This window comes from Frondihabitans sp. PhB188, assembly GCF_003752365.1.
In the GTDB taxonomy this organism is placed as follows: Bacteria; Actinomycetota; Actinomycetes; order Actinomycetales; family Microbacteriaceae; genus Frondihabitans.
Window position 1 is genome coordinate 399,899 of record NZ_RJUO01000001.1, and the last position, 56,394, is coordinate 456,292.

Consider the following 56,394-nt stretch of genomic DNA (forward strand, 5'->3'; position numbering starts at 1 on the left):
GAAGCCGCGGCTCGCCTCGACGGCCTGGGCGACGCGGGCGTCGCTGGACGACGGCGCGGCGAGGAAGACGCGGTCGAGATCGGCGGCGTTCGCGGCGGCGATCCACTCGGCGCCCTCGTCGGGAACGAGGTCGGGCGTGATGAGACCGGCTCCCCCGGCAGATGCGAGGTCGTCGGCGAAGCGCTGGGCGCCGTACTGCGAGACCGGGTTCCAGTAGGTCATGACGACGACGGGCGCCGCGACCTGCGAGGTGATCTCGCGGACGGCGGGGAACACGTCGCGGACGCGGAAGCCTTCGGCCAGGGCGCGCTGGGTGGCCGCCTGGATGACCGGGCCGTCCATGACCGGGTCGGAGTACGGCAGGCCGAGCTCGATGACGTCGACGCCGTTGTTCACGAGGGTGACCGCCGCGTCGATGGACGTCTGGAGGTCGGGGAACCCGGCGGGCAGGTAGCCGATGACGGCTCCCGATCCGGCGTCGGTGCGGGAGTGGATGGCGGAGCCGAGCTTGCTGGAGGTGCTGATCACAGTTGCTCGGCCCCCTCGTCGAGGATGTTGAAGTAGCGAGACGCCGTCGCGACGTCCTTGTCGCCGCGGCCGGAGAGCGAGACGAGGATCGTGGTGCCCGGCCCGCGGTCACGGCCGAGGCGGATAGCGCCCGCAAGGGCGTGAGACGACTCGATGGCCGGGATGATGCCCTCCGTGCGAGTGAGGAGCCGGAAGGCCTCCATCGCGTCGGCGTCGGTGACGGGCTCGTACTGCGCGCGGCCGATCTTCGAGAGCCACGCGTGCTCGGGACCGACCGCGGGGTAGTCGAGACCGGCCGAGATGGAGTGGCTCTCGACGGTCTGGCCGTCTTCGTCTTGCATGAGGTACGACTTCGCACCCTGGAGCACGCCCGTGCGACCCAGGGTGATCGACGCGGCGTGGCGGCCGGACTCGATGCCGTCGCCGCCGGCCTCGAAGCCGCGGAGCTCGACGGAGGGGTCGTCGAGGAACGCGTCGAAGATGCCGATGGCGTTGGAGCCGCCGCCGATGCAGGCCGCGACGATGTCGGGCAGCCCGCCGGTGAGCTCCCGGACCTGGACCTTGGCCTCTTCGCCGATGATCTTGTGGAAATCGCGCACCATCGTCGGGAACGGGTGCGGGCCCGCGACGGTGCCGAGCACGTAGTGCGTGGTCTCCACACTGGAGACCCAGTCGCGCAGGGCGTCGTTGATGGCGTCTTTCAGCGTGCGCGAGCCGGTCGCGACAGACACGACCTCGGCACCGAGCAGACGCATGCGGGCGACGTTGAGCGCCTGGCGCTCGGTGTCGACCTGGCCCATGTAGACCACGCACTCCATGCCGAACAGCGCCGCGGCGGTCGCCGTCGCGACTCCGTGCTGGCCGGCCCCGGTCTCGGCGATGAGACGCGTCTTGCCGAGTCGTCGAGCGAGGAGTGCCTGACCGAGAACGTTGTTGATCTTGTGCGAGCCGGTGTGGTTGAGGTCTTCGCGCTTCAGGATGATGCGAGCGCCGCCGGCGTGCTCCGCGAAGCGGGGCACCTCGGTGATGATCGAGGGGCGGCCCGTGTAGGTCTTGTGGAGCTCGAGCAGCTCGGCCTGGAACGCGGGATCGACGGCCGCCGCCTTGTAGGCCTCGTCGAGCTCGTCGAGCGCGGCGATCAGCGACTCGGGAACGAATCGGCCGCCGAAGTCGCCGAAGTAGGGGCCGACGACGTCGCGCAGGTTGGGCATCAGATCTCCAGGAAGGTGGTGAGCGCGTCGACGGGGTCGCCGTGGACCACGAGGGCTTCGCCCACGAGGACGACGTCGGCGCCGGAACGGCGGTAGTGCGCTACATCGGCCGGTGACTTGACGGCCGACTCGGCGACGCGGACGACACCCGACGGGATGCTGTCGGCGAGGCTGCCGAAGAGATCCTGGTCGAGCTCGAAGGTGGTGAGGTCGCGGGCGTTGACTCCCAGGACGGTGGCGCCGGCGTCGAGCCCGCGGACGACCTCCTCGGCGGAGTGGGTCTCGACGAGCGCGGTCATCCCGAGCTCGAGCACGAGCTCGTGCAGCTCGATGAGCTTCTGCTGGGGCAGGCCGGCGACGATGAGCAGCGCGAGGTCGGCGCCGGCGGCACGCGCCTCGAAGACCTGGTAGGGCTCGGCGATGAAGTCCTTGCGCAGGACCGGCACCGACACGGCGTCGCGAACGGCCTCGAGGTCGGCGAGCGTGCCCTTGAACTTGCGACCCTCGGTCAGCACGCTGATGGCGCTGGCACCGCCGGTCTCGTACGAGTGGGCCAGCGACGCGGGATCGGCGATGTCGGAGAGGGCGCCGCGCGAGGGGCTCGCGCGCTTCACCTCGGCGATGATCTTGACGCGATCGGCCGGCTGGAGAGCCGCTCGGGCGTCGATGGCCGGAGTCTGCGCCAGTGCTGCGCGCTCGACGTCGGCGAGAGGGAGCAGGTCGCGACGCGCTGCGGCGTCGGCGAGGGCCCCCGCGTAGAGGTCGTCAAGCACTTAGTGGTGGGCCTTCGGCACGTAGCGGTGACCGCCGACGCCGTATCCCATCCGCTTCATGACGAGGCCGACGAGCAGGCCGACGATCTCGAAGCCCGCGGCGATCCAGACGACGATGGGCACGTCGAAGCAGAACGCGATGGTGCCCACGGCGAACGCGACGAGCATGATGACGACGGCCGTCCAGGCGGCGGGCGAGTTGCCGTGGCCCTCGCCGGCGTCGTGGCTGTCGTCGGTGCTCGACTCAGCCGGGGCCACACTGTTCGATGTACCTGTGCTCACGGTGCTCCTTGAATTGCTGGGGGTTCGGCCCGAGTCTATCGGGTGCGGCGATCTCTAGCGGGCGTCGTCGGGCCTGTCGCCGGATGCCGCCGTCGGATCCGAGCCGGTGGTGAGGGTGTCCCAGGCCACGACGGGGTCGGCGGTCTGGTCGGCGGCGACCAGGCGGACGGCCTGGTAGCGACGGGCCGACGCCGGCCAGCGGCGCGACGTCGTGATCACGGCGACGCCGAGCGCCGCCATGGCCAGCCCGGCGACGAGGGCCACCCAGGGCCACGCGGTCATCGAGTGCGAGTTGACGATGGTCGCGACCGAGTCGCGGCCGGCGATGCCCGTCACCTTGGTGATGGCGGTGGTGGCGGAGGCCACGGGATCGACGGTCGCGAGGATCGCCGAGAGGACGACGCAGCCGCCGAGCAGCACCTCGAGGGCGCCGAGCACGACGCGGAACACCGGGCCGGCGATCGTGATCGCTCCGAACAGGGCGAGGCCGGCCAGCGACAGGGCGGACAGTGCGGGGGCCGCGGCGCTGCCGGCGGCGGCGACGTCGACCTTGCCGCCGCTGGGGCTCGTGACGTTCACGCTGACCCAGGTCTGCGTGTAGGCGAGGAGCACGACCCCCGACAGCGCGAAGCCGATCAGGATCGAAGGGAGCTTGGTGGAGCGGGTTCTCATGGGGGTCGATTCAGTGGAGGCTGATCATGGCGTTCGCGACGGCGACCGCGCGGAGGGGGGCCGCCGCCTTGTTGCGGGCCTCCTGGTTCTCGGAGGCCGGGTCGGAGTCGGCCACGAGGCCTGCCCCGGCCTGGACGCGGGCCACGCCGGGCTGCAGCAGCACGGTGCGGATCGCGATGGCGACGTCGGCGCTGCCGGCGAAGTCGAAGTAGCCCACGACTCCCCCGTAGACGCCGCGCTGCGCGGGCTCGAGCTCGTCGATGATCTCGAGGGCGCGCGGCTTGGGCGCGCCCGAGAGGGTCCCGGCGGGGAACGTGGCGCGGAACGCGTCGATCGCGTTCGTGCCGGGCATGAGGTCGCCTTCGACGCTCGAGACGAGGTGCATGATGTGGCTGAACCGCTCGACGTGCATGAACTCGGTCACCTCGACCGAGCCCGGGCGGCACACCTTCAGCAGGTCGTTGCGGGCGAGGTCGACGAGCATCAGGTGCTCGGCGCGCTCCTTCTCGTCGCCCTCGAGGGCGGTGGCCAGCGCGAGGTCCTCCTCGGGCGTGGCCCCGCGGGGCTTCGAGCCGGCGATGGGGTGCGAGTACGCGCGCGTGCCCTGCACCTTGACGAGGGCCTCGGGGCTCGATCCGACGATCTGGTACGGCTTGCCGTCGGTGTCCTCGAGGCTGACGAGGTACATGTACGGGCTCGGGTTGAGCGTGCGCAGCACGCGGTACACGTCGATGGCGGGAGCCGTCAGCTCGTGGTCGAAGCGCTGCGAGATGACGACCTGGAAGACGTCGCCGTCGCGGATGAACCCCTTCGACCGCTCGATGGCCTCGGCGTACTCGGCGTCGGTCGAGCGCCGCACCGGCTGCGGATCGATGCTGATGTCGACGTCGGCGAGGTGCGCGGGGCTCGGCTGGGCCAGCGTCGTCTGCAGGGCATCGAGCTGCGCCTGGGCTGCCCTCCAGAGCGCGTCGGCGTCGTCGGTCCCGTCGTTGAGCGCGGTCGCGATCAGCAGAGCCGTGCCCGTGCGGTGGTCGATGACCACGAGCTCCGAGACGAAGCAGAGAGCCTGCGCAGGAACGTCGAACTCCGCCGGCGGGGCGTCGGGCAGGTGCTCGAGCTGACGGACGGCCTCCCACCCGATGAAGCCGACGAGCCCGCCCGTGAGCGGCGGGTACCCCGGGATCACCGGGGTCTTCCAGCGGTCGAAGAGGGCGGAGAGCACCTCGAGCGGCTGCCCGACGGCGTCTCCGAAGGCGCGAGCGCCCGACATGCCGTAGTCGATCCAGGCCGTGGCGGTTCCTGCGCCCGCCTCGGTGGTGAGGACGCCGAAGGAGGAGACGCCCACGAACGAGTACCGCGACCAGATGCCGCCCTGCTCGGCGGACTCGAGCAGGAAGGTGCCCGGACGGGAGTCGGCGAGCTTGCGGTACATGCCGACCGGGGTCTCTTCGGCGGCGAAGAGGCTGCGGACGACCGGGATGACGCGATGGCCGTCGAGGAGCGCGTCGAACTCCGAGCGCGTCGTGGTGTGCGGTTCGGCCGAGGCCGTCTCGGTGTCAGTCATTCGGAGAGCCGATCGTGGGGTCGAGGGGGTCGACGTCGAAGCAGGCGTGCTCGCCGGTGTGGCACGCGGCTCCGACCTGGTCGACGGTCACCAGGAGGGTGTCTCCGTCGCAGTCGAGGGCGGCACTGCGGACGTACTGGAAGTGGCCCGAGGTGTCGCCCTTGCGCCAGTACTCCTGGCGGGAGCGCGACCAGAAGGTCACGCGCCCCTCGGTCAGCGTGCGGCGGAGCGCCTCGGCGTCCATCCACCCCATCATCAGGACGTCTCTGGTCGAGGCCTCCTGGATGATGGCCGGCAGCAGCCCCTTGGCGTCGAATGCCGCGCGCTCGATGACGGGCTCGACGGTCTCGCGGGTGAGCTGCTCGGCCATGGTCTCGTTCTCTCTCGGGTGGCTGGTCGTTGGCTGACGCAGTGTCAGCGGACGATCGCGCCGGATTCGGCGAGGCTCTGCTTGACCTCGCCGATCGTCAGCTCTCCATTGTGGAACACGGAGGCCGCGAGCACAGCATCCGCGCCCGCCCGGACAGCCGGCGCGAAGTGCTCGAGCGATCCTGCGCCGCCCGAGGCGATCACCGGGACTCTCGAGACCTCGCGCATGAGGGCGACGAGCTCGAGGTCGTAGCCCTGCTTCGTGCCGTCGGCGTCGATCGAGTTGACGAGCAGCTCGCCGGCGCCGCGCTCGACTGCCTCGCGGGCCCAGGCGAGGGCGTCGAGCGAGGTCTCCTGGCGGCCGCCGTGCGTCGTGACGACGAAGCCGGACGGCGTGGCACCGGAGCGCTTGACGTCGAGGCTCAGCACGAGCGCCTGCGCACCGAAGCGGTCGGCGATCTCGCCGAGCAGGTCGGGGCGGGCGATGGCGGCGCTGTTGACGCCGACCTTGTCGGCGCCGGACGCCTGCAGGCGCGCGACGTCGTCGGTGGAGCGGACTCCCCCGCCGACGGTCAGCGGGATGAAGACCTGCTCGGCCGTGGCCCGCACGACCTCGTACATCGTGGCGCGCTCCTCGACAGTCGCGGTCACGTCGAGGAAGGTGACCTCGTCGGCGCCCTGCTCGTAGTACTTGCGGGCGAGCTCGACCGGGTCGCCGGCGTCGCGCAGGTTCAGGAAGTTGACGCCCTTGACCACGCGGCCGGCAGCCACGTCGAGGCACGGGATGACCCGGACCGCGAGGGTGGAATCCGCGCTCACGGCTACAGCCTTGCGGCGTGGATAGGGCTGACCAGGATCGCGCGGGCGCCCAGGTCGTACAGGGCGTCCATGATCTGGTTGGTGTCCGTACGCGGCACCATCACGCGGACGGCGGCCCACTCGGGGTCGTGCAGCGGCGAGACGGTCGGCGACTCGATGCCGGGAGCGAGCCTGGTCGCCTCGTCGAGGAGGCGCACGGGCAGGTCGTAGTCCATCAGCACGTACTGGCGGGCCACGAGGACTCCCTGCAGGCGGCGCTGGAGCACGTCGAGGCCCGCAGTCGCCTCGTCGGACGCGATCAGCACGGCCGTCGACTTCAGGATCACGGGGCCGAAGATCTCGAGGCCCGCAGCGCGGAGCGTGGTGCCGGTCTCGACGACGTCGGCGATCGCGTCGGCGACGCCGAGCTGCACCGCGCTCTCGACGGCTCCGTCGAGCTGGACGAGCTCGGCGGTGATGCCGTTCTCGGCGAGGAAGTCGCCCACGAGGCCCGAGTAGCTGGTCGCCACCCGCACGCCCTGGAGGTCGGCGAGCTCTCGGTACGTGCCGGTGGGCCCGGCGAAGCGGAACGTCGACGAGCCGAAGTCGAGGGCGGCGACCTCCTTGGCCGACGAGCCCGAGTCGAGAAGCAGGTCGCGGCCGGTGATGCCGACGTCGAGGGCGCCCGACCCGACGTAGGTCGCGATGTCGCGAGGCCGGAGGTAGAAGAACTCGACGCCGTTGCGGTCGTCGGAGAGGTACAGCGACTTGGGGTCGCGTCGGCCGGAGTAGCCGGCCTCGGAGAGCATCTGGGAAGCGGTCTCGCTGAGCGAGCCCTTGTTCGGTACTGCGACGCGGAGCATTGGTCCGATTTCTGTTGAGGTGACGGGAGCGGGGCCGGTCTCAGAGATGTCGGTACACGTCGGCCGGGGTCAGGCCCTTCGCCAGCATCAGCACCTGCAGGTGGTAGAGCAGCTGCGAGATCTCCTCGGCGGTGGCGACGTCGCCCTCGTACTCGGCGGCCATCCACACCTCGGCCGCCTCTTCGACGATCTTCTTGCCGATCTGGTGGACCCCCGCGTCGAACTCGGTCACGGTGCCGGAGCCCTCGGGGCGCTCAGCGATCTTGGCGCTGAGCTCTGCGAACAGGTCGTCGAACGATTTCACGGGCCTAGGCTACCTGGCTCGCGGCGGCACGGAGTGCGGCGATGCGCTCGGCCGGCTCGGGGCTCCCGGCCGGGCCGTACACGCTGGAGCCGGCGACGATCGTGTCGGCGCCGTTCTCGACGGCGGTGACGATCGTCTGGTCGTTGATGCCGCCGTCGACCTCGAGCCAGACGTCGTGGCCCGACGCGTCGATCGCGGCGCGGGCCGCGCGCAGCTTGGGCATGGTCTCGCTGATGAACGACTGCCCGCCGAAGCCCGGCTCGACGGTCATCACGAGGATCATGTCGATCTCGTCGAGCAGCTCGAGCACGGGCTCGACGGGCGTGCCGGGCTTGACGGCGATCGCGGCGCGGGCGCCGGCGGCTCGGATGGCACGGGCGCAGGAACGCGGGTCTGCCGCGGCCTCGAACGAGAACGTCACCGAGCTGGCTCCGGTCTCGGCGTACTGCGGGGCCCAGCGGTCGGCGTCCTCCACCATCAGGTGCACGTCGAGCGGCACGGGGCTCACCTCCTGGATGCGCTGCACGATCGGGAGGCCGAGGGTGAGGTTGGGCACGAAGTGGGCGTCCATCACGTCGACGTGGACCAGGTCGGCGGTGCTGATGCGGTTCAAGTCGCGCTCGAGGTTCGCGAAATCGGCCGAGAGGATGCTGGGGCTGATGCGGATTGGCACGGGGGCAAGCCTATCGGGTCGTCGTTTGGCGCCTCGGCACCACGATCGGGACTGGGCACCACCGTGTTGCGTGGTGCGGAGTCCCGATCGTGGTGTGGTGCAGGTGGGCGCGGCGGCGGTCAGCGCGCCTTGCGGAGCAGCGCGACGAACATGGCGTCGGTGCCGTGGCGGTGCGGCCAGAGCTGGGCGAAGGGGCCCGCGCCGAGGTCGAGCGGCGCCGTGGCGATCCCTCCGAGCACGGCCGTGGCGTCGAGCATCTCGACCGCGGCCCCGCCGTCGCGCGACCACCGCTTGAGGCCGGCCTCGACGACCGCGCGGGTCTCGGCGGTATGCGGCGAGCAGGTGACGTACGCCAGGGTCCCGCCGGGGGCGAGCGCGGCGAGGGCCGAGTCGAACAGCGCCGACTGGAGGCCGGTGAGCTCGGCGACGTCGCGCGGCTGCTTGCGCCAGCGGGCCTCGGGTCGGCGGCGGAGCGCTCCGAGGCCGGTGCACGGGGCGTCGAGGAGGATCCGGTCGTACGACTCGGGCTCGGCCCCGCCGATGAGCGTCGCGTCGCCCTGGCGCACGGCCACGTCGGGAGCGACAGCCGAGAGCGCCTGGCGGACCAGCCCCACGCGCCCGGGGACGATCTCGTTCGCGGTGAGGACGGCGCCGCCCATCGCGGCCTCGGCTGCGAGCAGCGCGGCCTTTCCGCCAGGCCCCGCGCACATGTCGAGCCAGCGCTCGCCCGCCGCGACCGGCGCGACTCGCGACAGGGCGAGGGCGGCGAGCTGCGAACCTTCATCTTGCACTCGAACCTTGCCGGATGCCACCCGGGGCAGGGCGCCGGGATCGCCGGCGGGAGCGGTGATGGCCAGAGGCGAGAAGCGGCCGGACTCGCCGGTGACCTTCGCCAGACCGGGGAGGGCGACGAGGCTCACGCGCGCCGGCTCGTTGTCGGCGGCCAGCAGCGTCTCGAGCTCGTCGGCGCGCCCCTCGGCGGCCAGGGCTCCGCGCAGGGCGCGGACGACCCACTCCGGGTGCGAGTACCGGGCGGCCAGGGCGTCGTCGACGCTCGTCGCGAGCTCCAGCACGCGCTCCAGCCACACGCCGGGCTCGGTGCGCGAGATCGTGCGGAGCACGCCGTTCACGAAGCCGGTGCCGGAGCGGCTGCCGACCTGGCGGGCGAGCGACACCGACTCGTCGACAGCCGCGTGCGGGGCGACGCGGGTCGAGAGCAGCTGGTGCGCGCCCAGACGGAGCACGTCGAGCAGGGCCGGGTCGATCTCGGACGTCGGGCGGCGGGCGGCGATCGCGATCACGCGGTCGTAGTAGCCTGACATGCGCAGGGTGCCGTAGGTGAGCTCGGTGGCGAGGCCCGCGTCGGCGGCGTCGAGGCCGGCCCGCGCGATGCGCTGGGGCAGCAGGAGATTGGCGTAGGCGTCGTCGTGCTCGACTGCGCGGATCACGTCGAGCGCGACCTGGCGGGCGGGCTGCACGTGCGGCTCGGGGCGCGGGGCACGCTGGCCGCGGCTCGGGCGGCCGCTGCCGGGCTGGCCGCTGCCGGGCTGTCTGCCGCGACCGCTGCCGCCGCCGGGCCGACCCGTGCCCTGGCGTCCGTCGCCGCTCACGAGGGGCTCCCGTCGAAGCGCAGCCCGTCGCGGTCGGGCACGCCGCGCAGCCAGTCCCCCGCCGCCATCGGCTTCTTGCCTGCCGGCTGCACGGTCAGCAGCTCGAGGGCCCGAGTCGTCGTTCCGACCAGCACGCGACGGTGATCGAGCAGGATCGCGCCCGGCGCCAGGTCGTCGCGGCCGTCGTCGGCGGGCCGCACGTCGAGCAGCTTGAACCGGTCGCCGTCGAGGAGGGCGTGGGCGCCGGGCTCGGGCGTCACGCCGCGGAACCGGTCGTACACGTCGGCCAGCGGCGCACCGAAGTCGAGCGCGGCGTCGTCGAGCGCCAGCTTCGGGGCGAGCGTCACGTCGCCGATCTGCACCGTGCGCGTCTCGCGCCCCGCGGCCAGCTCGTCGACGACCCGCGTCAGAAGCAGGGCCCCCGAGATCGCGAGCTCGCCGAGCAGATGCCCGGCGGTCTCGTCGCCTGTGAGCGGCTTGCGGACGACGCCGAGCACCTCGCCGGCGTCGAGCTCGGGGACGAGCTGGAAGACGGCGGCTCCGGTCTCGGAGTCGCCGGCCATGAGCGCGCGCTGCACCGGGGCCGCGCCGCGCCAGCGCGGCAGGAGGGAGAAGTGAAGGTTGATCCAGCCGAGGCGGGGCGTCGAGAGGAGCGGCTCGCGGAGGAGGGCTCCGTAGGCGACGATGACGCCGAGGTCGGCCTCCGCGTCGGCGATGGCCGCGGTGACGTCGTCGGTGATCCTGCGCGCCTTGATCACGGGGATGCCCAGCTCGTCGGCGGCCTCGGCCACCGGAGTCGGGGTGAGCACGCGCTTGCGCCCCTGCGGGGTGTCGTCGCGGGTGAGGACGGCGACGACCTCGTGCGGGCCTGCGGCGAGGGCACGGAGGGAGGGGACGGCGGCGGCGGGGCTGCCGGCGAAGACGAGGCGCAAATCAGGACTTTCGTGGGAGTGGTGCGGGTGAGCTACTGCTCGGCGAACGGCTCGACGTCGTCGAACCGCACTCTGAGTGTAGGAGCGACTGAGCGCCTGGTCGCGGCCTTCGGGTCGCCCGGCACGAGTTTGCGGCGGCTGGTGGCCGCCCGGATCACGCGTCCGCGCAGGATCGACGCGACGTCATGCCCGGCCGCGTAGTCGAACCGGACGATCGCGCGGACCGTGCCGCCCTCGACGTCGACCGGCCCCAGAGTCTCGGCGCGGATGGGCTCGGGCAGGTCGTCGAGGGCCTCTTCGACGGTGACGGTCTGGCCTGTCACGGTCGCGACGCGCACGGCGGGCGGGAAGCGCAGCTCACGGCGGTCGGCCAGCTCGGACGACGCGAAGCGGGCGAGGTTCCAGGTCGAGAGGGCCGAGGCGAGGGCTCCCCCGACGCCGACCAGGAAGATCGGCGCCCGATGCCGCGCGAGGGCGGTCGCGTCGGCCCACCAGCGGAGGCAGTCCTCGGCGACCCGCAGGCTCTCGCGGGCCAGCATCCGCTCGCCGTCGAGCAGGAGCACGGCGCGGTAGCCGCCCGGCGCGATCGGCTCCGCGCCGCGCGTCGCCACGACGATGGCGGGCTCGTCGTCGATCTCGAGCACCTGCCGGGTGCCGTCGGAGACGATGACCCGCACCCCCGGGAAGGCGCGGCCCAGCTCGTCGGCGGTGCGGCCGGCCCCGGTGCCGACGGTGCGCATCTTCGTGTTCTCGCAGGTCGTACAGTGCCAGCCGACCGCCAGGGCGCCGCACCAGGCGCAGGCCGGGGTCGCGCCGGCGGCCTTCTGCTGGAGCGGGCCGCTGCAGCGCAGGCAGCGGGCGGTGTCGCCGCACTCGGTGCAGGCGAGGCGCGGGGCGTAGCCGGGGTGAGCCACCTGCACGAGCACCGGCCCGAACTCGACGGCGGCCTTCGCCTCGGTCCACGCCGTCGAGGGGATGCGGGCGTTCGCCGCGAAGCCCTCGCGCGAGCCCTGCTGCGTCGTGGGGATCACCCGCGGCTGATAGCGCGGGTCGGGCAGCGCCTCGGTGAGCCAGCCGATCTCGACCAGCCGCTGCACGTCGGTCGAGCGCGCGTGCCCGGCGAAGACGAGGGCCGGGCCCTGCTGCTCGTACCGCAGCAGAGCCGTGTCACGAGCATGTGCGTACGGGCTGAGCGGCTCGGAGAAGAGCGGGTCGCCGTCGTCCCACACGGCGATCAGGCCGAGGTGCGCCGCCGGGGCGAGCAGCACGGACCGGTTGCCGACCAGCACCAGGGCCTCGTCGCCGCGCGCCCGCAGCAGCCCGCGGTACCGGTCGGGGTTCGACTGCCTGGCGTCGAGGCGCACGATCCGCTCGGGCGGCACGACGGCCTCGAGCGCTGCGATGAGCTGCTCCTGGTCGCGGTAGTCGGGCACCGCCAGGATCGCGCTGTCGCCGTCGGCGAGGGCGACCGTCGCGAGCTCGGCCAGCGTGACGGCCCAGCGCCCCACCCAGCGCGGGGCGGCGTCGCCCGACGCGGGGAGCTCGACGACGAGGGGAACCGCGTCGAGGGCCAGCCGTGCCCGGGCCCGGACGGCGGCGGCGAGATCGGCACTGCGGTAGCCCGCGACCAAGAGCGGGGGCGCAGGAACGGGCGAGCCGGCCTGATCCTGCGCCCGTGCGCCGCTGCCTGTCTCCGGGCCGCCGTCGGCCTCGGGATCACCGTCGGCCGCTTCTGGCCGCGCGGCCGCGTCGGCCTTCGCCGCGCGCGCCGCCAGCCACGCCTTCTCGACCCGCACCTGCCGGGTGGGCACCGCGAGCCGCAGCACGTCGCTCGCCGAGCCGCCGGCGCGATCGGCGAGGGCGCGGGCCAGCCGCCACACCTCGGGGGCGAGCACGGGCACCTCGGAGATCAGCTCGTCGACCTCGCTGAGCGAGCCCTCGTGCTCCGAGCTGGCGGCGACCTCGATGACGAAGGCGTCGGCCATGCGGCCCGCCGAGCGCAACGGCACCTTGACCCGCATTCCGGGCCCGACCGTGCCGCGGAGGCGCTCCGGGATGGCGTAGTCGAACAGCCGGTCGAGCTGCGGAAGCGGGGTGTCGACCAGCACCCGCGCGACGGCCCGGGGCACGGCGGAGCCTACGACGCGGCCGGGCCGGCGTTCAGGCCGGCGGCCTCGCGGAGGGCGTCGACGCGGTCGAGGGCCTCCCACGAGAAGCCCTCGCGGCCGAAGTGGCCGTAGGTCGAGGTCTTGCCGTAGATCGGGCGGAGCAGGTCGAGGTCGCGGATGATCGCGGCGGGGCGCAGGTCGAACACCTCGCGGACCGCGGCGATGATCGTCTCGTCGTCGACGTGGCCGGTGCCGAAGGTCTCGACGTAGAAGCCGACGGGAGCGGCCTGGCCGATGGCGTAGGCGATCTGGAACTCGAGGCGCTCGGCGAAGCCGGCCGCGACGGCGTTCTTGGCGACCCAGCGCATGGCGTAGGCGGCCGAGCGGTCGACCTTCGACGGGTCCTTGCCCGAGAACGCGCCGCCGCCGTGGCGTGAGGCCCCGCCGTAGGTGTCGACGATGATCTTGCGGCCGGTGAGGCCGGCGTCGCCCTGCGGCCCGCCGATCTCGAAGCGGCCGGTCGGGTTGATGATGAACTTCGTCGTCGTGGTGTCGAGGTGCGGCGCCTCCGCCTCGAGGACGGGCAGGATCACGTGCTCGATGACGTCGGCCTCGAGGCGCTCCATCGTGACCGACGGCGAGTGCTGCGTCGAGAGCACGACGGTGTCGACCGTCTTGGGGTCGTAGCCGTCGTAGCCCACGGTGACCTGGGTCTTGCCGTCGGGGCGCAGATATTCGAGCAGGCCCTCTTTGCGGACGGCGGTCAGGCGCTCGGCCAGGCGGTGCGCGAGCCAGATCGGCAGCGGCATGAGCTGCGGGGTCTCGGTCGTCGCGAAGCCGAACATGATGCCCTGGTCGCCGGCGCCCTGGAGGTCGAGCGGGTCTTCGGTCGAGGTGCCGGTGCGGGCCTCGCGGGCGACGTCGACGCCCTGCGCGATGTCGGGCGACTGCGCGCCGATCGACACCTCGACGCCGCAGGTGCGGCCGTCGAAGCTCACGGACGAGTCGTTGTAGCCGATGCCGGTGATGAGGTCGCGGACGATGGTGGGGATGTCGACGTAGCCGGTGGTGGTGACCTCGCCGGCGACGTGGACGAGCCCCGTGGTGACCAGCGTCTCGACCGCGACGCGGCTGTGCGGGTCGACCGCCAGGAGCGCGTCGAGGATGCCGTCGGAGATCTGGTCGCAGATCTTGTCGGGGTGCCCCTCGGTAACGGATTCGGACGTGAAGAGGCGGAGGCTGGAAGCTGAAGTCACGCTGTCCTTTGGTGAAGAGGTGCCGATGGGGAGGCCGCTGAAACGGACTCCCCCACTGTAGTCGGCACCCACCGACAGTCCCCGTCGCGGCCGTCGCCGTCCGTCACACGCCGTCGCGAGAGGCGCGCGCGTAGGCTCCGGGCATGACGGAACTGCGTGACTCGGTGGTGCTGGTGGTCGGAGCGTCGGGAGGGCTGGGCTCCCGGATCGCCGCTCAGCTCGGTGCCGAAGGGGCCGCGGTGGTCCGCGCCGGTCGAGACCCGGAGCGACTGACCGGACCCGACGCGTACCTGGCCGACCTCGGCACCGCAGACGGCCCGGCGTCGCTGGTCGCAGCGGCCCTCGCCTCGCACGGCCGCCTCGACGGGGTCGTCATCGCCGCGGGCGTCGTCGCTTTCGGATCCGCCGCCGAGGTGGAGACGGCGACCGTCGAGGAGCTCCTCGCCACGAACCTGTCCGGGCCCATCGAGCTGATCCGCGCGGCGACGCCGTCGCTGGCCGACTCGGCCGCGCGCGGGGCGGGCCCGTTCGTCGTGACTCTCAGCGGGATCGTCGCGGAGTCGCCGACCGCCGGCATGGCCGCCTACTCCGCGAGCAAGGCCGGGCTGGCGGCATTCATGAGCGCGGCGTCCCGCGAGTACCGGCGCCAGGGCATCCGCCTGCTGGACGCCCGGCCCGGGCACGTCGGCACGGACCTCTCGACTCATCCGATCGCGGGCCAGGCACCGCCCCTCGGCTCGGCGCTCGACCCGGACGCCGTCGCGGCTCGCATCGTGCGCGCCATCGCAGACGATGAGCGCGATCTCCCGTCGTCGTCGTTCTGACCACCCCGCGCCTCGGGAATCCCCGATCCGGGTACACAGCTGGGCGTCTTGCCCAGATCGGGGAGAGTCGCAGGCACAAGAAAGCGGGCCGCCCTGGAGGGGCGACCCGCTGTCTCGGTTGCGTGACTTCTCGGTTGCGTGACTTCTCGGCTGAGCGACTACTCGGCGACCGGCGCGAGGGGCTTCGAGGTCAGCTTGTCTTCGTTGATCTCGTGCATCGCGACCGACAACGGCTTGTCGTCGATCGTCGAGTCGACGAGCGGCCCCACGTTGTCGAACAGCGAGCCCTCGTGGAGGTCGGCGTAGTAGTCGTTGATCTGACGCGCGCGCTTCGACGCGAAGATGACGAGTGCGTACTTCGACTCGACCTTCGAGAGCAGGTCGTCGATGGGCGGGTCGATGATGCCCTTGTTCCTGTCGGCCATGGTGCCTCCTAAGCTTCGTGTGCCCGAGCGGTCTTCGAGGTGGCCGCAGGCAGTGCCATCAAGTCTACGACCTCTTGGGCCGCGGTGGCGACGTCGTTGTTCACGACCTTCACGTCGAACTCGTCCTGGGCCGCGAGCTCGACCTTGGCGGTCTCGAGCCGACGCTGCTGCTCGGCCGTGTCTTCCGTGCCGCGGCCGATGAGGCGGCGCACGAGCTCCTCCCACGTGGGCGGCAGCAGGAAGACCAGGACGGCCTCCGGCATGACGGTGCGCACCTGGCGCGCCCCCTGCAGGTCGATCTCGAGCAGGACGCTGCGGCCCTTGTCGAGCGCGGCGTCGATCGGCGGCCGCGGCGTGCCGTAGCGGTGCGAGTTGTGCACGGTGGCGTACTCGAGCAGCTCGCGGTCGCGGATCATGCGGTCGAACTCGTCGTCGGAGACGAAGTAGTAGTGCACGCCGTCGACCTCGCCGGGGCGGGGCCTGCGCGTCGTCGCGGACACCGAGAGAAGCACGTCGGGGTGATTGTCGCGGATGAAGCTCGAGACCGTGCCCTTGCCGACCGCGGTCGGGCCGGCCAGCACGACGAGCCGCGACTTCACACGGCCGCGCGCCTCGCGCTGGGACAGCCAGTCGCCGAGGATGACGCGCTGGCGCACGCCCAGGCCGCCCACCCGCTTGGAGTCGGCGATGCCGAGCTGATCCATGATGCGGGCGACGCGGGTCGGCCCGATGCCGGGGATCGAGGTGAGGAGCTCGCGGACGCGGAGCGTCGCCTCGGGGGCGGTGGCCTCGCCGGTCCACGCCGTGTCGGCCACGTCGAGAGCCGTGCGGGTGCGCTCGGCGACGGCGCGCTTGACCTCGGCGCGGGCGCGGCGCGCCGCGACGGCGGCCTTGGCGGCCGCGGCGCGGTCCACCGGCGGCGGGGTCATGCGAGGCACGCGGTCACCTCGTCCGAGGCGGCGCGGACGGCGGCGGCGACCCCGTCGGACCCGGCGCCGAGGATCGAGCGCGACGCAGACACGAGGACGCTGCCGGCAGCGGGGCCGAACAGGCTGCGCACGTCGGCGTAGCGCGCGCCCTGCGCGCCGAAGCCCGGGGCGAGGATGGGCGTGGTGGCGAGGTCGGCGGTGTCGATGCCGTAGTCGGTCAGGGCGACGGTGGCCCCGAGGACCAGGCCGACGGAACCGAACGAGACCCCCTGGTCAGAGGCCGTATTGTCGTGGAGCACGTCGTCGACGATACCGGCTGCGACGGTCTTTCCCGACTCGAGGCTCGCCGTCTGGGTGAGACGCGCCTCCGGGTTCGACGTCGCGGCCAGCACGAACACGCCCGCGCCGGCAGCCCGCGCTCGGGCGATGAGGCCGGAATCGGCACCGAGGCCCTGATACGCCGCGACAGTCAGGGCATCGACGCGTAGGGGCGAGTCGGCGGCGAACCAGGCGTCGCCGTAGGAGTCCATGGTCGTGCCGATGTCGCCCCGCTTCGCATCGCCGACGACCAGGAGGTCGGTGGAGCGCGCCGCCTCGAGCACGTCTTCGAGCGCGGCGAAGCCCGCCGACCCGTAGCGCTCGTAGAAGGCCACCTGCGGTTTGACGGCCGGGGCGGTTCCTGCGCTCGCTTCGACCACTCGCAGCCCGAAGTCGCGGGCGCCCGCGGCCGAGATCGGGAGCCCCCACTCCTCGAGGAGGAACGGGTGCGGATCGATGCCCACGCACACATGGCCGAACGCCTCGAAGGAGGCGGCGAGCCGGGTGCCGAAGGCCATCGTCACAGGGCTTCGGCCTTCGCCTGGGCCTTCGCGAGGTTGTCGGCGCGCTCGACTGCATAGTCTTGGAGGCTGGTGACCGTGTAGCCGGTGTGGATCGACTCGATCGAGGCCACGGCTGCAGCGAGCTGCGCCATCGTCGTGAACAGGGCCTTGTCGGCGGCCACCGTGGCGGCGCGGATCTCGTAGCCGTCGGCGCGGCCGGACGAACCCGACGGCGTGTTGATCACGATGTCGACCTCGTCGCGGTTGATCAGGTCGACGACCGACTCGCCGCCCTCGGAGTACTTGCCGACGATGCGGGTCTGGATGCCGTTGCGGATCAGGACCGTCGCGGTGCCCTCGGTCGCCGTGATCTCGAAGCCGAGCTGCTGGAGGCGCAGGACGGGGAGGACGATCGCGCGCTTGTCGCGGTCGGCGACGCTCACGAAGACGACGCCCGAGGTGGGCAGCCCGCCGTACGCGGCCGTCTGGCTCTTCGCGAAGGCCAGCGGGAAGTCGCGGTCGATGCCCATGACCTCGCCGGTGGAGCGCATCTCGGGGCTGAGCACGCTGTCGACGACCTGGCCCTCCTTCGTGCGGAAGCGCTTGAAGGGCAGGACGGCCTCCTTCACCGAGATCGGCGAGTCGAGCGGCACGTCGCTGCCGTCCTGGACGGGCAGCAGGCCCTCCTCGACGAGCGAGCGGATGGAGGCGCCGACCATGATCCGCGATGCGGCCTTGGCGAGCGGGATGCCCAGCGCCTTCGAGACGAAGGGCACCGTGCGGCTGGCGCGCGGGTTGGCCTCGAGCACGTAGAGGACGCCCGCGGCGATCGCGAACTGGACGTTGAGCAGGCCCGAGACGCCCACGCCCTCGGCGATCTTCAGGGTCGCCTCGCGCACGCGGTCGATCTCGCCCTTGCCGAGCGTGACCGGCGGCAGGGTGCAGCTGGAGTCGCCGGAGTGGATGCCGGCCTCCTCGATGTGCTCCATGATGCCGCCGATGTAGAGCTCGGTGCCGTCGTAGAGCGCGTCGACGTCGATCTCGACGGCGTCGTCCAGGAAGCGGTCGACCAGCAGCGGCTGGCCGGGGCCGATGACGACCTCGTCGCGGGTGCGCTCGAAGTAGTCGGCGAGCAGGTCGGCCGAGTAGACGATCTCCATGCCGCGGCCGCCGAGCACGTACGACGGGCGGACGAGCACGGGGTACCCGATCTCGTCGGCGACGGCCACGGCCGATTCGAAGTCGACCCCGGTGCCGTTGCGCGGGGCGAGGAGGCCGCCCTGCTCGAGGATCTGCGAGAACAGGCCGCGCTCCTCGGCGGAGTCGATCGCGTCCGGGCTGGTGCCGAGAATGGGGACGCCCGCGGCGGCGAGGCCCTGGGCGAGGCCGAGGGCGGTCTGGCCGCCGAGCTGCACGACGACGCCCACCAGCTCGCCCGCCTGGCTCTCGGCGTGGACGATCTCGAGGACGTCCTCGAGCGTGAGGGGCTCGAAGTAGAGCCGGTCGCTGGTGTCGTAGTCGGTCGAGACCGTCTCGGGGTTGCAGTTGATCATGATCGTCTCGAACCCGGCGTCCGACAGGGCGAACGAGGCGTGGACGCACGAGTAGTCGAACTCGACGCCCTGGCCGATGCGGTTCGGGCCGGAGCCCAGGATGATCACCTTGCGGCGGTCGCTCGGGATCACCTCGGTCTCGAAGTCGTACGACGAGTAGTGGTAGGGCGTGAGTGCCGGGAACTCGCCGGCGCAGGTGTCGACCGTCTTGAACACCGGGCGCAGGCCCAGGTAGTGGCGGTGGTCGCGGATGTCGTGCTCCAGGCGGCCGCGGATCTGGGCGATCTGCGCGTCGCTGAAGCCGTGGTCCTTCGCCTCGGCCATGGTGTCGTAGTCGAGCTCGGACGCGGTGCGGATGCGCTCGGCGACCTCGTTGATCAGCACGATCTGGTCGATGAACCAGGGGTCGATCCTGGTCGCGTCGAAGACCTGCTCGGCCGTCGCGCCGGCGCGGAGGGCCTGCTGGACGGTGACGATGCGGCCGTCGGTGGGGACGCTGGCGAGCTCGAGGAGCTCGTCGACGTCGCCGGTCTCGCCGACCCAGTGGAAGCTGGATCCGCGCTTCTCGAGCGAGCGGAGCGACTTCTGCAGCGCCTGCGTGAAGTTGCGGCCGATGGCCATCGCCTCGCCGACGCTCTTCATCGTCGTGGTGAGCGTCGTGTCGGCGGCGGGAAACTTCTCGAAGGCGAAGCGCGGCACCTTGACGACGACGTAGTCGAGCGTGGGCTCGAACGACGCGGGCGTGACCTTCGTGATGTCGTTCTGGATCTCGTCGAGGCGGTAGCCGATGGCCAGCTTCGCGGCGATCTTGGCGATCGGGAAGCCGGTGGCCTTCGATGCCAGGGCCGACGAGCGCGACACGCGCGGGTTCATCTCGATCACGATGATGCGGCCGTCGGCCGGGTCGATCGCGAACTGGATGTTGCAGCCGCCGGTGTCGACGCCGACGCGGCGGATGATGTCGATGCCGATGTCGCGGAGCTTCTGGTACTCGCGGTCGGTCAGGGTCAGCGCCGGCGCGACGGTGATCGAGTCGCCCGTGTGGACGCCGACCGGGTCGAAGTTCTCGATGGAGCAGATGACGACGGTGTTGTCGGCCGTGTCGCGCATGAGCTCGAGCTCGTACTCCTTCCAGCCGGTGATGCTCTCCTCGAGCAGCACCTCGGTGGTGGGGCTGGAATGCAGCCCGTCGGTCACCATCCGGGTGAGCTCCTGGGGCGTGTGCGCGAAGCCCGAGCCGAGGCCGCCCATCGTGAAGGAGGGGCGGACCACGAGCGGGTAGCCGAGATCGTCGGCCGCGGCCAGGGCCTCGTCGAGGCGGTGCACGATGTGCGAGCGGGCGACGTCGGCGCCCGATTCGAGCACGAGCTCCTTGAAGATCTGGCGGTCCTCGCCCTTCTGGATGGCCTCGACCTTCGCGCCGATGAGCTCGACGCCGTGCTTCTCGAGGATGCCGGCCTCGTCGAGCGCGATCGCCGCGTTGAGGGCGGTCTGGCCGCCGAGGGTCGGCAGGACGGCGTCGGGGCGCTCCTTGATGATGATCGACTCGAGCACCTCGGAGGTGATCGGCTCGATGTAGGTCGCGTCGGCGAAGTCGGGGTCGGTCATGATGGTCGCCGGGTTCGGGTTGACCAGGATGACGCGGACGCCCTCCTCGCGGAGGACGCGGCAGGCCTGCGTGCCGGAGTAGTCGAACTCGGCCGCCTGGCCGATGACGATCGGGCCGGAGCCGATGACGAGGACGGAGTTGATGTCTGTGCGCTTGGGCATTAGTTGGCGTCCTGGTTTCGCGAGACGACCAGTTCGCGGAACCGGTCGAAGAGGTGGTTGCTGTCGTGGGGGCCGGAGGCCGCCTCCGGGTGGTACTGGACCGAGAAGGCGGGGATGTCGAGGGCGCGGAGGCCCTCGACGACCTGATCGTTCAGCGAGAAGTGGCTGACCTCGACGCGGCCGAAGCCGGCCGGCGACTCGAGCACGCCGTCGATGGGCGCGTCGACCGCGAAGCCGTGGTTCTGGCTGGTGATCTCGACGGTGCCGGTCGTCTTGTCCCAGACCGGCTGGTTGATGCCGCGATGGCCGAAGGGCAGCTTGTAGGTGCCGAACCCGAGCGCGCGGCCGAGCAGCTGGTTGCCGAAGCAGATGCCGAAGAACGGCAGGCCGTCGCGGAGGGCGCCCTGCAGCAGCTCGACCTGCGCGTCGGAGGCCGCGGGGTCGCCGGGGCCGTTGGAGTAGAAGAGCGCATCGGGCGCGATGGCGCGGAGCTCGTCGGCGGTGACCGACTGGGGCAGCACGATCACGTCAAAGCCGCGCTGAGCGAGGTAGCGGAGAGTCGAGGTCTTGACCCCCAGGTCGAGCACGGCGACCGAGCCGATGCGCTCGCCCTCGGCGGGCAGGTCGTAGCGCTCCCTGGTCGAGACCTCGCTCGAGAGGTTGAGGCCGCGCATGTCGCGGCCCTCGCGCACGGCGGCGAGCTGCTCGTCGTCGCCGAGGGCGTAGTCGGCGCCCGAGAAGATGCCGGCCTTCATCGAGCCGGTGTCGCGCAGGCGGCGCGTGATCGCGCGGGTGTCGACCCCGCGGATGCCGACGATGCCGTCGTCGACCAGCTGGTCGTCGAGGCTGCCCTGGGCGCGGAAGTTCGAGACGACGCGGCTGGCGTCGCGGACCACGTAGCCGGCCACCCAGATGCGGCTCGACTCGGGGTCTTCGTCGTTCACGCCGGTGTTGCCGATGTGGGGCGCCGTCATGACGACGATCTGCCCGGCGTACGACGGGTCGGTGAGGGTCTCCTGGTAGCCGGTCATGCCGGTGGCGAAGACGGCTTCGCCCAGGGTGCGACCGGTGGCGCCGTACGGGCGGCCGACGAAGCGGCTTCCGTCTTCGAGGACCAGCACGGCCCTTTCGGCGAGGGAGGCGTCTGTCACTGGGTCTTCTCCTGAGTGGTGTCGGTGGCCTGCGCGGCAAGCATGGTTCGGATGGCGGCGAGGAGCTCGTCGGGCTCGTCGCTGCGGAGGTAGGTGTCGACGTCGAGGTCGCCGAGGCGCCACCCGAGTCGGATCAGGCCGTCGGTCTCGACGACGCGGTCGATGGTCCAGGTCGAGCGGCCGACGTCCCGGAGGTCGGCGGCGGCGATCAGCAGGGCCTCGGAGCCCGCGATGTCGAGCACGACCCCCTGGGAGTGCACCGACACGATGGCGCGCCCGCGGAAGCCGAGGCCGCCGACGACGATCCGATCGAGGCGGTCGGCGGCCTTGGTGGTGGCGACGTAGAAGAGGTCGCTCACCGCCGTCGCGGCCTGGAGCGCGGATTCGGACAGCAGGAACTGCGGCGCGAGCGTCGGCGCGGTGATCCCCGCCTGCCGACGGCCCCGACCCTTCCATCCCGCCCTCATGAGCAGGAAGAAGGCCACGAAGAGCAGGAGGAACCCTGCGCCGATCAGCCAGCGGATCACTTGGCGGCCGTCTGGGCGGCCGACGCGTTCGCGGCGACGAGGTCGGAGTCGAGCACGGCGCCGTCGAGGACGGTCGCGTAGCCGGCGTGGAAGGTCGCCACGACCCGGCCCGGGAGCTCGCGCTCGAGGTAGGGCGAGTTGATGCTCTTGCCGGCGAGGTCGCCTACCGAGAAAGTGCTGGTCACACTTCGATCGTAGAGCGTGATCTCGGCCGGCGATCCCACGCCGATCGGAATCCCGTGCCCGGCGACCTGTCCGATCCGCGCCGGAGCGGCCGAGAGCACGCGCTCCACGTCGGTCCAGTCGATCAGGCCGGTGTCGACCATCGTCTTCTGCACGACGCTGAGCGCGGACTCGAGGCCGACCATGCCGTTCGCGGCGTTGTCCCACTCGCACGACTTGGCCTCCATCGTGTGGGGGGCGTGGTCGGTCGCGACGATGTCGATGGTGCCGTCGGCGAGGGCCGCGCGCAGCGCCTCGACGTCTTCGGAGCGGCGCAGCGGCGGATTGACCTTGTAGCGGGCGTCGTACGTCGAGACGAGGTCTTCGGTGAGCAGCAGGTGGTGGGGCGTGACCTCGGCCGTGACCTCGAAGCCGCGCGACTTCGCCCAGCGGACGACCTCGACGCTGCCGGCTGTCGACACGTGGCAGATGTGCAGGCGGGCGCCGACGTGGTGGGCGAGCAGGACGTCGCGGGCGATGATGGCCTCCTCGGCCACGGCCGGCCAGCCGCCGAGCCCGAGAGTGGCGCTGAGCTCGCCCTCGTTCATCTGGGCGCCCTCGGTGAGGCGCGGCTCCTGGGCGTGCTGGGCGAGCACTCCCCCGAAGCCCTTGATGTACTCGAGGGCGCGGCGCATGAGCAGCGGGTCGGCGACGCAGGAGCCGTCGTCCGAGAAGACGCGGACCCGGGCGCGCGAGTTCGCCATCGCGCCGATCTCGGAGAGGTGCGTGCCGGCGAGGCCCTGCGACACGGCGCCGATCGGGCGCACCGTGACGAAGCCGGCGCGGTCGCCGAGCGCCTGCACCTGCTCGACGACACCTGCGGTGTCGGCGACGGGCGACGAGTTCGCCATGGCGTTGACGGCCGTGAAGCCGCCCTTGGCAGCGGCGCGCGAGCCGGTCAGGACGGTCTCGCTGCCCTCGAAGCCGGGCTCGCGGAGGTGCGTGTGGAGGTCGACGAGGCCGGGCAGGGCCAGGAGGCCGTCGGCGTCGATGACGGTCGCGGCGGCCTCGGTGAGGTTCGTGCCGAGCGCCTTGACGACGCCCCCGCCGATCAGGATGTCGGTGGTGCGGCCGTCGCTGAGGGTGGCGCCCTTGAGGATGTGGTCGGTGGTGCTCATGGTCGTCTCTCTCAGTTCGTCTCGCCGGCGGCCAGCGTCAGGTACAGCACGGCCATGCGCACGGACACGCCGTTCGTGACCTGCTCGAGCACGGTCGAGCGCGGCGAGTCGGCCGCCTCGTCGCTGATCTCGAGGCCGCGGTTCATGGGGCCGGGGTGCATCACGAGGGTGCGCTCCGGGAGGCCGTGCAGGCGGGTGGCCGAGAGTCCCCAGGAGCGCGCGTACTCGCGGCCGTTCGGGAAGAACGCCGCGTTCATGCGCTCCTGCTGGATGCGCAGCATCATCACGACGTCGGGCTGCACCCGGGCGAGCGCCTCGTCGAGGTCGTAGTACACGTCGACCCCGAAGGCCGCGACCCCGTTGGGCAGGAGCGTCGGCGGAGCCACGAACGTGACCTCCGCACCCAGCGTCTTGAGGAGCCACGCGTTCGAGCGAGCCACCCTCGAGTGCAGGACGTCGCCGACGATGAGGACCCGGGTTCCTGCGAGGTCTCTGCCCCGCGCAGCGGCACCGTGGAAGCGGCGGCGCATGGTGAACGCGTCGAGGAGGGCCTGCGTGGGGTGCTCGTGCGTGCCGTCGCCGGCGTTGACCACCCCGGCCTCGACCCAGCCCGAGTGGGCGAGCACACGCGGCGCACCCGAGGCGGGATGCCGGATCACGATGCCGTCGGCGCCCATGGCGGCCAGGGTCTGCGCGGTGTCTTTGAGCGACTCGCCCTTCGACACGCTCGAGCCCTTGGCCGAGAAGTTGATGACGTCGGCGCTCAGGCGCTTGGCGGCGGCCTCGAACGAGATGCGGGTGCGGGTGGAGTCCTCGAAGAAGAGGTTGACGACCGTGATGCCCCGCAGCGTCGGAAGCTTGCGGACCTCGCGGGTCGAGACGTCGGCCATGTCCTCGGCGATGTCGAGGATGCGGATGGCCTCGTCGAGCCCGAGGTCGGCGGTGCTCAGGAGGTGCTTCATCGGTCGCCCCCCTCGATGGCCACTTCTTCGGCGTCGTCGATGCCGTCGAGGCGCACGAAGATGCGCTCGGAGGTCGACGTCGGCAGGTTCTTGCCCACGTAGTCGGCGCGGATCGGCAGCTCGCGGTGACCGCGGTCGACGAGCACGGCCAGGCGCACGACGCGGGGTCGGCCGATGGCGCTGAGTGCGTCGAGGGCGGCGCGGATCGTGCGGCCCGAGTAGAGAACGTCGTCGACGAGCACCACCGTCTTGCCGTCGATGCCGCCGTCGGGGACGGTCGTCGGGCGCGGCGCTCGGGTCGGCTGGCGGCGCAGGTCGTCGCGGAACAGCGTCGCATCGACGGCGCCGACGGGGACCGCTTGGCCGCTGATGGCCCGGAGCGCGTCGCCGATCCGGTCGGCGAGGAGGACGCCCCGAGTGGGGATGCCCATCACGACGAGGTCGTCGGCGCCCCTGTTGCCCTCGAGGATCTCGTGGGCGATGCGGGTCAGCGCTCGGTGGATGTCAGCCTGGCTCAGCACGGTTCGGGTGCTCAACGGGCCTCCCTTCTCCGTCTCTCTGGACGGCTTTAAAGGTGGTGCTCCGAGCCTACATGCGAAAACCCCGCGTTCCGGCACCGGCCCAATGCCGCGGCTCAGGGCCGGTGCCGGAACGCGGGGTGAACCGCGGAACGGTGGTGGAAGGATGCAGCCTCAAGCCTCGAGCTGGGCGTCCAGGGTGATCTCGACGCCGGTGAGCGCCTTCGACACGGGGCAGCCGGCCTTCGCGTCGGCGGCGGCCTTCGCGAACTGCTCGGCGTCGATGCCGGTGACCTCGCCGCGGACGGTGAGCTTGATGCCGGTGAGCTTGAAGCCGCCGTCGGACGAGTCCGGGCCGAGCGAGACGTCGGCCTTGACGTCGAGCGCCTCGATGGTGCCTCCGGCGGCACCTAGGATCGCCGAGAACTGCATGGCGTAGCAGGCCGAGTGGGCCGCGGCGATCAGCTCTTCGGGGCTGGTGGTGCCGTCGGCGTCCTCAGCGGCGCGCTTCGGGAACGACACGTCGTAGGTGCCGACCTTCGACGAGCTGAGCTCGACCTGGCCGGAGCCTTCTTCGAGCGTTCCGTTCCAGGCGGTGCGTGCGGTGCGAGTGGGCATGGTGTCTCCTTCGGTTGGGGTGGGGTCGTAGTGGTTCTGGGGTGCTCAGGCGGCGCGCACGTGCGCGGCGACCGAGGCGATCTGCTTCTGCAGGGCGACGAGATCGTCGGGGTCGAGCCCCGTGGCCTCGCAGATGCCGGCCTGGATGGGTGCGGTCTTCGCCCGGAGCGCCTCGCCGGACGCGGTCAGAGCGACCTCGACGACGCGTTCGTCTCCCTCGGTGCGAGTACGCGTGACGAAGCCCGCAGCCTGGAGCCGACGGAGCAGCGGCGACAGCGTGCCCGAGTCGAGCTGCAGTCGATCGCCGAGGTGGCCGACGGTCACAGGGCCGTCCTCCCACAGCACGAGCAGCGCGAGGTACTGGGGGTAGGTCACCCCGAGTGGCTCGAGCAGCTCGCGGTACCGGCTCGTCAGAGCACGCGACGCGCTGTAGAGCGCGAAGCAGATCTGCTCGTCGAGAAGCGGCGTCGCCGTGGTCATGAAGTCAACCTAGCACGTTGCGCACAACTTGGTTGCACACAATTTAAACGACGGCCGAACGCAGGGTGAAGGCGCAGGAACGGGCAGGACCCCGTCGGGGGTGCTGCCCGTTCCTGCGCCTATTGAAGAGCAGCCCTGCGCCCTCGCGGTCTGAGGCTCAGGACGCCGTGGTCGAGGAGATCCGCGCCAGCAGGCCGTTCACGAAGCTGGCCGAGTCGTCGGTCGACAGGCTCTGTGCCATCTCGACGGCCTCCGAGATCGCCACCGCGTTCGGGATCTCGTCGTTGTGCGTGAGCTCCCAGATGCCGATGCGCAGGATTGCACGGTCGATCGTGGGCATGCGCGACAGGGTCCAGCCCTGCGAGTACGTCTCGATCAGCTCGTCGATCTCGGGGCGGTTCTCGATCACGCCCTGCACGATGTCGCGGGCGTACGCCCAGCTCGACTTGCGCTCGGGGGTGTCCATGGCCCGCTGGGTCTCTTGGACGAGCGCGTCGTCGATCGAGATCTGGCGGATGTCGGCGACGTACAGGACGTCGAGTGCTCGTTTTCGGGCTTTGGTCCGGGCGCTCATCGACTAGTCGTTGACGCGGCCGAGGTAGCTGCCGTCGCGCGTGTCGACCTTGACCTTGGTGCCGGTCTCGAGGAACAGCGGCACCTGGATCTCGTAGCCGGTCTCGACGGTGGCGGGCTTGGTGCCGCCGGTCGAGCGGTCGCCCTGCAGGCCGGGCTCGGTGTAGGTGACCTCGAGCACGACCGAGGCGGGCAGCTCGATGTAGAGCGGGTTGCCGTCGTGGAGGGCCATCTGCACGTTCTGGTTCTCGAGCATGAAGTTCTTGGCGCCGCCGACGATCGTGGCGGGCACGTTGATCTGGTCGTAGTCGGTGGTGTCCATGAACACGTAGCCGTCGGCCTCGGCGTAGAGGTACTGGTACTCGCGGCGGTCGACGTTCGCGAAGTCGACCTTGGTGCCGGCGTTGAAGGTCTTGTCGACGACCTTGCCGCTCATCACGTTCTTCATCTTGGTGCGGACGAACGCGCCGCCCTTGCCCGGCTTGACGTGCTGGAACTCGATGATGTTCCAGAGCTGGCCGTCGAGGTTGAGAACGGCGCCGTTCTTGATGTCGTTGGTAGTGGCCATGCTGGGACGTCCTTTGAAGATCGATATGAAGAGGGAGCGGGTGCGCGAGGGCACGGGGCGGTGAAGCCAGCGACCACTCTACCCGACGCCTAGCGCGAGAGCCGGGAGCGCAGGAACTCGACCACCCGGCTCCGGGCCTCGAGCGCGGGGTGGCCCTTCTCGTCGCGCACCTCGTGGGTGAGCACCGAGTGCGCCGTGCGGGCGAACCCCCACTCGTTGCCCGGCGACGAGTCGAGCTGGATGACCTCGAAGGCGTCGCCGAGGCGGCTCTTCAGGGTCGCGAAGCGGGCCGGCTGGGAGGCGCGGTCCGCGCTGAACCGCAGCCCGAGGGCGCAGAGCTCGCCGGCGTCGGCGCGAGCGGCGACGCGGTCGAGCTCCGTCGGCGAGAGGCCGGGATCCTGCGCCCTGGCCTTCGAGATCGGGAAGGGGACCGACGGCTGGCTGAGCACCGACGCGCTGACGGAGTCGTCGACGGCCGCGGCGAGGGCGAAGCCGCCGGTGAAGCACATGCCGATCACGCCGACGCCGGTGCCGGGCGTGCGGGCTGCCAGATCGGCGGCGACTGCGCGCAGGAAGTCGGTGATCGGGCGATGAGCGCCGATGGCGAAGGCGCGGAACTCCGCGGCGACGCAGAGCCGGACGACGGTGCGGAGCGTGTAGCCGATCGTCGGGGCGTGCCCGGGCTCGCCGAAGGGCGACGGGATCACGACGGTGAAGCCCTGGTCGACGAGGTGGTCGGCGAGCCCGAGCACCTCTGGTGTCATTCCCGGCGCCTCCGGGATGAGGACGACGCCGGGGCCGGAGCCCTTCTCGTAGCAGTCGTAGGTCAGGCCGCCGCCGGTGAACGGGGCCGCGGCCCAGCCGGTGAGATCGGATTCGGGGGCTGTGGGCGGCATGGCGCTCATCGTAGGCCGCCCGGGTAGACTGCGGGCATGCCCGGCCCGCACCCCGACCACAACGACCTCGTCTCGTTCGGGCCGACGAACACCGACACGCGCGCGTTCGCCATCGGGCTCTGGGCGACGGAGGTCGTGCTGTTCGCCGGCGTCGTCGCCGGGCTGACCGTCCTCCGCGGCGTCGACCCGCTGATCAACGTCGGCGTGGCGTGCGGCGCGCTGGCCTGGTTCCTCGCGTTCTACGCGGTGGTGCTGCGGGGGCGGCTGCGGCCTCTGCCGGGCGTCGGGCTGCGGGTGGTGGCCGTCGTCGGCGTCCTGGTCTTCGCCGCTGCGATGGTCGCCGCGCTGTCGGGCGCCTGGCCGGTGTCGGTCGGCACTGCCGTCGCGCTGTTCGGGCTCGGGCAGGCGGCGCTCGTCGCGGCGTACGCCGGGCGGATGTTCCGGTGGGGGCGAGCCGCCGCCTGAGGGTTGGCCGCAAGGAGGTTCCTGCGCCCGTGCGCTGCGAGGCTAGGAGCCGATCTCTTGATACGCGGCGAAGAGGAGGCTGGTGTCGGGCGCCTCGAGCACGGTGGGGCGCGCGATGTCGTCGAGGACGATGAAGCGCAGGTGGCCGGCGCGGGCCTTCTTGTCGCGCTGCATGGTGGCGAGCAGCGTCTGCCAGCGGCCGGCGGGGTAGCTGATCGGCAGGCCGAGCGACGTGAGGATCGAGCGGTGGCGGTCGACGACCTCGTCGGAGAGCCGGCCGGCGAGGCGGGAGAGTTCGGCGACGAAGACCATGCCGACCGAGACGGCCGCGCCGTGGCGCCACTGGTATCGCTCGGCGTGCTCGATGGCGTGGCCCAGCGTGTGGCCGTAGTTCAGGATCTCGCGGAGGCCGGCCTCCTTGAAGTCCTCGCCGACGACCCGCGCCTTGAGTGCGATGGCGAGCTCGACGACGCGACGGAACTCCGGCGTCGTCGGGTCGATCACGCGGTCGACGTCGGCCTCGACGATGTCGAGGATCTCGGGCTCGGCGATGAAGCCGGCCTTCACGATCTCGGCGAACCCGGCGAGGATCTCGTTGCGCCCGAGTCCGTCGAGCATGTCGAGGTCGGCCAGGACGCCCACGGGCGCGTAGAACGAGCCGACGAGGTTCTTGCCCTCGGCGGTGTTGATGCCCGTCTTGCCGCCGACGGACGCGTCGACCATGCCGAGGACCGTCGTCGGGATCTGGACCAGCTGCACGCCGCGGAGCCAGGTGGCGGCCACGAAGCCGGCGAGGTCGGTCGTCGCTCCCCCGCCGAGGCCGACGACGGCGTCGGTGCGCGTGAAGTCGGACTGCCCGAGGATCTGCCAGCAGAAGGCCGCGACCTCGACCCGCTTGCCGGCCTCGGCGTCGGGCACCTCGGCGATGAGGGCCTCGTAGCCACGCTCGATCAGGCTGGCGCGCAGAGTCTCGGCCTTGGCGCCGAGCGGGGGCGCGTGCACGATCAGGACCTTCTTCGTCTGGGGGCCCAGCAGGTCGGGCAGCTCGGCGACGACGCCGCGGCCCACCCGGACCTCGTAGGGCGACGTGCCGCCGACGGGGATGACGGTGGAGGGGATGCCTTCGGCGTGCTGGTCGCTCATGAGTCTTCTTTCTGGGGCCCCGCGGTCCGAACCCACGAGACGATGTCGTCGACGACATGCGAGAGGGGCCGGTGCGAGGTGTCGAGGGTGATGTCGGCGAGAGCCGCGTAGATCGGTGCGCGCTCGGCGGCGATGGCCTTCCACGCGGCGATCCCGTCGTGGTGGAGCAGGGGGCGGTCCGAGCCCGAGATGCGGCTCTCGACGGCCTCCGGCGTGACGGTGAGCAGCACGACTCGGTGGCCGCCGAGGCGATCGCGCGTCGAGTCGTCGAGCACGGCGCCTCCGCCGAGCGAGACGACAGCAGGAGAACGGAGAGCCGCCGCCACGGCGTCTCGCTCGATCTCGCGGAACGCGGGCTCTCCGAGCGTCTCGAAGAGGCGAGGGATCGGACCGTGCTCGCGCACGATCGCCTTGTCGGTGTCGATGAACGTCGCGCCGAGCGCCTTGGCCACGCGCTTGCCCACACTGGTCTTGCCCGCGCCCATCGGGCCGATGATGACCACCGGCCGGTCGAGCTCGGGGGGCATCAGAGCTGCGGCGCGGCGGAGGCGGCTTCGCTGTCGGCCGGGTCGTGCGCGACGGGCGCGCTCGTCGTCGTCAGAAGAGGCGGGATCGCGTCGAGGTAGTTCGTCAGGTTGCGGCTCGTCTCGTCGATCGAGTCGCCCCCGAACTTCTCGAGGATCGCGTTCGAGAGCACCAGCGCCACCATCGCCTCGGCGACGACCCCGGACGCAGGAACTGCGCAGACGTCCGAGCGCTGGTGGTGCGCGCTGGCGGTCTCGCCGGTCGCGACATCCACCGTCGCCAGTGCGTGCGGCACGGTCGCGATCGGCTTCATGCCGGCGCGGACGCGCAGCACGGTGCCCGTCGACATCCCGCCCTCGACGCCGCCGGCGCGGTCGGTGTCGCGCGAGATGCCCTGAGCCGTCTGGAACAGCTCGTCGTGCGCCTCGGAGCCGCGGCGCGTCGTGGTCAGGAAGCCGTCGCCGACCTCCACTCCCTTGATCGCCTGGATGCCCATGAGAGCGGCAGCGAGGAGCGAGTCGAGCCGGCGGTCCCACTGCACGTGCGAGCCGAGGCCCGGAGGGAGGTTGTAGGCGAGGACCTCGACGACGCCGCCCAGCGTGTCGCCGGACTTCTTCGCGTCGTCCACCTCGGCGACCATCGCCGCGCTGGTCTCGGCGTCGAAGCAGCGCAGCGGATCGGCGTCGAGCGCCTCGAGGTCGTCGAGCGTCGGCAGGGCGCGCCCCTCGGGCACGCGCACGGGGCCGATGGCGAGCGTGTGGCTGACGAGCTCGATCCCGAGCTCGGCGAGGAACGACTTGGCGACGGCGCCCAGGGCGACGCGGGCCGCGGTCTCGCGGGCGCTGGCGCGCTCGAGGATCGGGCGGGCCGAGTCGAAGCCGTACTTCTGCATGCCGACGAGGTCGGCGTGCCCGGGTCGCGGACGGGTCAGGGGTGCGCTGCGACCGCGGGACGCCTCGCTCACCTCGACGGGGGCCGGGTTCATGACCTCTTCCCACTTGGGCCACTCGGTGTTGCCCACCCGCACGGCGATCGGGCTGCCGATGCTGCGGCCGTGGATGACCCCGCCCGAGATGTGCAGCTCGTCTTGCTCGAACTTCATGCGCGAGCCCCGGCCGTAGCCGAGCTTGCGACGGGCGAGGTCGGCCTGGATGTCTTCGGCGAACACCGGCACACCGGCCGGGAGTCCTTCGAGGACAGCGATCAATTCGGGGCCGTGAGACTCACCGGCGGTCAACCAACGAAGCATGGCATCGATTCTACCGGGGCCGTGTCCGTGGTCGAGGACGCGGCGTCGTCCGGTGTCGGTGGCCGGGCGTAGCGTGCGCCCATGACCGTCACTCCGTTCACGCTCACGACCGACCCCGCCGCGCTCGACGACCTCCGCGCGCGTCTGCGCTCCGCGCGGTGGCCCGAACCCGGGTCGGGGCCGGGCTGGGGGCTCGGCGCCGACGTCGAGTACCTCCGCGACCTCGCCGCGTACTGGGCCGACGGCTTCGACTGGTCAGAGCACGAGGCGGCGCTGAACACGCTGCCGCACGTCCGCGTCAAGGTCGGCGGCCACGACCTCCACGTCGTGCACGCTCGCGCCGGCGCCTCGGGCTATCCGCTGCTGCTCGCCCACGGCTGGCCCGACTCCTTCTGGCGCTACTCGAAGGTGATCGACCTCCTGACCGATCCCGGGGCCCACGGCGGCGATCCCGCCGACGCATTCGATGTCGTCGTGCCCGACATGCCCGGGTACGGCTACTCCCCCGCACCCGTCGGCGCTCCGCTGTCGACCGTCGACGTGGCAGGCCTCTACGCCGATCTGATGACGACGCTCGGGTACGAGACGTTCGGCGCGGCGGGCGGCGACATCGGCAGCGGCGTCGTGCGCTACCTGGCGCTCGACCATCCGACGCGCGTGTCGGCCGTCCACCGGATCGACGCGGGTATGCCGACCTTCACGGGCGATCGCTCGGAGTTGTCGGAGGAGGAGCGCGAGTTCCTGCGCGCTGCCGACTCGTGGCGGGATCGCGAAGGTGCCTATGCGGCCATGCACCGCACGAAGCCGCAGACGGCCGCCGTGGGTCTCGCCGACTCGCCCGTCGGGCTGCTGGCCTGGATAGTCGAGAAGCTCCGCGCCTGGAGCGACTGCCACGGTGACGTCGAGTCGAGCTTCACCCGAGACGAGATCCTGACGAACGTGACGATCTACTGGCTGACCAACACGATCGGCTCGGCCATGCGGATGTACAGCGCCAACGCGGCGATCCCTGCAGAGCAGGCCGAGCGACGCGTCGAGACGCCGTCGGGGTTCGCGCTCTTCCCCGCCGACCTGGTGACGCCGCCCCGGGCCTGGCTCGAGCGCACGACCGAGCTCGTGCGCGTCAGCGAGATGCCGCGCGGCGGGCACTTCGCGCCGTTCGAGGAGCCGGAGCTGTACGCGCGGGAGCTGCGGGAGTTCTTCCGTCCGTACCGTGGTCGTCGTCCTTAGGCAAGGATGCGTCGTCGCTGGCGAAGGATTCACGGCCTCCCGTGCAGCGCTGGCAAGGTCTCGGCGGCGTGTCGCGCGCCTCACGAAGGATGGCCTCCGCGAAAGTCCTTGGCTGACGGCCACGTGCTACTGGTAGTCCGGGTGCGCCCGCAGCCACGACTGGAACTTCGCGACCGCCTGCTGATGCTCCGCATAGGTGTTCGAGAACACCGTCTCGCCGGTGTCGAGGTTCACGGTCACGAAGTACAGCCACGAGCCGGTGGCAGGCTTCACGGCGGCCTGGATCGCGATGTCGCCGGGATTCGAGATCGGCCCGACCGGCAGCCCCTTGTGCACGTAGGTGTTGTACTTGTTGCTCGCGTCGGCGCGCTCGGCGTCGGTGGTCGTGACGCGGTCGGTGCTGCCCGCACCATAGGCCACGGTGGCGTCGGACTGCAGGAGCATTCCCTGGTCGATGCGGTTCTGGAACACCCGCGCCACCTTCGGGAAGTCGGCGGCGAGGCCGGCCTCGCGCTGGATCAGCGACGCGAAGATGATCGTGTGCTCCCACTTCGACTTCGGCACCCCGGCGTCCGTGAGGTGGGTCTCCATCGTGTCGACCATGTCTTGCAGGTACGCGTGCGCCGTCTTGTTCGGCTCGAGCTCGTAGGTCGCCGGGAACAGGTAGCCCTCGAGGCTCCTCGCGTTCGACGGCAGCCCGAACGACTTGTAGTCGGCCGCCGCGGCCTTGATCTTCGCCGAGGGGATCTTGGTGGCGCTCGCTATGAGGCCGATGATGCCGTTGAGCGAGGTGCCCTCGGGGATCACGAGCTTCGTCGTGATGCGGGCCTTGTCGCTCTGCAGCCGGTCGATGGCCGACTGCGCGCTCATCTTCTTGAACATCGAGTACGTGCCGGGCTGAAAGGAGATCTCGGTATCGGCCAGCAGCAGCTTGTAGGGCGCCTCGGCCGACTTGGTGATGCCCGCCTTCGCCAGCTTCGACGCGATCGTCGAGCCGATGTCGCCCGACACGATCGTGAACTCGACCTTCGTGCCGTCGCCGGAGCCGGTGTAGTCGTCGCTGGGCTTGCCGCCGACGAGCGAGGCCACCATCGGCTGGAGCTGCTTGTAGAGGGTCGTGACCCCGTAGGTGCCGCCGCCGAGCACGACGACGAGCACGCCGATCAGGATCCAGGTGCCGGGCTTGCGCCAGCGCGAGACACGCGGCGGCCTGGTCGGCTTGGTCCGCTGCGCCTTCGAAGCGGCCGTGGCAGGAGCGGCCTCAGAGGCCGCCGCAGCCGGTGCGGCACCGACGGCCTTCGCCTCGACCCGAGCGGGCCGGGCGGGCTTGGCCGAGCGACCTCGTCGTCGCTCCTCCTCTTCGCGCTGCTCGCGCAGCTGACGCCGGGACATCGGCGGCGCAGGAACTGCGGACCCGCCGCCCGACCCCGACCCCGTCGCGGAGCCGCCCTGCGCCCCGGGGGCCCGCGGGTCGCGTCGCGCGTCCTCGCCGCGATCAGCCGCTGCGCCCGGCATGCCGGAGCCGTTGGGCTTGCCCGATTCGTCCGTCCGGACGCTGCCGGTGAAGATCTCGTCCCAGGAGGGTTCGTCTGCCACGGATTACCGTCTCTCGTCGGGGTCTGCGTCGCTCGTGACGAGGGTGCCCGGTGGACGTCCGCTCGATCGTTCGAGGTCGATGGCGTGCTGCACGATTATAACGGCGGCCACCTGATCGACCACGGAGCGCTGCTTCTTGGCGGATCGGCCCGACGCGCGGAGAGCGCTCTGGGCGGTCACGGTGGAGAGCCGCTCGTCGACCATCCTCACTCGAAGGCCGGTCGCGGCCGCGAGCCGGGAGGCGAAGCCGCGGGCGTCGCCGGTCGACGCGGTGTCGCCGCCCGAGAGCGACAGCGGCAGCCCGACGATGATCTCGACGGCGCCGAGCTCGGTCGCGTGGGCGAGGATCGTCGCCAGGTCGGCGCCGGTGTCGCCGGAACGGGCGACCGTCTCGACCGGGGTGGCGATCAGGGCGTCGGGGTCGGTGCGTGCCACGCCGATCCGGACCTTGCCGACATCGACGCCGAGCCGGACTCCCCTGCGGAAGCCGGCTCGGTCGCCTTCGTCGGCGGTGTCGAACGGTGTCAACGGATCAGCTGCGGAGCGCGTCGACGATGGCCGTGAGCGCCGCCGGGATCGCGGCGACGTCGGAGCCGCCGCCCTGCGCCAGGTCGTCTTTGCCGCCGCCGCCCCCGCCGAGGACGCCGGCGGCGGTGCGGGCGAGCTGACCCGCCTTGGCGCCGGCGTCTCGCGCGCCGGCCGTGGTCGCGACGATCACCGCGGGCTTGCCCGCCACGTCGGCGGCGAGGGCCACGACCGAGGTCGAGCCCTGGCCCAGGCGGTCGCGAACCGACATCGCCAGCGACCGCAGGTCGTCGCTCGAGCCCACGGCGCCGATGCTCTCGGCGACAACGGTCAGCGAACCGACCGGGGCGGCCGCGCCGACCAGCGCGGGCACGCGGGTCTGGAGCGCCTTCGCCTCGAACTCGGCGATCCTCTTCTCAGCCGCCTTGAGACTCTGCGTCAGGTCGGCGATGCGGTCGGGAAGCTGCTCGCGCGGCGTCTTGAGCGACGACGTGAGCTGGTTCACGAGTGCGCGCTCGGTGGCGAAGTCGCGGAACGCGTCGACGCCGACCAGCGATTCGACGCGGCGGTTCGTCGAGCCGATCGACGATTCGCCGACCAGGTTGATGAGGCCGATCTGCGACGAGTGCGACACGTGCGTGCCGGCGCAGAGCTCGCGCGACCAGGGGCCGCCGATGTCGACCATGCGCACCTCGTCGCCGTACTTCTCGCCGAACAGGGCCATGGCGCCGGCCGCGCGCGCCTCGTCGAGCGGGAGGATGCGGGTGGTGACCTCGAGGTCGTCGCGGATCTTCGAGTTGGCGATGTCTTCGATCTCGGTGCGGGTGTCGACGGACAGCGGGTTCGACCAGTTGAAGTCGAGCCGCATGTAGCCGGCCTTGTTGTACGATCCCGCCTGGTGGGCCTCCGGCCCGAGCACCTCGCGGAGGGCCGCGTGGATCAGGTGGGTCGCCGAGTGCGCCTGCGTGGCGCCGCGGCGGTAGGTCGGGTCGACGACGCTGGTCGCCGCGTCGCCCACGCCGACCTCGCCCGAGCGCACCTGCACTCGATGGCTGATGAGGCCCTTGACGGGCTTCTGCACGTCGAGCACCTCGAGGTCGAAGCCGTTGCCGACGATCGAGCCCTCGTCGGCGTCCTGGCCGCCCGACTCGGCGTACAGCGAGGTCTCGGCGAGGATCACCTCGGCGATGTCGCCGGCGACCGCCTTGGTGACCGACTCGCCGCCCACGATGATGCCCAGGATGGTCGACTCGGTGTTGAGGAAGTCGTAGCCGGTGAAGGTCGTCTCGCCGTGCGCGCGGAAGGCGGAGTAGACGCTGAGATCGGCGAGGGCGGTCTTGCGCGACTTCGCGTCGGCCTTCGCGCGCGACCGCTGATCCTGCATCAGAGAATCGAACGCCGCGCGGTCGACGGTGAGTCCCGCCTCTTCGGCGATCTCGAGGGTCAGGTCGATCGGGAAGCCGAACGTGTCGTGGAGCAGGAACGCGGTGTCGCCGCGGAGCTCGTTCTTCGACGCCGCCTTGGTCTCGTCGACCGCGCCGTCGAGGATCTGCGTGCCGGCCGCGAGCGTGCGGAGGAACGTCTCTTCTTCGGCGAGAGCCAGACGCGAGATGCGGTCGTAGTCGCGCTCGACCTCGGGGTACGAGGCCTTCATCGCGTCGCGCGAGACCGCGAACAGCTCGGCGAAGCTCGGGCCCTCGACGCCGAGAAGGCGGATCGACCGGATGCTGCGGCGGAGCAGACGACGCAGGATGTAGCCGCGGCCCTCGTTCGACGGGGTGACGCCGTCGCTCATCAGCATGAGCGCCGAGCGCACGTGATCGGCGATCACGCGCATGCGGACGTCGTCGTCGTGATCGGCGCCGTAGGTGCGACCCGAGAGCTCGGCCGCCTTGTCGAGGACAGGGCGCACCTCGTCGATCTCGTACATGTTGTCGACGCCCTGCTTGAGGAACGCGACACGCTCGAGGCCCATGCCGGTGTCGATGTTCTTGTTGGGCAGCTCGCGGACGATGTCGAAGTCGACCTTCGAGGTGACGTTCTCGATCTGGTACTGCATGAACACGAGGTTCCAGATCTCGACGTAGCGGTCGTCGTCGGTGGCGGGGCCGCCATCGATGCCGTACGCCGGGCCGCGGTCGAAGAAGATCTCGGAGCACGGGCCCGCGGGTCCGGGCTGGCCGGTGTGCCAGTAGTTCGTGTCTTTGTCGAGGCGCTGGATCCGCTCGTCGGGCAGGCCCGCGATGCGCTTCCAGAGCTCGATGGCCTCGTCGTCGTCTTTGTAGACGGTGACCCAGAGGTCGTTCGGATCGAAGCCGAGTGCGCCGTCGGCCTCGCTGCCGGTCAGGAGCTCCCACGCGTAGGTGATCGCCTGCTCTTTGAAGTAGTCGCCGAACGAGAAGTTGCCGTTCATCTGGAAGAACGTGCCGTGGCGCGGCGTCTTGCCGACCTCTTCGATGTCGTTGGTGCGGATGACCTTCTGCACGCTGGTGGCGCGCGGGTACGGCGCCGGGATGAGCCCCGTCATGAACGGGATGAACGGCACCATGCCGGCGACGACGAAGAGGAGGCTCGGGTCGTCGCTGACGAGCGACGCGGACGGCACGACGGTGTGGCCGCGGTCGCCGAAGAACTTCAGCCAGCGGTTGCGGATTTCAGCGGTCTGCATGGGCGTCTTTCAGATCGGGAGGGGAAGGAGTGCGGAGCGGCGGACGAGGGCTACGCCTGGTCGCGCAGCTCGGCGTCGCGGGTGGTGTACCCGTCGACGACGGCCGTCGTGAAGGCCTGGAGGCGGCTGTCGAGCCCGGTGAAGAACCGGCGGCCGCTCGCCGTCTGGTTGACGAGGTGGGCGAGCACGAAGCCGAGGCCGGTGCCGACGCCGAGGGTGAACAGGAACTTCACGGGGAGATCTCCTTCTGTGAACTGCCGTCAATCCTACCGAGATGCAGAAAGGGAGCAGGCCGCGCGTGGCGGGCTGCTCCCTCTCTGGTGGTTCTGCGTCGCTGGCTGCTTAGCGGGCGGCGTAGTACTCGACGACGAGCTGGACTTCGCAGGTCACGGGGACCTCGGCGCGCTTCGGGCGACGCACGAGCTTCGCCTGGAGCTTGTCGATCTCGACCTCGAGGTAGCCCGGGACCTTGGGGAGCACGTCGAGGTGTCCACCGGCGGCGGCGACCTGGAAGGGCTCCATCGACTCGGACTTCGGCTTGACGTGGATCATCTGGCCCGGCTTCACGCGGAAGGAGGGACGGTCGACGAGCTTGCCGTCCACCAGGATGTGACGGTGCACGACCATCTGGCGGGCCTGGGCGGTGGTGCGGGCGAAGCCGGAGCGCAGGACCAGGGCGTCGAGACGCTCTTCGAGCAGCTCGACCAGGTTCTCACCGGTCAGGCCCTTGGCCTTGCGGGCCTCTTCGAAGATGATCTTGAGCTGGGCCTCGCGGATGCCGTACTGGGCGCGCAGACGCTGCTTCTCGCGGAGACGGACGGCGTAGTCGCTGTCGGTCTTGCGCTTGGTGCGGCCGTGCTCGCCGGGAGCGTACGGACGCTTCTCGAGGTAGCGGGCGGCCTTCGGGGTGAGTGCGATGCCCAGGGCGCGCGAGAGGCGCGTCTTGGAGCGGGTGCGGGACTTGGTGGACACAGGTGTTCCTCACTGATCTTGTCGAAATGGAGCGTCGATCAGGCGCGCGAGCGCCGGTCGGCACAACAAGAGATGGATGATGCCGAAAAGGGCAACCTGTAAAGACTACACGACCGACGCGGGCGAACGTCATTCACCCCGCGTCCTGTGCCTACTGATCACCCCGCGTCCTGTGCCTACTGATCACCTCTGGTCCTGTGCCTGCTGATCACCTCTGGTCCTGTGCCTACTGATCACCTCTGGTGATACGCCGCAGTTTCTCGAGCCGCGCCGCCACATCGCGCTCATTGCCGTTGACCGTCGGGTCGTAGTACGTGGTGCCGACGAGCTCGTCGGGGAGGTACTGCTGCTCGGCCACACCGAAGTCGTAGTCGTGGGCGTACTTGTAGCCCTTGCCGTGCCCGAGCCGCTTGGCGCCCGGGTAGTGCGCATCGCGGAGGTGCTTCGGCACGCGACCGGCCTTGCCCGCCCGGACGTCGGCGATGGCCTGGTCGATGCCGAGGTACGACCGGTTCGACTTCGGTGCGGTGGCGAGGTAGACCACTGCCTCGGCCAGAGGGATCCGCCCCTCGGGCATGCCGATCATCTGCACGGCGTCGGCTGCGGCCATGGCGATGACGAGGGCCTGCGGGTCGGCCATCCCGATGTCTTCGGCGGCCGAGACGATGATGCGTCGGGCGATGAAGCGCGGGTCTTCGCCGGCCTCGATCATCCGCGCCAGGTAGTGCAGTGCCGCGTCGACATCGCTGCCCCGCACCGACTTGATGAACGCCGAGATGACGTCGTAGTGCTCGTCGCCGTTGCGGTCGTAGCGGAGCAGGGCGCGGTCGACCGACTGCGCGACCAGCTCGGCCGTGATGACAGCCCGCGTGGACGCCTCGGGCGCAGGAACTGCGTCGCCGTCGCCGTCGTCGACCTCGTCGAGCAGCTCGGCGTCGTCGTCGTCGCCCTCCCCCGCCGTCAGGCGCGCAATGTCGCTGAGGGCCCACGCCGACTGCGCCGACGCCTCGAGCGCCGTGAGGGCGCGGCGTGCGTCGCCCGAGGCGAGCCGCACGATCATCGCGAGGGCCTCGTCGTCGAGCTCGACAGTGTCGGCGAGGCCGCGCTGGTCGTGGACGGCCCGGGTGACGAGCTCGCCGAGGTCGTCGTCGCTGAGCTGCTCGAGCGTGAGCAGCAGAGATCGCGAGAGCAGGGGCGTGATGACGGAGAACGACGGGTTCTCGGTCGTCGCGGCGATCAGGATGATCCAGCCGTTCTCGACGCCGGGCAGAAGGGTGTCTTGCTGCGCCTTGGTGAAGCGGTGGATCTCGTCGAGGAAGAGGACCGTCGTCGTGCCGTAGAGGTCGCGGTTCGCCAGGGCCTTCTCCATCACGGCGCGGACGTCTTTCACGCCCGCGGTCACGGCCGAGAGCTCGACGAACTGGCGGCCGGAGCTGTGCGCGACCGCCTGGGCGAGCGTCGTCTTGCCGGTGCCGGGCGGGCCCCAGAGGATGACGGACACGGCGCCGGACGCCCCGCTGGTGTCGGAGGCGAGCTTGATGAGCGGAGACCCCGGCCTCAGGAGGTGCTTCTGACCGGCCACTTCGTCGAGGCTCGTCGGGCGCATCCGCACGGCGAGAGGCGTCGAGCTCGACCGGACGGCCTGGCTCGTGGGAAGCGGTGTCATAGGGCTTCATGGTAGACCGGACCTCCGACAGTCTGAGGCGGCGCACGCGTGCCGGAGGCGGCCGATGAGCCCCTCCGTTACAGTTCAGGCTGAGAGCCGATGCCCTACTGGAGGACACCCCGTGACACCGAGCAAGAACGACGGCCGCGAAGCACGCGAGAGGCTCCGGCGGTACACGGCTCGGCAGAAGGTCCACCAGCACCAGGTCAAGCGGCGCTTCCGCGACAACCTCTCGGCCATCATCGCGGTCGTCGTGATCGGCGCCCTGGGCACCGGCACGCAGATCGTCTACGCCAACGGCGGCTTCGACCCGAAGCCTTCGGCGACGGCCTCGGCCAGCGCCACGCCGACGGCGTCGTCGACGGCTGCCGCCGGCGCGAACACCGGCGAGGTCCCCTCGAAGCTGGTGGCCAAGAGCCGCACCTGGACCGGCTCGATGACGCTGAACGGCGACGTCGAGCTCGGGATCGAGCTCGACGGCACGAAGGCCCCTCAGGCGGCGTCGGTGCTCATCACGCTGATCGAGAAGGACTTCTACGAGGGCACGCACTGCTGGCGGATGAGCAACGCGGCGACGGCCAAGTTCCTGCAGTGCGGCGCCTCCAAGGCGGACGGGTCGGGCGACGCCGGGTTCGCGTTCGGACCTCTGGAGAACGTGCCCGCCGACAACACGTACGACACGGGCGTCATCGCGATGGCGCGCTCGACCGACCCGTACTCGCAGGCCACGCAGTTCTTCATCGTCTACGGCTCGACCGTGCTCGACGGCTCGACCGGCGGCTACACCGTCGTCGGCAAGGTCACCAGCGGCCTGTCGTCGATGGAGAAGGACATCACCGACAAGGGCCTGACTGCCGTCAACAGCGAGACCGACGGCTCGCCCAAGGTGGCGACGACGATCACGGCCGCCACGATCAAGTAGCCACGCTCCAAGCGTCCGCACAGGGTTCGCCCTTGTGCAATAGGCTGAACATCCATCGCTAGGGACGACTGCGAATCGCCAGTTGCGCCCCTCGACAGATCAGATCCAGCAAGGTGGAATTGTGGCTACGAACGATCAGGCGCCCTGGGGCCGAGTCGATGACGACGGGACGGTCTACGTCCGCGAGGCAGAGGGCGAACGGGCCGTCGGCCAGTACCCGGACGCCACGCCCGAAGAGGCTCTCGCCTACTACCAGCGCAAGTTCACGGAGCTCGCCGGGCAGGTGACCCTGCTCGAGCAGCGCGTCAAGCGCGGTGCGAGTGCGTCCGACGTGTCGAAGGCCGTGGCGCACCTCAAAGAGGCGCTGACCGAGCCCAGTGCGGTCGGCGACATCGAGAACCTCCGCTCGAGGGTCGGCGCTCTCGACACCACCGTGGTCGAGCTCACGCAGCAGCAGAGCGCCGAGGCGCAGGAGGCGCAGAACGAGGCCATCGCGTACCGCACCGGTCTCGTCGTCGAGGCCGAGGCCCTGGCTGCGCAAGACCCGGCTCGCGTGCAGTGGAAGCAGGTGACCGCCTCCATCGACGACATCTTCGCCCGCTGGCAGAAGCACCAGCAGGAGGGCCCGCGCATTCCCAAGGGCGAGGGCAACGACCTCTGGAAGCGCTTCCGCGGCGCCCGCTCGACCATCGACACGCACCGCAAGGCGTTCTACGCCGAGCTCGACTCCGTTCACCGCGACGCGCGCCAGCGCAAGCAGGCACTGGTCGAGCAGGCCGACGCTCTCGCCCCGAAGGGCGCCGACGGGATTCCCGTCTACCGCTCGCTGCTCGACGACTGGAAGCGCGCCGGCCGCGCCGGAAAGAAGTACGACGACGCTCTCTGGGCCCGCTTCAAGGCCGCCGGCGACGTGCTCTACGGCGCCAAGAACGAGATCGTCGCGCAGGACGAAGCCGAGTACGGCGTCAACCTGGAGGCGAAGAAGGCTCTCCTCGACGAGGGCGAGAGCATCCTCGCGCTGACCGATCGGGTCGCCGCTCGCGACGCCCTGATCGCGTTGCAGACGAAGTTCGACGAGATCGGTCGCGTGCCACGCGACCAGGTCCGCCCGGTCGAGGACCGCCTGCGCAAGCTCGAGAGTCACGTGCGTCAGCTCGACGACGACTTCTGGCAAAAGAACAACCCGGAGCGCAAGGCTCGCTCGGAGGGCCTCGCCGGTCAGCTGCAGAGCGCGATCGCGAAGCTCGAGAACGAGCTGGAGGCCGCTCAGGCCTCCGGTGACAAGCGCGCGATCAAGGACGCCCAGGAGGCCCTGGACGCCCGCCGCATCTGGCTCGACGCGCTCGGCTCCTGACGCCTCGGCGCAGACGTTCCATCGCTGAAGTTCCATCGCTGAAGTTTCATCGCTGACGGGCGGTTCTCCACAGATTCGTGGAGGGCCGCCCGTCGTCGTCTCCGCTCAGCCACTCTGGTGGCATGACGACGACGCTCCCGCATCTGCTCTCCCCCGCCGACCTGCCCGCCGCCGAGCTGCAGGCCCTCGCCCTCGACGGCGACGTCTATCGGATCGACGAGCTGTTCTGCTCGGTCGCGGAGTTCGACGTGCCCTGGCGGCGGGCGGCGGCCGTCCACGAGCGGGGCGTGCTCGAGTCGGGCGCCGTGCTGGCCCGGCTCTCAGCGGCCTGGGTGTGGGGCGCGGTCGACGGTGCACCCGCGCTCGACGAGATGGCACGCGGCAGCCGGGATCGCCTCGACGAACTCGACCGGGTCGATTTCGGCTCGGTCGCGGTCACAGCGCCGGCTCGCACGGTCGTCGATCTGCTGCGCGAAGGCGGGTCGCGGTCGGGCACGCTGCGCGCTGCTGGCCGACTCGCACGGCTGCACCGGGTCGACCGGGCGGCGTGCGAGGCGGCGCTGGCGCGCTGCGCGCATCTGCCGAACGCGCGGGTTGCGGCGTCGCGGCTGGCGGCCGTGCTGTGATGTCGTGGCGCTGTGGCGCTCACGATGCGTGTTCGTTGGCGAGGATCTCGACGGGGTGCGTCCTTGTGGGGCGTGCACGCAGGGCGCGAATTCCTTCTCGGGCGCGCAGAGAACGCCGCTGCTCCTCGTCAGCGCAACAGGCGTCCTTTGATGAGGACGAGGGCGACTGCGCCTTGATGCACGACGGCACGCGGGCGCGCCGCGAGCTGCGCCAGGGCCTCCGCTCGGCCTAGCCGCCCGAGACGCGGTAGACGTCGTAGACGGCGTCGATGCGCCGGACGGCGTTGAGCACCCGGTCGAGGTGGGTGGTGTCGCCCATCTCGAACACGAAGCGACTGAGGGCCAGCCGCTCGGACGACGTGGACACGGTCGCCGAGAGAATATTCACGTGGTGCTCCGACAGCACGCGCGTGACGTCCGACAGCAGCCCCGACCGATCGAGCGCCTCGATCTGGATCTGCACGAGGAACACGCTCTTCGACGAGGGGGCCCACGAGACCTCGATCATGCGCTCGGGCTCGGTCATCAGGCTCTGCACGTTGTGACAGCTGGCCTGGTGCACGCTGACTCCCTGGCCGCGCGTGATGAAGCCGACGATCCCGTCGCCCGGCACCGGCGTGCAGCACTTGGCGAGCTTGACGAGGATGTCGGGCGCGCCGCGGACCAGCACGCCGGAGTCGCTGTTGCGGAGCGGTCGCTGCTTGCCCTTCGAGGGGAACTCGAGGTCGAGGTCGGTGTCGTCGTCAGTCTGCGTCTGCACGGCCGCGAGGATCTTCTCGATGACCGACTGCGTCGAGATGTGGCCCTCGCCGACAGCTGCGTAGAGCGCGGTGATGTCGTCGTACCGCATGGCGGTGGCGACCTCGGCGATGGAGTCCTGGCTCATCAGCTTCTGCAGCGGGAGGTTCTGCTTGCGCATGGCGCGGGCGATAGCGTCCTTGCCCTGCTCGACGGCCTCGTCGCGGCGCTCCTTGGTGAACCACTGCTTGATCTTGTTGCGGGCGCGGGGACTCTTGACGAAGTTCAGCCAGTCCTGAGACGGGCCGGAGTCGGGATTCTTCGACGTGAAGACCTCGACGACGTCGCCCGAGGTCAGGGTCGACTCGAGCGGGACGAGGCGGCCGTTGACCTTGGCGCCCATGGTGCGGTGGCCCACCTCGGTGTGCACGGCGTAGGCGAAGTCGACCGGGGTCGCGCCGTTGGGCAGGCCGATGACCTTGCCCTGCGGCGTGAAGACGTAGAGCTCCTTGGCGCCGATCTCGAAGCGGAGGCTGTCGAGGAACTCCCCTGGGTCGGCCGTCTCGGCCTGCCAGTCCGAGATGTGGGCGAGCCACGCCATGTCGGTCTCGGTCTTGGGGTCGGTCAGGTTGTCCTTGCCGCCGTTCATCCGCTGCTTGTACTTCCAGTGCGCTGCGACGCCGAACTCGGCGCGCTGGTGCATCTCGTGCGTGCGGATCTGGATCTCGACGGGGCGGCCCTTGGGGCCGATCACGGTCGTGTGTAGCGACTGGTACAGGTTGAACTTTGGCGTCGCGATGTAGTCCTTGAAGCGGCCCGGGATCGGGTTCCACCGCGCGTGGATCGAGCCCAGCACGGCATAGCAGTCGCGCAGCGAGTTGACCAGCACGCGGATGCCGACGAGGTCGTAGATCTCGTCGAACTCGCGACCGCGCACGATCATCTTCTGGTAGATCGAGTAGTACTGCTTCGGCCGGCCGACGACGTCGCCGCGGATCTTCGACGACTTGAGGTCGGACTTCACGGCGTTGATGACGTTCTGCACGAACTGCTCGCGCTGCGGCGTGCGCTGCTTCACCAGGCTGTCGATCTCGACGTAGAGCTTCGGGTGCAGCACGGCGAAGCTCAGGTCTTCGAGCTCCCACTTGATCGTCTGGATTCCGAGGCGGTGAGCCAGCGGCGCGTAGATCTCGAGCGTCTCGGTGGCCTTTCGGGTGGCCGAGGCGGACTCGACGAAGCCCCAGGTGCGCGCGTTGTGCAGGCGGTCGGCCAGCTTGATGACCAGGACGCGGATGTCTTTCGACATGGCGACGACCATCTTGCGGACGGTCTCGGCCTGAGCGCTGTCGCCGTACTTCAGCTTGTCGAGCTTGGTGACGCCGTCGACGAGCATAGCGATCTCGTCGCCGAAGTCGCGGCGCAGGGTGTCGAGCGCGTAGTCGGTGTCTTCCACGGTGTCGTGGAGGAGCGCGGCGGCGATCGTCTTGGCCCCGATGCCCAGGTCGGCCAGGATCTGCGCGACCGCGACGGGGTGCGTGATGTAGGGCTCGCCGCTCTTGCGGAACTGCCCCGTGTGAGCGCGCTCGGCGGTGACGTAGGCCCGGTCGATGATCGACAGGTCGGCCTTGGGGTGGTGCATCCGCACCGTCTTGATCAGACGGTCGACGGCGCCGGCGGGCTGGCTGCGCGAGAACAGGCGCGGCAGAAGAGTGCGCAGCGTCGCGGTGGAGGGCTGACCGCCCGGCGCGGAGCCGGGTCGACCGGACTCGCCGGGCGCAGGTGTCTCAGCCGTGGTGATCTCGGTCGTCATCCGGGCCTCCGTCGTTCGAGCCGCTCGGACGCAGTGCGGCCGAGTTTCGTCCAGGATAGGCGCTCGGCGTCAGCCGACGGACGGTTCGGCGCCGTTCTCGCTCGCCAGTTCGCCCTGAGCGTCACGCCAGGCGAGCATTCCGCCGAGCACGTCGACGGCGTCGATGCCGCGCTGGCGCAGGGCGTGGGTGACGCGGAAGGAGCGGCCGCCGACGTGGCACACGATGAGGACCTCGCGGTCGTCGGGCACCTCGTCGAGGCGTTCGCCGAGCTCGGACATCGGCAGCAGGTGTGCGTCAGGGGCGTGCCCGGCGTCCCACTCGTGCTGCTCGCGCACGTCGATCAGGTAGGCGCCGGACTTCACGGCCTCGACGGCCTCGACAGCCGTGATCTCTTCTCGGCCCGTGGGAGTGCTCACTGGGAGACGACCTCGTGCGCCTTCGTCTTCTTGTCGTCGGCTTTCTTGATCAGCGTCTCGTGGCCGCGGATCTGCGCGTAGACCGGGGCCGCGATGAAGATGGTCGAGTACGTGCCGACCAGGATGCCGATGAACAGCGAGAGGGAGATGTCGCGGAGCGTGCCGGCTCCGAGCAGCAGCGAGCCGATGAAGAGGATCGCCGCGACCGGGAGCAGGGCCACGACCGAGGTGTTGATCGAGCGGACCAGCGTCTGGTTGACGGCGAGGTTGACCGACTCGCCGAACGTCCGGGCCGAGCCGTTCTTGTCTTCGGCGTTGTTCTCGCGGATCTTGTCGAAGACCACGACGGTGTCGTACAGCGAGTAGCCGAGGATCGTCAGGAAGCCGATGACGGCCGCCGGCGACACCTGGAAGCCGAGGATGCCGTAGACGCCCGCCGTGATCACGAGGTCGTGGATCAGCGAGATCATGGCGGCCGCGGCCATCTTCCAGGTGCGGAAATAGATCGTCATGAAGATCGCGGCGAGGATCAGGAAGATCACCAGACCGCGAATGGCCTGCGTGGTGATGTCGCCGCCCCAGGTCGCGCCGATGAACGACGTGGCGACGTTCTTCTCCTGCACGTTGTACGCCTCGGCGAGCTTGATGCCGAGAGCGTCGGTCTGGCGGGTGGTCAGGTCGTTGACCTGGACGCGGACGGTGTCGCCGCCGACCACCGAGACGAGAGGCGTGGCGTCGGCCTTGTACGCCGTCACCGTGTCGATCGCCGTGGTCTGCTTCGGATCGGCGACGCCGGAGATCTGGTACTCCGAGCCCCCGGTGAAGTCGATGCTGAACTGGAACCCGCCGCGCGCGATCGGGATCAGGATCGACGCGAGGACCAGGAACGCGGCGATCGCGTACCAGATCTTGCGGCGCCCGACGATGTTGACGGAGCGGGCGCCGGTGTAGAGGTCGTTTCCGAACTGCGAGAAGCTGGCCATCAGGAGTCCTTCTCCGAGTCGTTCGTGTTCGTGGTGGTGCCCTGGTCGCCCCGGGCCTTCTCGGCGGCCCGGCGCTCGGCGATCGTCTGGCGGATAGCCGCCTCCTTGCCGCCGGCGCGCTTGCGCCCCGGCTCGACGGGAGCGCGGAACTGGGCGCGGCCGCGGTAGACGGCACCGAGCGCGTTCGGGTCGAGACCCGAGAACCGGTGGCCGCCGCCGAAGTAGTTGGTCCGCGCGATGAGGCGCAGCATCGGATGCGTGAACAGCACCACGACGACGATGTCGACGAGCGTGGTCAGCAGCAGGGTGAGAGCGAAGCCCTTGACGCTGCCGACGGCGAGGACGTACAGCGTGACCGCGGCCAGGAAGTTGACGGTGTCGGACGCCAGAATCGTGCGGATGGCGCGCGACCAGCCGTGCTCCACGGCCGATTCGAGCGGCCTGCCGTCACGTAGCTCGTCTCGTATTCGCTCGAAGTAGACGATGAACGAGTCGGCCGTGATTCCGATCGCCACGATCAGACCTGCCACGCCCGCCAGCGACAGGCGGTAGCCGTCGTGCCAGGAGAGGAAGTCGATGGTCAGATACGTGATGCCACCCGAGATCGCCAGCGACAGGATCGTGACGAAGGCGAGGGCGCGGTACTGGATGATCGAGTAGATGATCACCAGGATCAGCCCCACCAGGCCGGCGATGAGGCCCGAGAGCAGCTGGGTGGTGCCGAGCGTGGCGGAGATCACCTCGGTGCTCTGGACGTCGAAGCTGATGGGCAGCGCGCCGAACTTGAGCTGGTCGGCGAGCGTCTTCGCGGAGTCGGAGGTGAACGAGCCGGTGATCTGGGCCGAGCCGTCGGTGATGGCGCTGTTCGTCGACGGGGCCGTGATGACCAGGCCGTCGAGGACGATCGCGAACTGGTTGCGCGGAGCGGTCAGCGAGACCAGGCGGCTCGTGACGTCTTTGAACTCGGTCGTGCCCTTGCCGTTGAAGTTGATGTTGACGGCCCACTGCCCGGTGCTGTTGCCCTGGGAGTTGGTGGCGAGGCCGCTGGTCGCGTCGCTGATCGTGGAGCCCTCGACCTCGACCGGTCCGAGGATGAACTTCGACGTCGCGCCGCTGTCGTCGGTGGAGCAGGTGACGAGGGGTTCGGAGTCGGGCGCGTTCGTGACGTCGTCGGGAGCGGCGCAGTTGTAGTTCGTGTAGAGATCGGCCAGGCGGGCGCTGATCCAGCTGATGTCGGAGGCATCGGTCGGCTTCGCGGTCGGAGTCGCCTCGAGCGTCTTGCTGGGCACGTACGGCGTCGCGGACGCGGACGCCGAGGCGCCCACGGAGGAGTCGGCGACGGTCTCGGTGTAGAGCACCGGCCGGAAGGTCAGGCGCGCGGCCGACTCGATCCGCTTCAGGGTCTCGGCGTCGGGCCTGCCGGGAATCGACACGACGATGTTGTTTCGCCCCTGCGTGTTGATCTCGGCCTCGCTCACGCCGTTGGCGTTGACGCGCTGGCGGATGATCGACACGGCCTGGTTGAGCTGATCGGACGAGACGGTCTTGCCGCTCTGCAGCTGCGCCTGGAGGGTGATCTGCGTGCCGCCCTGGAGGTCGAGCGCGAGCTCCGGGACGAAGCTGGCGTTGCTCCACCACCCGTCGGTGGTGTTCGTCGTCTTGTGCAGGATGGTCGCTGCACCATTGAGCGCGGCGATCGCGGCCATGATGATCAGGAGCCACGTCAGTGAGCGAATGGCCTTCTTCGCGGGCGTCGATCGTGCCACGGAGGAACTCAGCTTTCTCAGGCAGCGCGGGCTCTCTCAGGAGCGGCCCGCGCCGGTTCGGTGCCCAGCCGGAAGGCCGAGCGCTGGACTGTCAGTGCTTGGTGTCGTCGTCGGTCGTGGGAGTCTGGTCGAGACGCTCGCCGTATGAGGGGTCGGTGGCAGGGATGGCCGAGTCTTTGTTGAGCGAGTAGCTCGCCGACGACGCATCGGCGACGGTGGGCTCGTCGACGGCGACGACCGGCTCGACGACGCGGCCCAGGGTCTGGCGGTGCACGCGGATGATCGTGCCGGGGGCGACCTCGACCTCGGCGATGTTCTCGTCGTCGTTGATCGAGACGATCGTGCCGTACAGGCCGAATGTCAGCATGACCTCGACGCCGGGCACGAGCTTGCTCTGCAGGTTCTGCTGCTCGGCGGCGCGCTTGCGGCGGTTGCGGAACATGAAGAAGATCAGCACCACCAGAAGGGCGAGCATCACGTAGGTGGTGGCATTCGACATGAATCAGTCTTCTTTCGCAGGTGAGGGAAGGTGTTGCCGCGTGGAATCAGACACGACCGCTGGAAGCCTTCGAGGATTATAGGACATCAGTCGAACAGCCCTCCTGTGCGCCGCGTCAGCCCGAAGTGCGCCCAGGCCTCCGGTGTGGCGATGCGGCCCCGGGGTGTGCGGGTGAGCAGGCCGACCCGGACGAGGAACGGCTCGACCACGGACTCGATCGTGTCGGACTCCTCGCCGACGGAGACCGCGAGGGTGTTGAGGCCGACCGGGCCGCCGTCGAAGCGGGTCAGGACGGTCTCGAGGACGGCGCGGTCGAGTCGGTCGAGGCCGAGAGCGTCGACGTCGTACAGTTCCAGCGCCGCCTTCACCGTGCGGATGTCGGCGGCCTGACCGTGCACCAGCGCGTAGTCGCGCACGCGGCGGAGCAGGCGGTTGGCGATGCGGGGCGTACCGCGCGACCGGCCGGCGATCTCGGCGAGGGCGTCCGTGTCGATGTCGATGTCGAGCAGCTTCGCGGCTCGGCGGATCACCTCTTCGAGCTCGGCCTCGTCGTAGAACTCCAGGTGCGCGGTGAATCCGAAGCGGTCGCGCAACGGGTTCGGCAGGAGGCCGGAGCGCGTCGTGGCGCCGACCAGCGTGAAGGCCGACAGCTCGAGCGGGATGCTCGTCGCACCCGCGCCCTTGCCGACCATGATGTCGATGCGGAAGTCCTCCATCGCGAGGTAGAGCATCTCTTCGGCCGACCGCGCCATGCGGTGGATCTCGTCGATGAAGAGGACCTCACCCGGCACGAGCGACGACAGCACGGCCGCGAGGTCGCCCGCGTGCTGGATGGCCGGGCCCGACGACATGCGCAGCGGCCGGTTGCTCTCGTGCGCCACGATCATGGCGAGCGTCGTCTTGCCGAGGCCGGGAGGGCCCGCGAGCAGGATGTGGTCGGGGGTGCGGCCCTGCATCGCTGCGGCCTTGAGCAGCAGCTCGAGCTGGCCGCGCACCTTGGTCTGGCCGACGAACTCGGTCAGCGACTTCGGGCGCAGAGCCCCCTCGAAGGCGAGCTCGGCGTCGGACTCGGGCTCGGGGTTGGTGAGGTCGTCGTCCACCGGGGCGGCGGTCATCGAGCGGATCCGGCGCGCTGCGGCCCGAGGCGGGTCAGCGCTGCCCGGAGGAGCGCAGGAACTGCGCCGGTCACCGACGGATCAGCGTCTTCGAGCACCGCATCGATCGCGGCCCCCGCGTCGCGCTCCGACCACCCGAGGCCGATGAGGGCGGTGAGCACGTCGGCCGACGTGGTGGTCGTCGCGGTGACGCTCGGCGCCTGCACGCGGATGTCGAGCTTGCCGGTGAGCTGCACGATGATCAGCTTCGCCGTCTTGGGGCCGATGCCCGACACTCGGCGGAATGCCGCGTCGTCTTCCGCGGCGACGGCCTGGGCGATCTGCGACGGCGTGAGGTGGCCGAGCACGCCGAGCGCCGACTTCGGGCCGACGCCGGTGACGCCGCGGAGGAGGTCGAACACCTCGAGCTCGTCGGCGGTCTGGAACCCGAAGAGCGAGAGGTCGTCCTCGCGGACGATGAGGGTCGTGAACAGGTGGGCGACCGTGCCGACGTGCATCGTCAGCGCGACCTGGGGCGTGACGGCGACCTTCAGCCCGACTCCCCCGACCTCCACGACGACCGTGGACCCGGCGGCGACGGCGACTGTGCCGCGGAGACTGGAGATCATCCCCCAAGCCTAGGAGTGCGGACCGACTTCTCGGCGTCGCGCCACGCACGCTGGGCGGGGGTGAGGGACCCGCCAAGCGTTCCTGCGACGGAATCGGGGGCGTTGCGGCGCCAGGCGTGGCAGATGGCGAGGGCCAGGGCGTCCGCGGCGTCGGCGGGCTTGGGCACCTCGGCGAGGCCGAGCAGACGGGCGACCATCGCGCCGACCTGCTTCTTGTCGGCGTTCCCGTAGCCGGTGACGGCGGCCTTCACCTCGGAGGGCGTGTGGAGCGCGACCGGGATGCCCCGCTCGGCGGCGGCGCGCAGGGCGAGGCCGCTGACCTGGGCCGTGCCCATGACGGTGCGGACGTTGTTCTGCGCGAAGACGCGCTCAATCGCCATGGCGTCGGGATGGAACTCGTCGACCAGCGCCTCGATGCCGCGCGCGATGATCAGCAGGCGCTGCTCGAGCGGAGCATCCGAGGCCGACCGGATCGTGTGGACCGACACCAGCCGGGGCACCCGGTTGGCGGCGACCTCGACGATGCCCACGCCGCAGCGGGTGAGGCCCGGGTCGACCCCGAGGACGCGGAGGCTCACGCCCGAGCCCCCGCCCTCATGGACGTGCGACTACTCGTCGTCGTCGAGCTCGGCCTGGACCTCGGCCGTGACGTCGATGTTGGAGTAGACGTTCTGCACGTCGTCGTCGTCGTCGAGCGCGTCGATGAGGCGGAACACCTTGCGCGCCGTCTCGACGTCGGCCTCGACCTTGAGGCCCGGAACGAACTCGATGTCGGCGGCGTCGTAGTCGATGCCGGCGGCCTGGAGAGCCGTGCGGGTCGGGACCAGGTCGCTCGGGTCGGTCTGCACCTCGAAGCCGGACCCCTGGTCGAAGACGTCTTCGGCACCCGCGTCGAGGACGGCGCCCATGACGTCGTCTTCGGTGAGGCCGTCGGTCTTCATGACGGTGATGACGCCCTTGCGCGCGAAGTTGTAGGCGACGCTGCCCGGGTCGGCCATCGTGCCGCCGTTGCGGCTCATGACGGTGCGGACGTTGGCGGCCGCGCGGTTCTTGTTGTCGGTGAGGCACTCGATCATGAGGGCGATGCCGTTGGCCGCGTAGCCCTCGTAGATGATCGTCTGGTAGTCGACGGCATCGCCTGTGAGGCCTGCACCGCGCTTGACGGCGCGGTCGATGTTGTCTTTGGGGACCGAGGTCTTCTTGGCCTTCTGGACGGCGTCGACCAGGGTCGGATTGCCCTCGAAGTCGGCTCCTCCCATCTTGGCCGCGACCTCGATGTTCTTGATCAGCTTCGCGAACGACTTCGCCCGCCGACCGTCGACGACGGCCTTCTGGTGCTTGGTCGTCGCCCACTTGGAATGCCCGGACACGGTGCTCCTGTCGTTGCTCTGTTCTCTGAGTCTGCGTTGCTCTGGTAGGAAAGTCTCGATAAGTGTACCGGCGGGGCGTTCAGGTCGTGCGAGCACGCACCTTGCCGAGGAAGTACTCGTGGAAGCGGTAGTCGTTCGTCATCTCGGGGTGGAACGACGTGCCGAGCAGGTCGCCCTGCTCGACCGCGACGACCCGGCCGTCGGCCAGGGTGCCCAGCGGAGTCGCTCGCTTCCCCACGGACTCCACCACGGGTGCGCGGATGAACACCGCGTGCACCGTGTCGCCGGGCAGGGCCGGAACGCTCAGGTCTTCTTCGAACGAGTCGCGCTGCGAGCCGAACGCGTTGCGGCGGACGGCGACGTCGAGGCCGCCGAGCGTCTGCTGGCCGGCCATGCCGTCGAGGATGCGGTCGGCCAGCATGATGAGACCGGCGCAGGTGCCGTAGACGGGCAGGCCCGCGGCGATGGCGGCCTTGAGCGGCTCGGCGAGGCCGAACGTGCGCGACAGCTTGTCCATGACGCTGGACTCGCCCCCGGGGATGATCAACCCGTCGACCTCGGCCAGCTCGGCCTCGCGCCGGACGGGCACCGCCGTCTCGCCGAGAGACGAGACGACGTTCAGGTGCTCGCGGAAGTCGCCCTGGAGGGCCAGGACCCCGATGCGCACTCTCGAGCCGTTACCAGCCACGCTCGGCGAGGCGGTGCGGCGCGGGGACGTCGGCGACGTTGATGCCCACCATGGCCTCGCCCAGCCCGCGGGAGGCCTCGGCGACGATCTTGGCGTCGTCGAAGAACGTGGTCGCCTTGACGATCGCGGCGGCACGGGCGGCCGGGTCGCCCGACTTGAAGATGCCGGAGCCGACGAAGACGCCGTCGGCGCCGAGCTGCATCATGAGCGCGGCGTCGGCGGGCGTCGCGACGCCGCCCGCCGTGAAGAGCACGACGGGGAGCTTGCCGGTGGCGGCGACCTCGCGGACGGTCTCGATCGGGGCCTGGAGCTCCTTGGCGGCGACGTAGAGCTCGTCGTCGCGGAGGTGGCGCAGGGCGGCGATCTCTTTCGTGATCGTCCGGATGTGTTTCGTGGCTTCGGAGACGTCGCCGGTGCCGGCCTCGCCCTTGGAGCGGATCATGGCCGCGCCCTCGGTGATGCGACGGAGCGCCTCGCCCAGGTTGGTGGCACCGCAGACGAAGGGCACGGTGAACTTCCACTTGTCGATGTGGTTCACGTAGTCGGCCGGGCTGAGCACCTCTGACTCGTCGATGTAGTCGACGCCGAGGGTCTCGAGGATCTGCGCCTCGACGAAGTGGCCGATGCGGGCCTTCGCCATGACGGGGATGTCGACGGCCTTGATGATCTCGTCGATCATGTCGGGGTCGGACATGCGAGCGACGCCGCCCTGCGCGCGGATGTCGGCGGGCACGCGCTCGAGGGCCATGACGGCGGTCGCGCCGGCCTCCTGCGCGATGGTCGCCTGCTCGACGTTGACGACGTCCATGATGACGCCGCCCTTGAGCATGTCGGCGAGGCCGCGCTTGACGAGGGAGGATCCGGTGGTGGGGGTGCTGTCGCTCATGGTCCCCTAGCTTACGGTGCGCGGCCTCCCGGTGCGCGGTGGCCACGCGGTCGCGACCGCCTCGCGGACGTCGCCGAGCAGCTGCGTGATCGCCTTCGTCTCGGCGATGATCGGGAAGAAGTTCGAGTCGCCGCCGTAGCGCGGCACGACGTGCTGGTGCAGGTGCGCGGCGATGCCAGCGCCGCCGACCGAGCCCTGGTTCATGCCGAGGTTGAATCCCTGGGCGTGCGAGACCTCGCGCAGCACGCGCATCGCGGTCTGCGACATCTCGCCGATCTCGGCGACCTCCTCGGCCGTGGCCTCGTCGTAGTTCGCGATGTGGCGGTACGGGCAGACGAGCAGGTGGCCGGGGTTGTACGGGAAGAGGTTCAGCAGCGCGTAGGCGTGCTCGCCGCGCGCGACGATCAGGACCTCGGCGTCGGGCTTCGACGGGGCGCTGCAGAACGGGCAGTCGTCGTCGTGCGCGCCCTGCCCCTTCTCGACGTAGACGGCGCGGTGCGGGGTCCAGAGGCGCTGGAACGCGTCGGGAGCCGCGGCGAAGTCGGCGGAGGACTCCGCCCCGGCCTCCGGCACGGTCAGACCTGCGCCTTGGTCTCGATGGCCTCGACGATCTTCGCGATCGCGTCGGCGACCGGGATGCCGTTCTCCTGCGAGCCGTCGCGGTACCGGAAGCTCACGCTGCCGGCCGCGCGGTCCTCCTCGCCGGCGATGAGCTGGAACGGGACCTTGGCCTTGGTGTGCGTGCGGATCTTCTTCGGCATGCGGTCGTTGCCGTGATCGATCTGCACGCGCACGCCCTCGGCGCGCAGCTGCGCGGCGATCTCGTCGAGGTAGGGGCCGTACTCGTCGGCCACCGGGATGCCGACGACCTGCACGGGCGACAGCCACACCGGGAAGGCGCCGGCGTAGTGCTCGGTCAGCACGCCGAAGAAGCGCTCGATCGAGCCGAACAGCGCTCGGTGGACCATGACGGGGCGCTGGTGCGTGCCGTCGGCCGCCGTGTAGTCGAGGTCGAAGCGCTCAGGCAGGTTGAAGTCGAGCTGGACGGTCGACATCTGCCAGGTGCGGCCGATCGCATCGCGCGCCTGGACGGAGATCTTCGGGCCGTAGAAGGCAGCGCCCGCGGGGTCGGGCACGAGCTCGAGGCCGGTCTCGCGAGCGACCTGCGCCAGCGTCTCGGTCGCCTCCTCCCAGGTGGCGTCGTCGCCGACGTACTTCTCGGGATCCTTCGTCGAGAGCTCGAGGTAGAAGTCGTTCAGGCCGTAGTCCTTGAGCAGCGACAGCACGAAGCCGAGCGTGTTCTTGAGCTCGTTCGCCATCTCCTCGCGGGTGGTGAAGATGTGAGCGTCGTCCTGGGTCATGCCGCGCACGCGGGTGAGGCCGTGGATGACGCCCGACTTCTCGTTGCGGTAGACGGTGCCGAACTCGAACAGGCGCAGCGGCAGGTCGCGGTACGAGCGGCCCTGCGAGCGGTACACGAGGATGTGCATCGGGCAGTTCATCGGCTTGAGGTAGTAGTCGGCGCCCTGGCGGACGATCTCGCCCTCCTCGTTGCGGGCCTCGTCGAGGTGCATGGCCGGGAACATGCCGTCTTTGTACCAGTCGAGGTGGCCCGAGGTCTCGTAGAGGTTCGCCTTGGTGATGTGGGGCGTGTAGACGAACTCGTAGCCCTCCTGCTCGTGGCGCTGGCGCGAGTAGTCCTCCATGGCGCGGCGGATGATGCCGCCCTTGGGGTGGAAGACGGCGAGGCCGGAGCCCAGCTCGTCGGGGAACGAGAACAGGTCGAGCTCGGCGCCCAGCTTGCGGTGGTCTCTCTTGGCGGCCTCCTCGAGGCGGGCGAGGTGCTCGCGCAGGTCGTCTTTCGTGGCCCAGGCGGTGCCGTAGATGCGCTGGAGCTGCTTGTTCTTCTCCGAGCCGCGCCAGTAGGCCGCGGCGTTGCGCATGAGCTTCCAGCCGTTCTGGATCAGGCGTGTCGACGGCAGGTGAGGGCCGCGGCAGAGGTCGCGCCAGACGACGTCGCCGGTCTTGGGGTCGACGTTGTCGTAGACGGTCAGCTCCGCGCCGCCGATCTCGACGCCGGCCTCGCCGGCGTCCTGGTCGAGGTCGGTGCCGCCCTTGAGGCCGATCAGCTCGAGCTTGTACGGCTCGTTCGCCATCAGGTCGCGGGCTTCGTCTTCGGAGACCACGCGGCGCACGAAGCGCTGGTTCGCCTTGACGATGCGCTCCATGACCTTCTCGATCGCCTTGAGGTCTTCCGGGGTGAAGGGCTCGGCGACGTCGAAGTCGAAGTAGAAGCCGTCGACGACGGGCGGGCCGATGCCGAGCTTGGCCTCGGGGTTGATCGACTGCACGGCCTGCGCCATGACGTGCGCCGTCGAGTGGCGCAGGATCTCGAGGCCCTGCGGCGAGTCGATCAGCACGGGCTCGGCCACAGTCCCGGGCAGGAACTCGCCGGCCATGTCGAAGAGCACGCCGTCGACGCGGACAGCCACCACCTCGCGCTGCGGGAACAGCTCGAAGCCCGTCGTCGTCTCCGTGACCTCGATCGGATCGATGGCGGTCGTGGGTTCTCCGGCGTCTGACACGTCTGTTCCTTTGCTTCAGGGGGTGGCGTCCAGCCTAGCGACCCTTCTGACCCGCGATCAGCGAGGCGGCGACCCTCACCAGTACGCCGA

58 protein-coding genes (2 of these 58 only partly in view) are annotated in these 56,394 nt (G+C 70.4%); 6 read left to right on the forward strand and 52 right to left on the reverse strand.

The features are described from left to right. From trpA to metK, 15 genes are all read right to left on the reverse strand, one after another. Positions 1-528, reverse strand: the 5' portion of a protein-coding gene (gene trpA / locus EDF46_RS01860) for a tryptophan synthase subunit alpha (RefSeq protein ID WP_123504574.1). It extends 270 nt beyond the left edge of the window; 528 of the gene's 798 nt are visible here — the first part of the coding sequence; it begins with the start codon at positions 526-528; the stop codon falls past the left edge of the window. After that, a complete protein-coding gene (trpB, locus tag EDF46_RS01865; protein WP_123504575.1) occupies positions 525-1,739 on the reverse strand; it encodes a tryptophan synthase subunit beta in 1,215 nt (404 codons plus the stop codon). The genes trpA and trpB overlap by 4 nt, the downstream gene beginning before the upstream one ends. Then, positions 1,739-2,512 carry an indole-3-glycerol phosphate synthase TrpC gene (gene trpC, locus EDF46_RS01870; RefSeq protein ID WP_123504576.1) on the reverse strand — a complete coding sequence of 258 codons (774 nt, stop codon included), beginning with the start codon at positions 2,510-2,512 and terminating at the stop codon, positions 1,739-1,741. The genes trpB and trpC overlap by 1 nt, the downstream gene beginning before the upstream one ends. Continuing rightward, positions 2,513-2,770 (reverse strand): DUF6704 family protein, encoded by a 258-nt coding sequence (locus EDF46_RS01875; protein WP_123504577.1) that lies wholly within the window; start codon positions 2,768-2,770, stop codon positions 2,513-2,515. Between the two features lie 78 nt (positions 2,771-2,848). Continuing rightward, complete coding sequence (locus EDF46_RS01880; protein ID WP_123504578.1) at positions 2,849-3,466, reverse strand: Trp biosynthesis-associated membrane protein; 618 nt, start codon at positions 3,464-3,466, stop codon at positions 2,849-2,851. Positions 3,467-3,476: 10 nt separating this feature from the next. Further along, positions 3,477-5,030, reverse strand: a complete 1,554-nt coding sequence (locus EDF46_RS01885) for an anthranilate synthase component I (RefSeq protein WP_123504579.1) — start codon at positions 5,028-5,030, stop codon at positions 3,477-3,479. After that, positions 5,023-5,400, reverse strand: a complete 378-nt coding sequence (gene hisI, locus EDF46_RS01890; RefSeq protein ID WP_123504580.1) for a phosphoribosyl-AMP cyclohydrolase — start codon at positions 5,398-5,400, stop codon at positions 5,023-5,025. Before hisI ends, EDF46_RS01885 begins: the two co-directional genes overlap by 8 nt. 44 nt (positions 5,401-5,444) lie before the next feature. Continuing rightward, complete coding sequence (gene hisF, locus EDF46_RS01895) at positions 5,445-6,218, reverse strand: imidazole glycerol phosphate synthase subunit HisF (RefSeq protein WP_123504581.1); 774 nt, start codon at positions 6,216-6,218, stop codon at positions 5,445-5,447. A 2-nt stretch (positions 6,219-6,220) separates the two neighbouring features. Continuing rightward, on the reverse strand, positions 6,221-7,060 hold the full coding sequence (gene hisG / locus EDF46_RS01900) for an ATP phosphoribosyltransferase (RefSeq protein ID WP_123504582.1): 840 nt from the start codon (positions 7,058-7,060) through the stop codon (positions 6,221-6,223). 40 nt (positions 7,061-7,100) lie between these two features. After that, positions 7,101-7,364, reverse strand: a complete 264-nt coding sequence (locus EDF46_RS01905) for a phosphoribosyl-ATP diphosphatase (RefSeq protein ID WP_123504583.1) — start codon at positions 7,362-7,364, stop codon at positions 7,101-7,103. 4 nt (positions 7,365-7,368) lie between these two features. Continuing rightward, on the reverse strand, positions 7,369-8,037 hold the full coding sequence (gene rpe, locus EDF46_RS01910; RefSeq protein ID WP_123504584.1) for a ribulose-phosphate 3-epimerase: 669 nt from the start codon (positions 8,035-8,037) through the stop codon (positions 7,369-7,371). A gap of 119 nt (positions 8,038-8,156) precedes the next feature. After that, positions 8,157-9,647 (reverse strand): RsmB/NOP family class I SAM-dependent RNA methyltransferase, encoded by a 1,491-nt coding sequence (locus EDF46_RS01915; protein WP_123504585.1) that lies wholly within the window; start codon positions 9,645-9,647, stop codon positions 8,157-8,159. Continuing rightward, positions 9,644-10,579, reverse strand: coding sequence for a methionyl-tRNA formyltransferase (gene fmt / locus EDF46_RS01920; protein ID WP_123504586.1), 936 nt, complete (start codon positions 10,577-10,579; stop codon positions 9,644-9,646). Before fmt ends, EDF46_RS01915 begins: the two co-directional genes overlap by 4 nt. Positions 10,580-10,611: 32 nt before the next feature. Beyond that, positions 10,612-12,708 carry a primosomal protein N' gene (locus tag EDF46_RS01925; protein WP_123504587.1) on the reverse strand — a complete coding sequence of 699 codons (2,097 nt, stop codon included), beginning with the start codon at positions 12,706-12,708 and terminating at the stop codon, positions 10,612-10,614. An 8-nt stretch (positions 12,709-12,716) separates the two neighbouring features. After that, positions 12,717-13,943, reverse strand: coding sequence for a methionine adenosyltransferase (gene metK, locus EDF46_RS01930; RefSeq protein ID WP_123504588.1), 1,227 nt, complete (start codon positions 13,941-13,943; stop codon positions 12,717-12,719). Between the two features lie 143 nt (positions 13,944-14,086). Between metK and EDF46_RS01935 the strand changes: the two genes are divergently transcribed. Further along, positions 14,087-14,767 carry an SDR family oxidoreductase gene (locus EDF46_RS01935; protein ID WP_123504589.1) on the forward strand — a complete coding sequence of 227 codons (681 nt, stop codon included), beginning with the start codon at positions 14,087-14,089 and terminating at the stop codon, positions 14,765-14,767. A 158-nt stretch (positions 14,768-14,925) separates the two neighbouring features. On the opposite strand, the gene rpoZ is transcribed toward EDF46_RS01935, so the two are convergent. From rpoZ to EDF46_RS02005, 14 genes are all read right to left on the reverse strand, one after another. After that, entirely contained in the window at positions 14,926-15,192 is a 267-nt protein-coding gene (gene rpoZ / locus EDF46_RS01940; protein WP_123504590.1) for a DNA-directed RNA polymerase subunit omega, read from the reverse strand. Between the two features lie 8 nt (positions 15,193-15,200). Continuing rightward, positions 15,201-16,121 carry a guanylate kinase gene (gene gmk / locus EDF46_RS01945; RefSeq protein WP_123504591.1) on the reverse strand — a complete coding sequence of 307 codons (921 nt, stop codon included), beginning with the start codon at positions 16,119-16,121 and terminating at the stop codon, positions 15,201-15,203. Beyond that, positions 16,118-16,957 carry an orotidine-5'-phosphate decarboxylase gene (gene pyrF, locus EDF46_RS01950; protein ID WP_123504592.1) on the reverse strand — a complete coding sequence of 280 codons (840 nt, stop codon included), beginning with the start codon at positions 16,955-16,957 and terminating at the stop codon, positions 16,118-16,120. The genes gmk and pyrF overlap by 4 nt, the downstream gene beginning before the upstream one ends. 2 nt (positions 16,958-16,959) lie before the next feature. Then, positions 16,960-20,265, reverse strand: coding sequence for a carbamoyl-phosphate synthase large subunit (gene carB, locus EDF46_RS01955; RefSeq protein WP_123504593.1), 3,306 nt, complete (start codon positions 20,263-20,265; stop codon positions 16,960-16,962). Beyond that, complete coding sequence (gene carA / locus EDF46_RS01960; protein ID WP_123504594.1) at positions 20,265-21,416, reverse strand: glutamine-hydrolyzing carbamoyl-phosphate synthase small subunit; 1,152 nt, start codon at positions 21,414-21,416, stop codon at positions 20,265-20,267. The genes carB and carA overlap by 1 nt, the downstream gene beginning before the upstream one ends. Then, entirely contained in the window at positions 21,413-21,943 is a 531-nt protein-coding gene (locus EDF46_RS18635) for a hypothetical protein (protein ID WP_123504595.1), read from the reverse strand. The genes carA and EDF46_RS18635 overlap by 4 nt, the downstream gene beginning before the upstream one ends. After that, the gene (locus EDF46_RS01970; protein ID WP_123504596.1) at positions 21,940-23,283 is read right to left on the reverse strand and encodes a dihydroorotase; all 1,344 of its coding nucleotides are present in this window, start codon (positions 23,281-23,283) and stop codon (positions 21,940-21,942) included. Before EDF46_RS01970 ends, EDF46_RS18635 begins: the two co-directional genes overlap by 4 nt. Positions 23,284-23,294: 11 nt before the next feature. Further along, positions 23,295-24,245 (reverse strand): aspartate carbamoyltransferase catalytic subunit, encoded by a 951-nt coding sequence (locus tag EDF46_RS01975; RefSeq protein WP_123504597.1) that lies wholly within the window; start codon positions 24,243-24,245, stop codon positions 23,295-23,297. Further along, positions 24,242-24,781 carry a bifunctional pyr operon transcriptional regulator/uracil phosphoribosyltransferase PyrR gene (gene pyrR / locus EDF46_RS01980; protein WP_123504598.1) on the reverse strand — a complete coding sequence of 180 codons (540 nt, stop codon included), beginning with the start codon at positions 24,779-24,781 and terminating at the stop codon, positions 24,242-24,244. Before pyrR ends, EDF46_RS01975 begins: the two co-directional genes overlap by 4 nt. Positions 24,782-24,937: 156 nt before the next feature. Beyond that, positions 24,938-25,381: an OsmC family peroxiredoxin gene (locus EDF46_RS01985; RefSeq protein WP_123504599.1), complete on the reverse strand. Its 444-nt coding sequence runs from the start codon at positions 25,379-25,381 to the stop codon at positions 24,938-24,940. 45 nt (positions 25,382-25,426) lie between these two features. Then, positions 25,427-25,861: a MarR family winged helix-turn-helix transcriptional regulator gene (locus EDF46_RS01990; protein ID WP_123504600.1), complete on the reverse strand. Its 435-nt coding sequence runs from the start codon at positions 25,859-25,861 to the stop codon at positions 25,427-25,429. Positions 25,862-26,018: 157 nt separating this feature from the next. Then, on the reverse strand, positions 26,019-26,435 hold the full coding sequence (nusB, locus tag EDF46_RS01995; protein WP_123504601.1) for a transcription antitermination factor NusB: 417 nt from the start codon (positions 26,433-26,435) through the stop codon (positions 26,019-26,021). A 3-nt stretch (positions 26,436-26,438) separates the two neighbouring features. Beyond that, positions 26,439-27,002 (reverse strand): elongation factor P, encoded by a 564-nt coding sequence (gene efp / locus EDF46_RS02000; RefSeq protein ID WP_123505154.1) that lies wholly within the window; start codon positions 27,000-27,002, stop codon positions 26,439-26,441. Between the two features lie 89 nt (positions 27,003-27,091). Next, positions 27,092-27,898 (reverse strand): dienelactone hydrolase family protein, encoded by an 807-nt coding sequence (locus tag EDF46_RS02005; RefSeq protein WP_123504602.1) that lies wholly within the window; start codon positions 27,896-27,898, stop codon positions 27,092-27,094. Positions 27,899-27,934: 36 nt separating this feature from the next. On the opposite strand from EDF46_RS02005, the gene EDF46_RS02010 reads away from it, so the two are divergent. Further along, positions 27,935-28,363 carry a hypothetical protein gene (locus EDF46_RS02010; protein ID WP_123504603.1) on the forward strand — a complete coding sequence of 143 codons (429 nt, stop codon included), beginning with the start codon at positions 27,935-27,937 and terminating at the stop codon, positions 28,361-28,363. A 42-nt stretch (positions 28,364-28,405) separates the two neighbouring features. Here the strand turns inward: EDF46_RS02010 and aroB are convergent, their stop codons facing one another. From aroB to aroC, 3 genes are read right to left on the reverse strand one after another with little or no spacing between them, the layout of a single operon-like run. After that, complete coding sequence (aroB, locus tag EDF46_RS02015) at positions 28,406-29,506, reverse strand: 3-dehydroquinate synthase (protein ID WP_123504604.1); 1,101 nt, start codon at positions 29,504-29,506, stop codon at positions 28,406-28,408. After that, a complete protein-coding gene (locus tag EDF46_RS02020) occupies positions 29,503-30,033 on the reverse strand; it encodes a shikimate kinase (RefSeq protein WP_123504605.1) in 531 nt (176 codons plus the stop codon). The genes aroB and EDF46_RS02020 overlap by 4 nt, the downstream gene beginning before the upstream one ends. Beyond that, positions 30,033-31,280 (reverse strand): chorismate synthase, encoded by a 1,248-nt coding sequence (gene aroC / locus EDF46_RS02025; protein ID WP_123504606.1) that lies wholly within the window; start codon positions 31,278-31,280, stop codon positions 30,033-30,035. Before aroC ends, EDF46_RS02020 begins: the two co-directional genes overlap by 1 nt. A gap of 81 nt (positions 31,281-31,361) precedes the next feature. Here aroC and EDF46_RS02030 point away from each other — a divergent pair, with 81 nt between their 5' ends. Continuing rightward, on the forward strand, positions 31,362-32,510 hold the full coding sequence (locus tag EDF46_RS02030) for an epoxide hydrolase family protein (protein WP_123504607.1): 1,149 nt from the start codon (positions 31,362-31,364) through the stop codon (positions 32,508-32,510). A 126-nt stretch (positions 32,511-32,636) separates the two neighbouring features. Here the strand turns inward: EDF46_RS02030 and mltG are convergent, their stop codons facing one another. The 6 genes from mltG to EDF46_RS02060 all read right to left on the reverse strand — a co-directional run bounded on the left by mltG (position 32,637) and on the right by EDF46_RS02060 (position 39,937). Then, the gene (mltG, locus tag EDF46_RS02035) at positions 32,637-34,106 is read right to left on the reverse strand and encodes an endolytic transglycosylase MltG (RefSeq protein ID WP_233579752.1); all 1,470 of its coding nucleotides are present in this window, start codon (positions 34,104-34,106) and stop codon (positions 32,637-32,639) included. Between the two features lie 3 nt (positions 34,107-34,109). Next, positions 34,110-34,634 carry a Holliday junction resolvase RuvX gene (gene ruvX, locus EDF46_RS02040; protein ID WP_123504608.1) on the reverse strand — a complete coding sequence of 175 codons (525 nt, stop codon included), beginning with the start codon at positions 34,632-34,634 and terminating at the stop codon, positions 34,110-34,112. 4 nt (positions 34,635-34,638) lie between these two features. Next, positions 34,639-37,299, reverse strand: coding sequence for an alanine--tRNA ligase (alaS, locus tag EDF46_RS02045; RefSeq protein ID WP_123504609.1), 2,661 nt, complete (start codon positions 37,297-37,299; stop codon positions 34,639-34,641). Positions 37,300-37,349: 50 nt separating this feature from the next. Next, a complete protein-coding gene (locus EDF46_RS02050) occupies positions 37,350-37,532 on the reverse strand; it encodes a hypothetical protein (protein WP_123504610.1) in 183 nt (60 codons plus the stop codon). Positions 37,533-37,641: 109 nt separating this feature from the next. Then, a complete protein-coding gene (rpsD, locus tag EDF46_RS02055) occupies positions 37,642-38,271 on the reverse strand; it encodes a 30S ribosomal protein S4 (RefSeq protein ID WP_123504611.1) in 630 nt (209 codons plus the stop codon). A gap of 226 nt (positions 38,272-38,497) precedes the next feature. Further along, the gene (locus EDF46_RS02060) at positions 38,498-39,937 is read right to left on the reverse strand and encodes a replication-associated recombination protein A (protein ID WP_123504612.1); all 1,440 of its coding nucleotides are present in this window, start codon (positions 39,935-39,937) and stop codon (positions 38,498-38,500) included. Between the two features lie 121 nt (positions 39,938-40,058). Between EDF46_RS02060 and EDF46_RS02065 the strand changes: the two genes are divergently transcribed. The 3 genes from EDF46_RS02065 to EDF46_RS02075 all read left to right on the forward strand — a co-directional run bounded on the left by EDF46_RS02065 (position 40,059) and on the right by EDF46_RS02075 (position 42,839). Beyond that, entirely contained in the window at positions 40,059-40,859 is an 801-nt protein-coding gene (locus EDF46_RS02065; protein WP_123504613.1) for a peptidylprolyl isomerase, read from the forward strand. Positions 40,860-40,980: 121 nt separating this feature from the next. Next, on the forward strand, positions 40,981-42,213 hold the full coding sequence (locus tag EDF46_RS02070) for a DUF349 domain-containing protein (protein ID WP_123504614.1): 1,233 nt from the start codon (positions 40,981-40,983) through the stop codon (positions 42,211-42,213). Between the two features lie 122 nt (positions 42,214-42,335). Then, complete coding sequence (locus tag EDF46_RS02075) at positions 42,336-42,839, forward strand: hypothetical protein (RefSeq protein ID WP_123504615.1); 504 nt, start codon at positions 42,336-42,338, stop codon at positions 42,837-42,839. Positions 42,840-43,068: 229 nt separating this feature from the next. On the opposite strand, the gene EDF46_RS02080 is transcribed toward EDF46_RS02075, so the two are convergent. The 14 genes from EDF46_RS02080 to EDF46_RS02145 form a co-directional block, all read right to left on the reverse strand. Beyond that, a complete protein-coding gene (locus EDF46_RS02080) occupies positions 43,069-45,387 on the reverse strand; it encodes a bifunctional (p)ppGpp synthetase/guanosine-3',5'-bis(diphosphate) 3'-pyrophosphohydrolase (protein ID WP_123504616.1) in 2,319 nt (772 codons plus the stop codon). A 69-nt stretch (positions 45,388-45,456) separates the two neighbouring features. Further along, a complete protein-coding gene (locus EDF46_RS02085; RefSeq protein ID WP_233579754.1) occupies positions 45,457-45,804 on the reverse strand; it encodes a rhodanese-like domain-containing protein in 348 nt (115 codons plus the stop codon). Next, positions 45,801-46,787, reverse strand: coding sequence for a protein translocase subunit SecF (gene secF, locus EDF46_RS02090; RefSeq protein ID WP_123504617.1), 987 nt, complete (start codon positions 46,785-46,787; stop codon positions 45,801-45,803). Before secF ends, EDF46_RS02085 begins: the two co-directional genes overlap by 4 nt. Further along, positions 46,787-48,553 carry a protein translocase subunit SecD gene (secD, locus tag EDF46_RS02095; RefSeq protein ID WP_123504618.1) on the reverse strand — a complete coding sequence of 589 codons (1,767 nt, stop codon included), beginning with the start codon at positions 48,551-48,553 and terminating at the stop codon, positions 46,787-46,789. Before secD ends, secF begins: the two co-directional genes overlap by 1 nt. A 91-nt stretch (positions 48,554-48,644) precedes the next feature. Then, positions 48,645-49,052, reverse strand: coding sequence for a preprotein translocase subunit YajC (yajC, locus tag EDF46_RS02100; protein WP_123504619.1), 408 nt, complete (start codon positions 49,050-49,052; stop codon positions 48,645-48,647). 86 nt (positions 49,053-49,138) lie between these two features. Continuing rightward, positions 49,139-50,167 (reverse strand): Holliday junction branch migration DNA helicase RuvB, encoded by a 1,029-nt coding sequence (gene ruvB, locus EDF46_RS02105; RefSeq protein WP_123504620.1) that lies wholly within the window; start codon positions 50,165-50,167, stop codon positions 49,139-49,141. Further along, the gene (ruvA, locus tag EDF46_RS02110) at positions 50,164-50,775 is read right to left on the reverse strand and encodes a Holliday junction branch migration protein RuvA (RefSeq protein WP_123504621.1); all 612 of its coding nucleotides are present in this window, start codon (positions 50,773-50,775) and stop codon (positions 50,164-50,166) included. Before ruvA ends, ruvB begins: the two co-directional genes overlap by 4 nt. Further along, on the reverse strand, positions 50,772-51,353 hold the full coding sequence (gene ruvC, locus EDF46_RS02115) for a crossover junction endodeoxyribonuclease RuvC (protein WP_123504622.1): 582 nt from the start codon (positions 51,351-51,353) through the stop codon (positions 50,772-50,774). The genes ruvA and ruvC overlap by 4 nt, the downstream gene beginning before the upstream one ends. Positions 51,354-51,383: 30 nt before the next feature. Continuing rightward, positions 51,384-52,145 carry a YebC/PmpR family DNA-binding transcriptional regulator gene (locus tag EDF46_RS02120; RefSeq protein ID WP_123504623.1) on the reverse strand — a complete coding sequence of 254 codons (762 nt, stop codon included), beginning with the start codon at positions 52,143-52,145 and terminating at the stop codon, positions 51,384-51,386. Positions 52,146-52,224: 79 nt separating this feature from the next. Next, positions 52,225-52,812 carry a pyridoxal 5'-phosphate synthase glutaminase subunit PdxT gene (gene pdxT, locus EDF46_RS02125; protein WP_370454032.1) on the reverse strand — a complete coding sequence of 196 codons (588 nt, stop codon included), beginning with the start codon at positions 52,810-52,812 and terminating at the stop codon, positions 52,225-52,227. A gap of 10 nt (positions 52,813-52,822) precedes the next feature. After that, positions 52,823-53,719, reverse strand: a complete 897-nt coding sequence (gene pdxS / locus EDF46_RS02130) for a pyridoxal 5'-phosphate synthase lyase subunit PdxS (RefSeq protein WP_123504625.1) — start codon at positions 53,717-53,719, stop codon at positions 52,823-52,825. Between the two features lie 6 nt (positions 53,720-53,725). Next, positions 53,726-54,292 (reverse strand): HIT domain-containing protein, encoded by a 567-nt coding sequence (locus EDF46_RS02135; RefSeq protein WP_370454034.1) that lies wholly within the window; start codon positions 54,290-54,292, stop codon positions 53,726-53,728. A gap of 2 nt (positions 54,293-54,294) precedes the next feature. Beyond that, entirely contained in the window at positions 54,295-56,304 is a 2,010-nt protein-coding gene (thrS, locus tag EDF46_RS02140) for a threonine--tRNA ligase (RefSeq protein ID WP_123504626.1), read from the reverse strand. Between the two features lie 34 nt (positions 56,305-56,338). Then, on the reverse strand, positions 56,339-56,394 hold the end of the coding sequence (locus EDF46_RS02145) for a hypothetical protein (protein WP_123504627.1). It continues 1,180 nt past the right edge of the window; 56 of the gene's 1,236 nt are visible here — the last part of the coding sequence; its start codon lies off the right edge, out of view; the stop codon is at positions 56,339-56,341.

Coding starts and splice junctions, on each gene's coding strand:
- EDF46_RS02005 (WP_123504602.1), bottom strand. CDS start 27,898: ATGCCGCCCACAGCCCCCGAATCCGATCTCACCGGCTGGGCCGCGGCC.
- secF (WP_123504617.1), bottom strand. CDS start 46,787: ATGGCCAGCTTCTCGCAGTTCGGAAACGACCTCTACACCGGCGCCCGC.
- EDF46_RS02020 (WP_123504605.1), bottom strand. CDS start 30,033: ATGCCCCCCGAGCTCGACCGGCCGGTGGTCATCATCGGCCCGATGGGC.
- EDF46_RS01990 (WP_123504600.1), bottom strand. CDS start 25,861: ATGACCACGGCGACGCCGCTTCTCGACGAGCAGATCTGCTTCGCGCTC.
- pdxS (WP_123504625.1), bottom strand. CDS start 53,719: ATGAGCGACAGCACCCCCACCACCGGATCCTCCCTCGTCAAGCGCGGC.
- carB (WP_123504593.1), bottom strand. CDS start 20,265: ATGCCCAAGCGCACAGACATCAACTCCGTCCTCGTCATCGGCTCCGGC.
- EDF46_RS01935 (WP_123504589.1), top strand. CDS start 14,087: ATGACGGAACTGCGTGACTCGGTGGTGCTGGTGGTCGGAGCGTCGGGA.
- trpB (WP_123504575.1), bottom strand. CDS start 1,739: ATGCCCAACCTGCGCGACGTCGTCGGCCCCTACTTCGGCGACTTCGGC.
- gmk (WP_123504591.1), bottom strand. CDS start 16,121: ATGACCCCGCCGCCGGTGGACCGCGCCGCGGCCGCCAAGGCCGCCGTC.
- hisG (WP_123504582.1), bottom strand. CDS start 7,060: ATGCTCCGCGTCGCAGTACCGAACAAGGGCTCGCTCAGCGAGACCGCT.
- EDF46_RS02075 (WP_123504615.1), top strand. CDS start 42,336: ATGACGACGACGCTCCCGCATCTGCTCTCCCCCGCCGACCTGCCCGCC.
- EDF46_RS01985 (WP_123504599.1), bottom strand. CDS start 25,381: ATGCCCACTCGCACCGCACGCACCGCCTGGAACGGAACGCTCGAAGAA.
- aroC (WP_123504606.1), bottom strand. CDS start 31,280: ATGCTTCGTTGGTTGACCGCCGGTGAGTCTCACGGCCCCGAATTGATC.
- nusB (WP_123504601.1), bottom strand. CDS start 26,435: ATGAGCGCCCGGACCAAAGCCCGAAAACGAGCACTCGACGTCCTGTAC.
- ruvA (WP_123504621.1), bottom strand. CDS start 50,775: ATGATCTCCAGTCTCCGCGGCACAGTCGCCGTCGCCGCCGGGTCCACG.
- efp (WP_123505154.1), bottom strand. CDS start 27,002: ATGGCCACTACCAACGACATCAAGAACGGCGCCGTTCTCAACCTCGAC.
- EDF46_RS01970 (WP_123504596.1), bottom strand. CDS start 23,283: ATGAGCACCACCGACCACATCCTCAAGGGCGCCACCCTCAGCGACGGC.
- alaS (WP_123504609.1), bottom strand. CDS start 37,299: ATGCAGACCGCTGAAATCCGCAACCGCTGGCTGAAGTTCTTCGGCGAC.
- EDF46_RS01885 (WP_123504579.1), bottom strand. CDS start 5,030: ATGACTGACACCGAGACGGCCTCGGCCGAACCGCACACCACGACGCGC.
- EDF46_RS01975 (WP_123504597.1), bottom strand. CDS start 24,245: ATGAAGCACCTCCTGAGCACCGCCGACCTCGGGCTCGACGAGGCCATC.
- rpoZ (WP_123504590.1), bottom strand. CDS start 15,192: ATGGCCGACAGGAACAAGGGCATCATCGACCCGCCCATCGACGACCTG.
- yajC (WP_123504619.1), bottom strand. CDS start 49,052: ATGTCGAATGCCACCACCTACGTGATGCTCGCCCTTCTGGTGGTGCTG.
- EDF46_RS02060 (WP_123504612.1), bottom strand. CDS start 39,937: ATGACACCGCTTCCCACGAGCCAGGCCGTCCGGTCGAGCTCGACGCCT.
- pyrF (WP_123504592.1), bottom strand. CDS start 16,957: ATGGCCTTCGGCACCCGGCTCGCCGCCTCCTTCGAGGCGTTCGGCCAT.
- aroB (WP_123504604.1), bottom strand. CDS start 29,506: ATGAGCGACCAGCACGCCGAAGGCATCCCCTCCACCGTCATCCCCGTC.
- EDF46_RS02030 (WP_123504607.1), top strand. CDS start 31,362: ATGACCGTCACTCCGTTCACGCTCACGACCGACCCCGCCGCGCTCGAC.
- EDF46_RS02080 (WP_123504616.1), bottom strand. CDS start 45,387: ATGACGACCGAGATCACCACGGCTGAGACACCTGCGCCCGGCGAGTCC.
- EDF46_RS01880 (WP_123504578.1), bottom strand. CDS start 3,466: ATGAGAACCCGCTCCACCAAGCTCCCTTCGATCCTGATCGGCTTCGCG.
- hisI (WP_123504580.1), bottom strand. CDS start 5,400: ATGGCCGAGCAGCTCACCCGCGAGACCGTCGAGCCCGTCATCGAGCGC.
- ruvB (WP_123504620.1), bottom strand. CDS start 50,167: ATGACCGCCGCCCCGGTGGACGACGACCTCACCAACCCCGAGCCCGAG.
- EDF46_RS02010 (WP_123504603.1), top strand. CDS start 27,935: ATGCCCGGCCCGCACCCCGACCACAACGACCTCGTCTCGTTCGGGCCG.